Raw genomic sequence first — 43491 nt, forward strand, 5'->3', positions numbered from 1 at the left:
GTGCCGGAGGCGATGAGGGCATGGAAGCCCGACAAGGCGCCGCAAGCGATGGTGATGAACACGAAGGGGAAGAGCGACCCGGAGAACACCGGCCCCAGGCCGTTGTGGGCGAACTTGGTGACGGCCTCGTTCTGCATCTGCGGCGCGGAGATGATCACCCCGACGGCGAGCAGCCCGATGGTGCCGATCTTCATGAACGTGGACAGGTAGTCGCGTGGGGCCAGCAACATCCAGACCGGCAGCACGGAGGCGACGAACCCGTACACCACCAGGCAGATCACCAGGGCCTCCGGGGAGAGGGTGAAGGCCTCGGCCCAGCTGGACTCCTCGACCCAGCCACCGCCGACGATGGCCAGCAGTAGCAGCACGACCCCGATCGCCGAGGTCTCCATTACCCGGCCCGGCCGAAGTACCCGCAGATAGAAGCCCATCAGCAGGGCGATGGGAATGGTCATCGCGATGGAGAACGTGCCCCACGGGGAGTCGGCCAGCGCCTTGACCACGACCATGGCCAGGACGGCCAGCAGGATGATCATGATGGCCAGCACGGCGATCAGCGCGGCCGCGCCGCCCACCGGACCGATCTCCTCGCGGACCATCTGGCCCAGGCTCTTGCCGTCGCGGCGCAGCGAGAAGAACAGCGTGACCATGTCCTGGACCGCCCCGGCGAAGATCACCCCGACGACGATCCAGATGGTTCCGGGCAGATACCCCATCTGCGCCGCGAGCACCGGCCCGACCAGCGGTCCGGCACCGGCGATGGCGGCGAAGTGGTGGCCGAGGAGCACCCGCCGGTCGGTCGGCTGGTAGTCGATCCCGTCGTCCAGCCGTTCGGCGGGGGTGGCGCGGCGGTCGTCGACGCCGAGGACCCGCCGGGCGATGAAGCGCGAGTAGAAGCGGTAGGCGATCGCGTACGAGCCGAGCGCGGCGACGACCAGCCAGATCGCCGAGACGCTCTCGCCGCGGGACAGGGCCAGGACGGCCCAGGCGACCGCGCCTGCGATCGCGACCGTGCTCCAGACGAGCACCGACCTGAGGTTGATCTTCGAGCGGGGCCCGCTGGGGCCGCCGGGGGTGCCGGATCTGGGCATGAGTGATCCTCCTGAACTCGGGCAGGGCAAGGCAGGACCACGCGCGGTGCCTGTGGTGGGGTCGGGCGATGAAGGCCCGGGCGCGGTCCTGTTGAGGGTGTGGATTGAGGGGTAAGAGGTGCGGCCCCGCTAGCGCGGCCGGGCCCGCTAGCGCAGCTGGCCCCGCTAGCGCGGCTGGCCCCGCTGGCGCGGTCGGCCCGCTAGCGCGGCCGGTGGCGCTTGGTGTGCTCGCGCGGCGGCCGGTCCCGGGGGCCGCGCAGCAGGTATGCGGCGACCATGAACACGACGCTGCCCGGTACCCACGCGAACTGGTACCAGTAGAACGACCTCACTCCGGCGACGCTCGGCACGTGATGGGCGTACCAGGGCATGCACACGAGCGCCACGACCGGAACCGCCAGGCAGACGCCGGCGGCGACCTGCCGAGCGGGCCACCGTCGTCGTGCCGGCCGATCTGGCTTCGGCCCCCGTCGTGCCGGCCGAGTCGGCTTCGCCATCGCGCCCTCCGGAGTGTTCTGCGGTCTTGGTGCAGAGTTGCCGGTACACGGCCCACGGTTGACGCCGAAATTAGAAATATTTCGCGGATAAAACATGTCAACCGAAAGTGTGAACTGCGCAACTCTTACGCAATGAAGCCCGCAGTGGAGGCGGTGGCGGATGATCGAGCCGGCGAGTGCGATCGCCTTCCTCGCCGTGCTCGTCGGCACTTCGCTGCTCGCGGTGGCGGCGCGCTGGTTCCGGCCCGCCCCCGAGCTGCCCACGCTGGAGAGCTGGGCGCTGGCCGACCGCCGGTTCGGCGCGCCGACCACCTGGTTCCTGCTCGGCGGAACGATCTACACCGCCTACACCTTCGCCGCCGTGCCTGGCCTGGTTTACGGCACGGGCGCGCTCGGCTTCTTCGCCCTGTCCTACACCGTGATCGTCTATCCGCTCGCCTACGTCCTGTGGCCGCGACTGTGGACGATGGCCAGCCGGCACGGGTACATCACGGTCGCCGACTTCGTCCGCGGCCGCTACGGATCGCCGGGGCTGGCGCTCGCCGTCGCCGTCACCGGTGTGCTGGCCACCATGCCCTACATCGCGCTGCAGCTGGTGGGCATCCGGGCGGTGCTGGCCGCGGGCGGGCTGTATCCGCGCGGGGCGACGGGCGACCTCGCGCTGGTCGCGGTGTTCGCCGTGCTCGCGGTGGCGACCTACCGGCACGGGCTGCGTGCACCCACGATCATCTCGCTGGTGAAGGGCACGGCGATCTTCTGCTCGGTGCTGGCGGTGTGCTTCCTCGTCCTCGACCGGCTCGGCGGGCCGGGGCCGATGTTCGACGGCGCGGAGCGCGCGCTGTCGGCGGGCGGGCCGAGCCGCGCCTCGCTCACGCTCGCTCCGGACATGTTCCCGGTGTACGCGAGCCTCGCGCTCGGATCGGCCATGGCCCTGCTGATGTACCCCCACGTGCTCACCGCGGCCTTCGCGGCGTCGGGACCGGACGCGCTGCGTCGTGCCTCGATCGCGCTGCCGGCCTGGACCGCGGTGCTGGGGCTGTTCGCGATTCTCGGGGTGGCGGCGCTCGCGGCAGGCGTCCAGGCCCCTCCGGGCAACGCCGAGGCAGCGGTACCGCTGCTGGTCCAGGAGCTCACGCCGGCGGCGCTCACCGGCCTGGTCTTCGGCGCGCTCGCTGTGGGCGCGCTCGTACCGGCGGCCGTCATGTCGATCGCCGTGGCGACGCTGTTCGTCCGCAACATCTACGTTGAGTACTTCCACCCGAACGCCACGCCCAAGCACCAGACCCGGGTCGCGCAGCTGGTCTCGCTGTGTGCCAAGATCGGGGCGGTCTGCTTCGTGTTCGGGCTCCGCAACCAGGACTCCATCAACCTGCAACTGCTCGGCGGCGTCTGGATCCTGCAGACCTTCCCCGCCGTCGCCATCGGGCTGTTCACGCGCCGGCTGCATCACACGGCGCTTTTGGCCGGCTGGGCGGCCGGCATGGCCGCAGGCACCCTCATGGTGGTGAGCAGCGGTTTCTCCTCCGTCGTGCCCATCGGCCCCGACGGCTGGAACGTGCAGGTGTACGCCGCTTTGGCCGCCCTTACACTCAACTTGTCCATCGCGGTGATTCTCACTTTCATCTTGGACAGGGTGGGCGTACCGCGTGGTCGTGACCTGACGACCCGGACACCGCCGAATCGGTGGTCCGGGGCGGAGACGATCTCATGACCGGAATCACGCAAGGCCAGGCGCCGGAGATCGCCGCCGCGGAGGGCTCCGTCGCGCATGCCCCGCCGGTGATGAACGTCCCGCCTGTGGTGAACGGGCCCCCCATCGTGAGCCCGACCCCAGCGGCCCAGGGTGAGGACGAACCCTTCCCGTCCGATCTGCGCGACGTGGACCGGGAGGCCGCGCTGACCCAGTTGTTCGACACCCACTACACCGGCCTGCTGAGGCTGGCCGTGCTACTGGGCGCCGACGACGCCGAGGACATCGTCTCCGAGGCCTTCTGCCAGCTGCATCGCCGATGGAACCGGCTGCGCTCGGCCGAGGCCGCGCTCCCCTACCTGCGGTCGGTGGTCTGCAATCTCACCCGGATGCGGCTGCGCCACCTGCAGGTCGTCCGCAAGCACGCGGACTGGACGGCGGATTCCGAGCAGTCGGCGGAGAGCGTCGCCATGCTGCACGACGACCAGAGAGCCCTCATCGAGGCGCTGCGCCGGCTGTCCGCACGGCAGCGAGAGACGCTGGTGCTGCGATACTGGCTCGGTCTGCGCGAAAGCGACATCGCCGCGGCGATGGGCATCTCCTGTGGCGCCGTCAAGGTGCACACCGCCCGCGGGATGACCGCCCTAACCAAGATCATGCAGGAGCGACGATGACCGGTCGGCCGGTGGACACCGAAGATCAGCTGCGTATGGCCCTCGACACCCTGGCGGGCGGGGTGCAACCCGCTCCAGACGCCTACCGGCGGGTCCAGCGCGAATGGCGCCGCCGTGAGCGCAAACGACGCCTCACCCTGGCGATCCTGGCGGCCGTCGTGTTCGCCCTGGCCGACGCGGCAGGCCTGTGGGCCCTCAACCACATGCCCGAACAGCCGCACGTCATCTTCAACGACCCGGCACCGGCGCAGCCCCCAGCCATGCCTCCCGGCTCGCCGTAGCGGCGTGGGCCAGGACCATCGACGTCGCTCGATCCGGATCTGGCTCCGCGCCCCAGTCGCATGATCCTCAAACGCTGTCCAGCGTGCTGCCGGCGGCGTGGCCGGCGCCTATCTGCGGAGCGCCTCGGTCGTGGTGCGGGCGAGAGTGACGAGCTGATGATGGCGAGTGGCCGGCCAGGACGCTAGAGGCTCTGCGATCGCCGTGCTGACTGCCTTCCTGAAGCGCGTGACCAGTTCCGCGCCCTGATCGGTGACGAACACCTTGGTCACCCGGCGATCTTCGGCATCGGGCCGGCGTCGTACCAGCTCACGCCGTTCCAGGCGATCGACCAGGCCGGTGATGTTGGTCTTGTCGCAATGCAACTGGCTCGCCAGCTCGCCGTGGGTCAGCTCCTGGGGAGCCACCGTGGTGAGCAGTTGGGCCTGCTGAGGAGTGAGCCCGAGCTCTCGGCTCGCAGCGGCCCTGATTCCCTCGATCACGCAGCACAGTTCGAGCAACGCTTCTGCGAGTTCCGGATCGTGTGCTGGGTGGCTCATGAGCAGAGGGTACTTGACAGTCCATGACATCAACTATTTAGTCTGTGACGCCAACAGTCCACATCATCGACTAAATGAGGCGCCATGCCATCGAACGCCACCGACCGGGTAGCGGTTGTCACCGGGAGCTCACGAGGGATCGGCCGAGCGACCGCGCTGCGGCTGGCCGCCGGTGGGGCGGCCGTCGTCGTCAATTACCGCACCGACGCCGCCTCGGCGAAACAGGTGGTTGCCGACATCGAGGCAGGCGGCGGTCGCGCCATGATGACGCGCGCGGACGCCGCCGACCCTGGGGAATTCCGCATGCTGCTCGACGCGGCCGAGCAGCACTACGGCGGCCTGGACGTGCTGGTGCACAACGCCGCCGGATTTGTGCGGAGTCCCCTGGCCGCCGCCACCGACAGCGATTACGAGCACGCCTTCTCGCTGAACGCCCAGGCCACCTTCGTCGCGCTGCGCGAGGCCGGGCACAGGATGCGCGACAGCGGCCGGATCGTGTTCATCTCCTCGGTGGCCACTCGTTTCAACCCGCCGGGCGAAGCCCTGTACGCGGCCAGCAAGGCCGCCGGTGAGCACCTCGTCCGCACCTTTGCTCGTGAGATCGGCTCGCGCGGCATCACCGTCAACAGCGTCTTGCCCGGACCGACCAACACCGATGGGTTCGCGGCGGCCTCGGCTCCGGTTGAAGCGCTCATCGCCCAGACCCCACTCGGCCGATTGGGCGAGCCAGAGGACATCGCCGAGGTCGTCGGCTTCCTCGTCTCCGATGCGGCCAGGTGGATAACCGGTCAGAGCATCACCGTCGATGGGGGCCTGTCCTGACGCGACACCGGCCGGGCCTTCATGGACCGCACAGTCGGCTCCGTCCAGACCTGAGTGCAGGGAACCGCGATGTGCATGATCGCGTCCTACGCAGGACACGGGACGGCTGGGGCAGAGGAGACCGATGAGTACGCAGCTCACGATCTACAGCGTGGGTATCCAGAGCGTGGCCGGCTGGATTCAGCGTCCCGCGCCCGGCACGGTGGAGATGAGCCGCGAGCGCGCCGCGGTCATCGACGCGCGTGGGGAGATGGAGGCGTCTCGGACGGTGGTCGAGGCCGTCGACGACATCTTCGGTGGTCGTCCCAAGGACCCGGGGGCTGGCGACGCCTATGCGTGCGTATGGCAGGACGTGATCGAGTACGGCGAGTCGACCCGCTTCGATTTCGGGCCGCTGCGGCTGGGCGCGCAGTACTTGCAAGAGGCGAGCGAGGAGTTCGAGAGTGTCGGCGTGCCGCGTGAGCTCACGCCAACGGGGTTCATGTACGACAACCCGTTCACCAGCACGCCGCAAGCCAAGCACGCGCCGGTCATCGGGCATGTGACGGCCGCGCGGATGCCGCAGATGCGCCAGGTGTACGGCGCGATCGTTGACCAGGTGGAGGCGGCCGAACTGGTCAAGGTCCTGTTGGCCGCGGTGGACGAGACGCTCGACTTCAACACGTTCGCACGCGGGTTCCCTGATGGACCGCTACCGCTGCGGGACCTGGTCACCTTCTACGGCTGACCGCGCCAGGGCCCTTTTCCCGTTGCCGTCGCGGACGGCCTGACTTCAACGGTGGATGGTCTGCGAACCGAAGCCGCCCGCCCACCCCCGCCGGCCCGCTGACGCCGCACTGATCATTTGAGTCCAAGACCGTTTCCTCGACTGCACTACAGGCGTCGCCGGTACCGTCTGCGGCCGCTGACGGACGGCTCAGCGCCCGGTTTCACCGTGCACGGCATCGCCGCAGGCCTGCACGTGCTGATCAGCATGCCGCACGGCGGCCCCACCGAACGGGACGTTCTGCGCGAGGCGGCGGTCCGCCGGTCAAATCTCTGCGTTCAGTGCGTCGTTCATGGAGTCGAAGGCGCCGCGGACGCATCGGGGCAGCTGTGCCGGATCGCAGTCGGGAAGCCACTGGTCGTACGCGCAGCGCCATGCGGCGACGCAGAACTCCAGCGCGAGTCGCTGTTGGAGGGTGTCCGGGGTGGCGAGCCGTTGCTTGATCTCGCTCTGGATCTCGTCGCAGTGCCGCAGCGAGTATCCGTTCAGCGACGGTGACTCCTCGATCAGTTTCAAGGTGGCCGCGAAGCGCGGATGCCAGGTGCCTCCCATGCGGTCGAGGGCGACCAGCATCGTGTCACGGAACACGTCGACCAGGCGCCCTGACTGCTCGCGCTCGCCCAGGGCCGCCAGGAACGTGCTCCACAACTCCTTGACGGCGGTGAGGGCCACGTCCTCCTTCGAGCGGTAGTTGCGGAAGAAGGTCCGACGCGACACCTCCACCCGTTCCAGCACTGCGTCCAGCGGCGTGCTGTCGAATCCCCGCTCCGCGAAGAGCGCCACAGCGGTGTCGGCCAGCGCCTGACGGGTGCGCAGCTTCTTGCGCTCCCGCAGGGAGGCGGGCTGGGCGGGGGGTGGCTGGTGGGCGGTCGTCACCGGTCCAGCATAGCCAGACCGCTCCAACCAGGCATGTGCTACGTTGACGCAAATGCCACACTATGGCACTTTCTGGTGAAGGAGACAGACCTGTGCGTGCCCTTGTTGTCGACCACAGCGCCCCGGCGCACCTCACCCTGACCGACGTCCCCGAGCCGATACCCGCGCCCAGCGAGGCGCTGGTGCAGGTCGAAGCGGTCTCGCTCAACTACGGAGAGGTGAGCGACGCCGCCGACCCCAAGGCCCCGGAGGGCACTGTGATCGGCTGGGACGCGGCCGGCACCGTGGTCCGGGCCGCGGCCGACGGAACGAGCCCCGCAGCCGGAACCCGTGTCGTCACCGTGGGGGTGACCGGCTGGGCGCAACTGCGCGCCGTGCCGGCCGCCCGCCTCGGCGTCGTTCCGGACGATGCGGATCTCGGCGCCGTCAGCACCGTCCCGGTCGCCGGGCTGACCGCGCTTCATGTCCTGCGCCGCATGGGCCAGCTGATGGGCCGCCGGGTCATGGTCACCGGTGCGTCAGGCGGGGTCGGCCGCTACGCGGTCCAGCTCGCCGCCCGCGCAGGGGCCGAGGTGGTGGCGATCAGCAGGAATCCGTCCCGGGCGGACGAACTGCGCACCCTGGGGGCGCATCAGGTCCACACCGATCCCGCCACGGTCGAGCAACCGGTGTTCGGCGTGCTGGACAACGTCGGCGGCCAGCATCTGGTGGACGCCTTCAACGCCATGGAGGCCCACGGCACGCTGGTGAACGTGGGGCGGTCGTCGGGTGCCGACTCCGTCCTTCCCCCGGAGGCCCTGCTGGCCGCCGGTGGACGGCACGACCGCTCCATCCGAACCTTCCACCTGTACGGCGAGCCGGCCGCGGACTTCTCCGCGGACCTGACCTGGCTGGCCGCCGAGGTCGCCGCCGGCCGCCTTGACCCCGGGATCACCTGGCGCGGTCCGTGGACCCGTTACGCCGAGGCGGCGCAGACCCTGCTTGACGGCCGCCTGCACGGCAAAGCGGTCCTCGACATCGCCTGAAGCGAAGGAGTCGCGGGACACGGCGTCCGAATCCAAACCCTCGCACTCGGCACGTGACCCCGGGGACGCGGGCCATCGCTGGGAAGCAACGACGGGCTGATCGACCACGCAACGTCGTCACCCGTGGCTGCCTTCGGCGGGTCGAGTGGTGAGGTCCTCTGAGTTCAGGATGGTGGCGAGGTGGTGGATGCCTTCCTCGATTTGGTGGGGCGTGAGCCTGCTGTAGGGGTGCAGCCGGAATACGCCAGGAAGGGGCCGCGAGCTGATGTCTCCGCTGGTTGAGGAGATCTTCGGGGGGACCATGGTGGGATGGCGGTTGATGATGGGAAGCGGGCGGTGCGTCGGCTTGCCGGGCGGGCCGACCAGGTAGGGCGTGTGTCCGGACGGGAGCCGTGGCGGGAGATCCTGCGGTGGGTGAGCCGGGGTCGTCTCGGGCGGCGGCGTGGCTGGCCGGTCGTGCCGGTGTTGGAGACGCCGTGGCAGGACACGGTCTCGGCCGAGCGGCCGGGGTGGCGGGAGCGGGCGGCTCGGTTGGAGGGTGAGGTCGAGTTCGCGTTCGCGGTCGATTATCAGATCTGCCGCCGGTGCTGCATGGGCTGGGTCGAGCAGCCTTACACGCTGCCGGAGTATCAGCGGTGCGGGTTGGCCAGCGCCGGGCTGGCGGCGCTTCGCCAGGAGTATCCGGGGCTGGCTTGGCACACCCTCGGCGGGCACTTCGTCGATTCGCGGCCGTTCTGGGACGCGGTCGGTGGTGGTGTGCCCGGTGGCTACCGGCAGCACGCGCTCTGCCGCCACGTCTCGTGAGGTGGGGCAACGAGCGCGCGTCAGCGATGCCGGCGGGCTGGGTCTTGCTGGGCGAGAGCGGTGCCGACGGCTTCGGTGCTGACGTTGGTGTAGATGGCCAGGCTGCGGATGTTCTCGTGTCCGGACAGCGCCATCAGCATGGGAGCTGACCAGCCGTCCTCGGCCAGGTGGGTGAGCCGGGAGTGGCGGAGTTGGTGGAGGGTGTAGCCGCGTCGGCGGGGGTCGTGTTGCTTGGTGTCCTGTTTGAACAGGTATTCGGCGCGCTCGTAGGACAGGCGGCCGCGGCCGGTGTTCGGGCATAGGTCGGAGGTCGCGGGCGTGCGGGCGGGGGCGGGGCGGCGGTCGGCCAGGAACAGCGGGCCGCTGGCGCGTCCACCGATCAGGCGTGGGAGTAGGCGGGCGGTGCTGGACTGCCAGTGGATCCAGCGGATGTCGCCGCCTTTGCCGGTGGTCCGGCCGCGCTTGTTGTCCAGGTCGAGGTCCTCGATGTTGAGCGCTAGGACCTCGTCGGCACGGGCCGCCGACTCGTACAGCAGCCTGCGCAGCGTCTTCTCGCGCAGCGCGACGTCGCGGCGGTTCAGGATCGCGGTGACGATGTGGCGGTCGATGGCGCGGGTGCGGTCACGGGGCTCGGGGCGGCGGTCGATCAGAGCGGCCAGGTCGGTGGTGACCCAGCCGCGGCCGGGCCCGGCCGCCCAAGCGGTGAAGGAACGTAGCGCCGAGCGGTGCCGGTTCCAGGTGCGGGCCGCCGCGTCGTCCCACGCCGTGGTGAAGACCGTGGCGGCCTGCTCGGCGGTGACCTGGCCGAGCGGGAGGGTGTCGCCGAGGTCGCGGCGCAGCCGCCGCAGCATCTGGCCGTAGGAGCGCAGCGTGTCGGTGTCCAGGTCGCGGCGGGCCAAGAACGCGTCGGCCGCCTCGGCCAGGGTGACACTAGCGACGGGAACGGCGCGAGCGGTCATCAGATCCGGGAACTGCGCGGCCGAAGGCAGGTGCGCAGCTCAGCGTCGTTGCGGGGTACCGTCCTGGGGCTGTGGCCCAGAGGGCCGGCCAGGCCGCGGGTACGCTCCTGGTGGGCCCTGGAGTTGATCACCACACCTGCCGCCCTTTTGCTGTCCAGATCGTCGTGGTCGAGACGGCCCGGCGTCACCACCGGGTGGTCTTGTCGGTCACCGCCACCCGGCGGACCTCGTCCAGGTCCACGGAATAGGGCGCACCGCGCAGGTCCGCGCCGCGCAGGTCCGCCTGGCGCAGGTCCGCGCCGCGCAGGTCCGCCTGGCGCAGGTCCGCGCCGCGCAGGTCCGCCTGGCGCAGGTCCGCGCCGCGCAGGTCCGCGCCGATCAGATGCGCGTCGCGCAGGTCCGCGCCGATCAGGTGCGCGTCGCGCAGGTCCGCGTCGCGCAGGTGCGCGCCGTCCAGGTACGCGCCGATCAGGTCCGCGCCGATCAGGACCGCGCCGTGCAGGTCCGCGCCGTACAGGTGCGCGCCGTGCAGGTCCGCGCGGTCCAGGTTCGCGTCGCCCAGGTGCGCGCCGCGCAGGTGCGCGTTGCCCAGGTCCGCGTCGCGCAGGTGCGCGCCGATCAGGTGCGCGCCGTCCAGGTCCGCGCCGTCCAGGTTCGCGCCGCTGAGGTCGGCTTTGTTGAAGCGGGCGTTGCCGAGGCGCATGAAGGGGGTGCGGATGCCGTGCAAGTCCAGGGGCGGGACGGGGTGGGGGTTGTTGGCCAGGGTGGTGAGTGCGGCGGTGATGTCGACAGAGGGCTCCAAGGGGAGGTCTTTGTCCTTGGTGGTGGGGGCGGGGTCTCGGTCGCGGATGAAGCCGGCCAGTACTGCGGTGATGGCGGCGCGGTCGCGTTGGGAGTCGGCCAGGAGCCGGTCGAGAGCGTGGATGGCGGCGAGGCGGATGGTGGTGTTGTCGCTGGTGAGGGGTTCGAGGGTTTTGGCGTAGCGGTCGGTGAGCTGGCTTTCCCTGGCGATCCGCACGTTCTCCTGGGAGGTGCGCAGGTCTTCTTGGGCGGTACGCAGGGCCAGGCCGCTGGCAACCAGGCTGCCCGCGGCGAACAGCACACCGAACAAGATCCCCAGCGAGTTGAGCCATTGATGCCGTTGGGCCCGCTGCTGGTTGCGCAGCTCCATCCGCACCTCGGCGGGGAGCCGGTCGAGGTCGGCCTGGGTCGGCATGGTGATCCGCACTCGGGGCCGCCCCAGCAGCGACCGGCGCCGCCTGGCGATGGCCGAGGGGCGTGTGGTGCCGCCCTGCCCGCGATCGTGTCGCGCCGGCTCGTCCGGATCAGTCCCACCCGGCTCGATGGGGTCGGATGGTTCGGCGGGGGGATGGTCGTCGCCGGGGCTGTGCTCCCCGGGGCCGCTCATGGCATCTGCTCCGCATGGCTCCAGGTCCCCACAGCCAGCGGTCGGCGCCGCGCGGATCGGCCGGCTGTCGGTAGGTCGCCTCCTGGGGGGTCTGCGGCGGTGGCGGTGTCCTCGGGCGTGGCGGGAACGCGCACGTCGGCTCCTGGCTGGCTGGTGTGACAGGGAATGTGCCGCCTTCGACGGTACGGGCCGCCACCGGCAGGCCAGGTGGGAACGGAGATGCCAGGCGCGGCCGGATGCGGTCGTGGCAGGGAATGGGCCATTCCCTGCCACATCACGGAAGCGGGTGGCTCAGGTCTTCGGCGCGAACAGCACCCGCGGTTCGAGGTCGAGCCGGGTGGCCGGGGCCTGGTCGGGCGGGGTCAGGTTGAGTGTCCAGTTCCCGAACCGGCGCACGGTGTGGGTGATGTAGGGCGAGACGGTGGCCAGGTCGTCGGCGTCGACGCTCTGCCCCTCGGCGGCCACATCATTGGCCGCCCGCGGCGTCCGGCTGTCGCTGGGCGGCAATGTCTACGATCCGGCAGCGAGGTGCTCCTTAAGCTCGGAGACCCGCCGACCACAGTTCCCGAGCCGTTCGCAAGCTTGCTACTCCAGTACGTCGCGAACCGGCAGAACATGCACACCGCGACCAACCCCCACAGCCACTGGCTGTTCCCCGGCCGACGAGCCGGCCAGCCCATCCACCCGACCACCCTCACCAAGCGCCTGGGCGACCTCGGCCTCCACCGAACCAACGCCCGCACCTCCGCGATCCGCCAATTCGTCCTTCAAGCCCCCGCCCCAGTCGTCGCCGGCATGCTCGGCTACAACAACGACTCCATCGCCCGGATCGCAGCCGAGGCAGCAGGACCCTGGAGCGGCTATGCCCCCGGAGACCATGCGGAACCCAGCCGATGATGTCCTACTCCTCGACGAACGGTTCGTCGCTCCACCGGAACCAAGCTTGATCGTCCTGAACGTGAAGCAAGAACTCAGCCACCGGCCCATGCGGCGCAACCAGCTGCACCGCGCTGGCAATCTGCCCATGGACCGCTTCCCAGGCCTCATAGTCATCGTCGAGGCTGTCAAGGAGTGCCAGCTCCTGCGAAAACAACGGCTCCAGATCTGGAAACGCCGGCCCTGCAACGAACCGGCCGTTGAGCCAGGGCCAATCTGCGGTCTCGATGGTGATCTCGCCGACCAGCTTTCCCTGACGCACGAGCCGCCAGACACCGCCCTCGAACGTCACGACCAACGCCCTCTCCACCAGCACCACTGCAGCGACCCAAGTGGCCCACCCTATGGATCAACACCGACAGTGACTGGGCCTCCGACGCGGACGGAGAATACGTGCCAGACGAATACGCGACCTCACCAGTTCTGCACCCCCTGTAGCCCATCACCAGGGCCGAGGGCCGGCCTGGCGCCGGGCTGGCCCGCCGTCGTCAGGTGCACCACCGCGGACGACGTCGGGTAGGACTCGGCCATCCGGGGCAGCAGCTGGCAGTAGTAGAGGTTGGCGATCGTCAGGCCGTACGTCAGGGCCAGCAGCCGGACAAGCCCGCGTGAGGCGACGGGCGTCCTGGCGTTCCGCCGGAGGGTCGGTGGGGCTCCCCCGGCGTGTCCCGTCGCTTCGCCGGGGGTCTCGTCCATGGTCACCGCCGTGACGCTACGGGATGATTGGGCTCATTCTAAGATCCAGATTCATGTCGAATGATTGGCCCACTTTTGGCCTCGACCTTCATCTGGAGATCGATCCGGGCGCGGGACGCCGGGCCGGGCTTGAGCGAGCACTGCGTGCCGCCGTACGGGACGGAAGGCTCGCGCCGGACACGCGGCTGCCCCTGATCTACGTCCGGGCAGCCCCGACGTGTCGGGCTTCCCCACGGCCGCCTGGCTGCGGTCCGCGCGGCGGGCGCTGGGCGCGGCACCAGCCGAGGCGTACGGCTACGGCGATCCGCGCGGCCGGATCGAGCTGCGCACCGCGCTGCGCCTGGGCTGGATGGTGCTGCCACGCCGCCTGCTGGAGCCGGTCGTCGAGGCCAAGCGACTGGACGACCACCACACCGAAACCCTCGGCCAGCTGACGCTGGCCGACTTCATCACCAGCCACCGTTCGCAGCGACGATGACTCTTGATGACGGTCGTGAATGGTTTCTATGCATTCTTTGTCTGGCGGGTGGGTCAGTAGCCGATGTTGCGGAGAGCCTGGGTGCCTAGGCGGTCGCGGAGTTGCTGTAGGTAAAGGCTCCACGGCGCTACCGGACCGCCGAACGCGTCGTACTCGCCGGTGCCCTTCTTGGTCGTACCGCGGCAGCCAATGGACCAGTTACGCGCACCGGGAGGACTGGACAGCTTGTGCGTGTCGCCTAGGCAGTTGTAGAAGACCTGGTAGGCGCCCGACCAGCCGTGGCCGGTGCCCAGGTCGGCTCGGTTGTAGGTGCCGATGTTCTTCTTACCGGTGGTGCTGTTGTGCACCACGTTGTCGAACAGTGAGCCGGTGGCCCAGCGGTGGTGCGGCCCCAATTCGGAGTTGGACTTCTCGGCCCGGCTGTCGAGGAAGACGTTCGGTCCGGGGGTGTTGGCCCCAGTGACGAAGTCGTGCCGTCCCGTGCTGGCGTACACCCGCATCACCAGTACGTGAGAGGCCCCATTGACCGAGAACGGATAGCGCCGGCCCCCGGTGATCTGGGACTTGTGGTCCAAAGAAGCGCTGTCCTGAACGGTCACGTACCGGGCCCCCGGCCCGGCAAAGAAGGTGCCCTGGATGAAGTGCAGTGAGGTGACGTTGCGGACCCAGGCGTGTTCGACATTGCCCATGTTGACCGCGTAGCCGGCGTGTTTCTCGTCGGTGTTGGAGGCGTACGAGGAGACCGCGCGCAGGTTCTCCACGCCGACCTTGGCGATCCGGCCAGGGAAGCCGTACGCGTAGACCGCGCCGCCGCCGAACTTGGCCTGGAAGGCCTCCACGACAGGGGAGTCGAGGCTGATCCGGTTGTCGCTCTTGGCGGTGACCCTGCGCTCGTAGTGGATCGTGCGCGAGGCCGGTGTCCACGCGACCGTGTTCAGACAGGTCTGGCCGGCGACGTCGGAGGTGTCGTACGCGGTGCCCTTGGTCTTGCAGGCGTCCATCCCGATGGAGTCGATCCACTCCTGATTGGGGGTACGGACTACGACGACGTTGTCACCCACGTTGAATGCCGAGGCGTCGGACACGTTGAGGCTCCGCGCTCCGACCGGGATGTAGGAGCCGCTGATCGGACGCCGGGAGCCGGGCGTCTCGGCGCGCTGACCACTGCCCGCGACCTTGATCAGAGTCCGGTCGCTGGTGCCGGTGGCCCGCAGCACCGTGCCCTTGCTGCCGTCGCCCTCGCCGCGCAGCACCACGCCGCCGGTGCGGATGAGGACCTGGCCGCTGATGTTGTAGGTCCCCTTCTTGAGCAGGACCGCGCCGCGGAAACCGGCCGCGTCCGGCGCGAGGCCACTGACGGCGTCGATCGCGCTCTGGATGGCGGCGCCGGCGTCCTTGCCGCCCGCCGGCGGCGTCACCGTGCGGCGTACCGGCACCGTCGGCAGCGCCACTCCGCCGCCGCCGTACCCGGCGCGGGAGAAGTCGGGGATCTGGTCCTGGTTCGGGTACGGGACGTTCACGAGCCTGCCGTCGGCGCCGAGCGACAGGCGCTTGGCGGCACGGGCGGGCACGTGGACCTCGGCTTCGGTGATCGCGTTGACCTGGTCGCGGCCGAGATACCGCACGTACCGCGCCGTGACATCGGTGGTGTCGAACGTCTGGGGCCCGAGGGTGGTGCCGCTGCTGCGGCCTGACCAGACTTTTCGCCAGGTCTTGCCGTCGGCGGAGGTCTGCAGGTCGAACCGGGTGCGGCGGGTGTTTCCCTGGTGGAAGGCGAGCTTGACCAGGCTGACGCGCTGGGAGGTGCCGAGGTCCAGTCGCAGCCACTGCCCGGTGCCGTTGGCGGACCAGCGGGTGCCGCGGCGGTCGTCGAGGACGTAGCGCGCGCTACCGCTACCGGAACTCGCGGCGGCCAGATCCACCGTCGCCTTCACATACCGCACCGGAGCCTGCGCAGCGGCCCGCGTCCCGGCCTGCTCCTGCGTCCCGGCCTGCGCCACCACGACCGCCGTCAGGGCGGCCAAGGGCACCGCCGCCACCGCCATAACCTTCATCGCCCGCAGCACCCGATCGCCTTCCCCCGCAAGTCGCCTTTTCAAGGACACACGGGATACTAGTGATCTTCTTGGTGCCTAAGCAGGCGCTCCGGAATATTTCCCCGGCGCGTACGATCACCCGATGCTGACCACGCTGCAGGTGCCGTACACCGGAGAAGGAGCCGGTGCCATGGCCATCACCCCGGACGAGCCACCCCTCCCGGCCCTGCACGCAAGCACCGTCACCGTCGGCAACATGACCGTGGGCCTGCGCCTCACCGTCGCCGGCCACCAGGTGATCGCCGGTCCGCTCGTCGAGACCGTCGCGGCCCTCCCCCGCACACCCAGGCCCGCTCCCGTTCGTCACCAGCCAGCTCGGCGCCCCGCCTTGGAAACATACAGCGACGATCCTGATCCACGCCCCGATCGAACAGGTACAGGCGTACATGGGTGGCTTCGCCACGGACTTCGCCCCGACGACGACCGCCACCGGTCAAGCAGCGACACACTGGCGCATCGCCGACGTACGTCTCGAGGTCCTCGCCGGCGGCCTGCTCTGGGTGCGATGGCCCTTCGAGGTGATCGACTCTCCCGGCCTCGCCGCCCTGCTGCGGGACCGGGCCGCAGCCTTCGCCTTCGCCGCCGACCCGCGCTGAAGCCGACTCACCAGGCCGTCGCGACCAAGGGTCTCGCGCGAGCAAGGACACGCATTTGAAGTGAAGATCGTCCATTCTGTAGTCGCAGGTCGATGGGGTGGTGTGCGTGGGGTTGGGGGCGCTCGGCCTGGCCGGTTGCCGGTTCTTATCGGCGGTCTTCTTGACCCTGATGTAGTGCTCGAAGCCCTCGTTGCGCTCGCCGCCGCGCAGGGCGTCGGGGAACACCGAGACGAGCACGAACCGCGGCACCCCGGCCAGGACGGCCGCCTCGATGGCCTTTCGTGCGCCCTCGCCGTCGATGAGGGTGGTCTTGTCCATGCCGGTGCCGTGCGCACCTGCGGAGAACAGCACCGCGTCATGCCGGGGACCTTGCCCGCCAGGTCCTCCACCGAGTCGCTGATCAGGTCCCCGGCGAGCGGGACCGCGCCGGATTCACGAACGGTGTGGGCTTGGGCCGGGCTGCGGTACATACCCGTGATCTCGTCACCGCGATTCGCCAGCAGGCGGGCGAGCCTGCGGCCGACGCCTCCCGCGGCGCCGATCTGGAACACCTTCAGTCGCTCCCAGTTGCGCCCGCGACACCGAGACCGCCCTCGAACTCTTCGCCACCCACCGCCGCCACGCCTTCGACGTCGTCACCGCGCCCCCCAACCCAAGCTGACGGCAACGGAGCGCCACCGATCGACGCTGCTGGGCTGCGAGGGTTCGAGTGCGGCCGCCGGTAGCCTCCGCGGTCGCGGCCACGGGGCCGGATCCCCTGCTGCGGGCGGATCACCTGCTGCAGTGCCCGACCCCGGCTGCGGGTGGGAGGACTGTACGGTTGATCATCATCGTGATCACGTTGGGAGGGGTATGGACGCCACGCCGCACTATGGCGATGCCGGGCGTAGCGGGGTGTATCGGGTTTCCGGGGTGCCTGATAAGGCGGCGGTTGCTTGGGTCGCGCGGACGGATTCGCCTGTGGTGGCGTCTCCGGTGCTCGCGGGTGACACGCTTCTCGCCGCTGATGTGTCCGGGGTGGTCTACGCGTTCGACGCTGTGACCGGTGAGCTGCGGTGGCGGTGCACGGTCGGCGAGGGCTATCGGGATGGCCGCGCCGAGTTCATGGTGGCGCCCGACGTCTGGAATTCCTGGGTCTTCGTGGAACTCGCGGGCGGGGACGGCTCAGTCTTCGACGTTCGTACCGGAGAAATCGAAAGCGGATAGATTCCTCGCGAGTCCGCCGACCCGGTCACCGACCCGCCCCGATTCCATGCAGGATGACCGACCGGCTGCATCCAGGGGCGGCCCGGACGACGGTGTGCCCCGCCGCCGGGGACGCCGCAGAGTGACCCCGCTGCCCTACACCCGGGTGGTGCTGGACCCGGCCACCCAGACTGCTCGTTTCCTCGACGCGAGCGGCCAGGTGGTCGAGATGGGCAAGCACGGCACCAACAAGACCAAGGGCACCGGGACGATGTCGGGCGGCGGGGACGGCGACAAGCCGCAGCCGCAGACCCAAGACGACAACACCACCGACTACGAGTCGGACTGACCCGCGGTGAGCGGCAGTTCGAGCTACACCGACGCTGTGAGCTGCAGGGTGAGCGACCGGATGGACGAGCCCGCCGTGGTCACCAGTGTGGAGGACGTGACCGCCGACCTGGTCATCACCGCGCTGAACGAGCGCGGCGTGCCCGTACAACGGCATCGGTGTACTGCTCGGTGGTCAGATCGTCGTCTGTGACGCCCAGGTCGACCAGCACAGCGCGCACGTCAGCGAGTGCATGGTCAAGCTCGTCCGCGCCAGCCATCGTCTCCAGTTCGATGAACACCCCGTCGAGCTCGGGAACGGTGACGACCGTGGCCAGCATGTCCCGCCCGCGCTCGGTGAACCTGTAGTTCGCACACCGTTTGGTCAGCTGGACGTACTCGACGGCGCCGAGCGCCCGAAGCACGGTGTCCATCACGGCAGGGTCTGCGACCTTCGTCTCGTGCTCCGGCTTGGAGCCGGACGCTTCATCGACGGCGGGCTCCTTGTAGGTCAGGAGGGTCCGGCGCGTACCTGAACGGTCGATGACGCGGACGCGGAGCTCGCGTCCGTCTGCCGTGAGTGATCCGTCCGGCCGGTCGTAGTAGGTGTCCTGGTAGACGCTCAGCTCCTCAAGGGCGCGTTGACGGAGCAGCTCGCGGAGTCCTTCGGGGTCGCGTACGCGCGCCTTCAGCTCGGCCTCGATCACCGGCTCATTGTCCTCTCCGGGCGCCGGGCGCGGCGCCACATGTCGTCGTACTGCCGCCGGAACCCCGCGTGCAAGACGCCGTCAGTGGCCGCGGTGAGTTTGTACATCCCGGAGCGGTGCCCTTCGTGGGATGCGCCGAACGCGCTGAGGTAGAGGACGTCATCGAACGCGATCATCCGCCACGTCGGGAGCTCGTCGTACAAGCGGACCTCCAGCTGCACGTACGCGTGTCCATGCAGCTCGGCCAGCCGGGCGAGGGAGAGCCGGATCCCGGCCCGGAATGAGTCTGGCGACTCGGCGATCTCCTCGGCACGAATGAACGCGGACGGCGAGGATATCCACGACCTCGGTGGTCGCGGCCCGCTCGCGGAGTTCACGTGCTACGTCTGCCTGGCTGGCGAAGACGCGTGCGATTTCGGCGTGCCCGGTGAGGGTGGTGACCTCGGCGACGCGGCGGGGCGCCAAGCCGAGCAGGGCGCGCGCGTGGTCGGGGCATCGTGAGGCCGTCGGCGATGCGCTCGAACACGTCCAGCCGTGTGACCGTTCGTTTGCCGTTGAAGATCTCGTTGAAGCGGCCTTGTCCGAGTCCGGTCGCAATGGCCAATCGGGTCTGGCTGACGCCGGCGTGCTGCTGGGCCGCTCGAAGGATCGCAGTGGTGTCCCGCGCGGCGAGGGCGGCCCGCACCTCGTCGAGTGCCCAGGCTCGGGTGGGCAGCTCGACGGGGCCGTACTTCGCGTCGTCCATCTCACGATGAGAACACATCTCACGGTGAGATACCCGCTGAGGGATCGAGCCCTCACGGCCAGGTGCGGCACGGTCGAAGCATGACCACGCCGACCCCGCCCGTCGAGTGGGCCAAGTGCATTCCGGACTTCGCCGTGCATCCGCTCGCCGGCGGCAGGCTGCGGGCGGTGCTCCTCACGGACACGGAAGTGGTCATCGAGGCGGACCACTGGGAGGACCTGGAAGACCAGTGCGCGGTCGTCCGCATACGACGCGCGGCGCTCGGAGTGCGGCGATGACCCCTCTCAGCGTCCCTAGACGCGTGGCGGCCGCGGTGTCGGCGCTGTCCCCAGCTCCATTGGCCCGCGGCCGCCACGCCACCATCCCCCTCAGCGGTGTCCGGTGATGACCGCTGCCAGCAGCGTCCGGCACGGCCCCAAGGCCGAGCTGGAGGGCTGCGTCGCACGGCACGCGCGAGCTCCGCTGACGGGTGCCTGGGAGCTCGATTGGCTGCCGGTCTACGCTCCGCTCGATCCGGCCCGGATAATGGAGTCGACATGCCATAGGTGCCGGGTCGTGTCGTACGAGTACCTGCTGATCGGCGGTGCGTTCGCGATCCGCCGAACCGATGCGACGCTTGGCACTCCCAAGCTGCACGAGACTCCGCGGGTGCGGCGCAAGCTCGCCGACCAGTGGTGGGCCGCGCTGGTCAGCGGCGCTGCCCACTAGGGAGACGAACGTGGAGTCCATCCGGCTGAGCGCCGAAGGGCCATTCGACGCACTGTTGTACGCCCTTCGTGGCTGCTTCCCGCACATCGCTGCGGATTGCATGCAGAGGCGCACCTTTGCGCATCGTGCTCGGGGAGCGCCCTAGGTGTTCTTGCGCGTCTCGTACCTGCTCAGTAGGGCAACACGAACGGGCACTTGGCTCTCCCAGCTCCGAGGGGAAGGACGGCGCCCCGGGCGCGCAGCTGGTCTGTGGCGGCGAGGACGTCCTGCACCTGGTCGACGTCACCGACGGCTCGGCCGCCACGCTCACCCGCCAGGATCGGATCTGGCATGTCCAGCAGGCCGGCCCGATGCACCTGTGGGATGCCATCGAGAACACCTGGGACGCGTGGGCGCAGGCGGGCCACCCCGGCCCTGACCAGTTCCGCATGCGCATCGGCCAAGGGAAGCAGACCATCACTTACCACGGCGACCCCTCAGACGTGGCAGCGCTGACGTTCGCCCTGCCCTAAACCCACAGCAAGACGCCCGTATCGGCGGGTGGTGTCGAGCCGGGCGTGGCCGAGTAGCTCGGCGACGACCACGGCGGGGAGGGCGAGGGTGGTTTGCTGCCCTCCCCGTCACTTGGCGGACCGGGGCCGGCCCGGTCAGGTCGCCGTGCGGCCCTCGGTGAGGTGGAGCAGGTCGGTCAGGAGCTCCGAGGCGCTCATCGCGTCGATGTCGGCGAAGGTCGCGAGCCGGGAGTCGGCACGGTGGCCCGGCACGTGGCCGTCGATGATTCGGACGGACTCGATTCGCTGTTCCGGCCAGTAGCTCGGGTCGACGATCGAGATGCCCGGGTCGAGGGCCACCATGACCGTCCGCGCACCGGGTAGGCGGCGCGAGATCCAGAAGATGATGCCGTTGTCCTGCGGGTCGCCGCGGTCCCAGTCGCGCCGCTCCATGCCCAGGGCCGCGCCGGCCGCGACGGTGACGTCGCGGAACCGGCCCAGTTCGGTCCCGGCCCGCTCGGCGTCCGTCAGTGCGTGGACCGGGCGGCCGAGCTGGGGGAACGGCTGAATGATCTCGTAGTCGGCGAAGACATCAGACCAGGCCGCGAGCGTGTCCGGGGTGAGGTTCAAGGGGTGGACGAGCCTGACGGAATCGCTGCCGGTAAGTCGCGCCTCGGCATCATCGAGGTCGGCGAGCGTGCGGTCCTCAGCGACTCGGAACGTGCGACCGTCTCCGGTGGTCCACAGCAGCCGGTGAGCGAGGTGCCAGACCAACGGATGCTCGACGATCAGCTCCCGGAACTCGTCTGCCGTCCAGCGCCGCCCGGCGACCATTGCCCGTTCCAGCCGCTCGAGCCGACCGGCCGCGACCGTCCGGACCTCCTTCTTCAGCGTGGCGAACCGCTTGTGCGCCGCGGGGGCCAGCTCCGCGTCGTCGCGCGCGCCCGGCTTGGGAAGGCTTGCCCGGCGCTTCCCGTCCTGGTCGAGCACGTACGGCTTGAGCTGCTCGTCGAACCCGATCGTGAACTGTCGCGGGCCGTAGTCGAGGACGAGGGTGCCGTCGGCGTTCAGGCCCAGGCCGGGGACGAGGCGGTCGGAAAGCTGCTCGCCGGTCAGCCCGCGGTCGGCGGCGAGCGCCGCGATGCGCTCCCGCGCCTGGCCCTTGAGGCCCTTGTACTTGATCCGCTCGGCGATGCCGTTGAGCTGGGCCAGCGCGGTGTCGGTGCCGATCGCGAGCAGTACGTCGAGGCCCGCGACGGCCAGGAGATGGCCGTTCATGCCCGGCCAGGCGCGGATCACCCGAGCCAGCTCGCGAGCCGTCGTGTCGTTCCCGAACAGGCCGAGCGCGGTGAGCACCCAGCCCTCGTCGCCCAGGCCGCCGCCCCGGCCGCGCAGCGTGGACTGCTGGAAGATCTCCCACGCCAGCGCGGCGAGGGAGCCGGGGTCGCATGCCTCCCGCACCGTCTCGATGCCCGGGTGGACATCGTCCAAGTGGGACACGGTGAGGATCGTGACCAGGTGGGCGACGGCCGCGCCGGGGAGCGCCCGCCCGTCCTGCAGCAGCACCTGAGGGAGCAGGTACGGGTCGAGCCAGTTCGGGGGATCGGGGATCTCGGTGGGGAGGGCGGCGACCAGGGGATCGAGCGAGACCAGCGCCTCGATCGCATCCGAGGCGGGGCCGCCGTGCTCCTTCGCCGCCGCCAGGACCTCGGCGGAGCGCCCACGCACGGCAAGGTGGACCAGCGCCATCTCCGCGTCGCGGCGGGCCCGGCGATCGGCGACCCTCTTGCCCCCGGCGAGTGCGGTGGAGACCAGCGCGTGGGCCGCGGCCGCCGCGTGCCGCGCGAACCAGCGTTCCGCGACGGGACGCAGCGCCGGGCGTCGTAGCCGCCAGGCGGCCATCAGTGCGGTGACCTGGGCGTCGCAGAACGGCAGCAGCAACTCCGCGGACACTGCGGGCCGCCACTCGGCGAGGTCCAGCGCGGCCGGGACGGCGTCCTCGGAGAAGCGCGCCAGCACCGGCTTCAGTCGTGCCGGTTCGGGGAGGGTCAGGCTCGGCCTCCACCAGGCGAGGAGGGGTCGAACGCGTTCCTCCGGGCCGGACAGGAACAGGGCCCACTGCCGTTCGGAAGGCAGGTTGCGGTCCCGGAAGAGCTTGATCTCCTTATCCCAGTCGACGTTCTCGTCGGCCGGGAGAGCGGCCCACTGTTCGCGTTCGCCCGGTTCCCACGCGACCGTGCGGTCCGCCGGGGCTTGGAGGCCCTTCACGACGACGGGCGTCCGGTCAGGGAGGTTCTTCGCCCAGGGTGGATCGACCAACAGGGATGGCAGGCCCCCCGGAGCGGCCTCGGGAGCCCACCCGGCTTCGATCGCGGCCTGGCCACCCAGCAGGCGCGCTGCGTACCGGGAGACCGCCGCCCTGTCGGACCTCGCGGCGTCACCGAGGATCCGGCGTGCGCGTTCCGGGAAGCGCCGCGCGGCCTCGACGACGGCCGCGTGCACGCCGTTCTTGCCGAGGCGTCCCACCAGGAACTCCAGCGCCTCGTCGGACGGCAGGGCGGCCAAGATCTCCAGCGCACGGTCCGACTCGCCCCCGAAGCTGAGGAGGTCGGCCAGGACGGGCACCAGAGCCGAGCCGAGCCCGTCGGCCGCCGTGTAAAGGTCGGGGCTCTCCAGCCAATCCCAGCGTTGGTCACGTGAACGGAATCGCGTGACCTGGTCCGCCGAACCGAGCGAGCACAGGACCCTCCGCAGTGGCAGCGGACGCAATTCGTCGGGCAACTCGTCGCAGAGCTCGTCCACCCAACCGGTCTCGGACGGTGCCAGGAACGCGGCGGCCATCCGGCCGGTCAGGTCCCTGCGGCACTCCGCCAGCGCCGCGACCACGTCCCGGTAGCCAGCCGCGTCGGCGGCCGCGATGAGCGCACGGATCCGGGGAGCGACGGCGGCGAAGCAGGGTTCCTCGATGCTCCACGCTTCGGCGGGCTGGTCGTGCCGGATCAGCGCGAGGTGCCGTCGCGCGCCGCTGTCGGCGATCCGGATACGGGCGGCCTCAGCGGCCGTCGCGGCGGCGAAGGCCAGCCCGTGCTCGGCGACCCACGCGTCCGCGAACACCCGGGCGTCAATGCGCCTGTCGGCGGCGATGACCGCGAGGACGGCGACGCCCCGGGGATTCTCCGAGCCGTCCAAGTGCGCGCGAGCGGCCTCGACCAGCTCGGGCACGCTCCTCTTGTGGTCGAGCAGCCGTTCGGCCTCGTCCCGCAGTCCGGCCAGGGCATTCCGCGCGGCCTCGGGGGCACCCGGGTCGATGGGGGCGGACGGCACGGGCGTGCCTCCCCGCCGTGGGTGAAGGGCGTTCCGCCAGTGCTCGGGGATGACGAGCGCACTCTCAGACATGGACGAGCACGCTAGCTCCACCGTCCGACAAACGGGCCCCTTCCCGGCCATCCTGGTGGGATGGGCAGGGCCTTCAGGTGGCGAAGACCTGGGAGTCGTCGGCGAACGCTTTGAACTCCAGGGCGTTGCCCGCGGGGTCGAGCAGGAACATCGTCCACTGCTCGCCGGGTTCGTCCTCGAAGCGCACGTACGGCTCGATGACGAACGTGATGTCCGCGGCGCGGAGGCGGGCGGCGAGTTCGTGGAAGTCGGGGATGGTCAGGATGAGGCCGAAATGCGGAACGGGGACGTCATGGCCGTCGACCGGGTTGTGGATGCGCTGGGGGCGGGCCGGCGCGAGGTGGGTGACGAACTGATGGCCGTGCAGGTTCCAGTCGACCCACGTGTCGGCGCTCCGGCCCTGTGCCAGTCCGAGGACCTCGCCGTAGAAGTGCCGGGCGGCGGCCAAGTCGTCGACCGGCATGGCCAGGTGAAACCGAGGGATCGAGGACATGGAGGTTCGTTCCTTCCGGATGTTGACATTACGACATTAATGTTAACATTCAGACATGAGTGAGCATGTCGCAGTGGCGCCCGCGCGCCGCCGGGGGCTGGCCGACGAGGTCGCCGACCGCATTCGGGACGCGATCTTCAGTGGGGTCTACGACCTCGGCGCGCAGCTACGGGAGGTGGAGCTGTCGGCGGCGATGGGCGTCAGCCGTGGCCCGGTGCGCGAGGCGTTGCGGCTTCTGGAACGTGAAGGCCTGGTGCGCTGCGAGTGGCATCGCAACACCATGGTGACCACGCTGTCACCCGAGGACGTCGCGGAGCTGGACAGTCTGCGAGGCGCGCTGGAGGATCTCGCCGTGCGGCAGGTGGTGGCCCACGCCTCTGACGAGGATCTCGCGTCCATCGAGAAGACGGCCGACCTCATGGACCGCGCCGTGGACGAGCACGAGATGGTGGGGCTGGACATCGCCTTCCATGACGCCGTCTTCGAGGCCGCCCGGCATCGGCGCCTGGTGGAGGCGTGGCAGTCGATTCGCTGCCAGGTCCACCTCTTCTTGCTGACCCGGATCAACGTCAGCACCGAGGGCTATCTCGCCTGCATCCCGCGCGAACACCGCGAGCTCGTCACCGCGCTGCGTGCCCGCGACACCGAGACCGCCCTCGAACTCTTCGCCGCCCACCGCCGACACGCCTTCGACCTCGTCACCGCGAGCACCGATCCGAGCTGACAGCCACGGAGCGTCAACGTTCGCCCAGCTAAGCATGGGTATTCGCCCAGCTCAGCATGGGTAACGGTCGTGGCGGTGCCTGCCCGCCAGCCCGCTCTGCCCAGACCTGCCCACGGGAGTGGCGTGTGAGCTCACCCTGCTCAGGCGAAGGGCGGCGGACCACTCCCGACCAGCGTGATGACGTCAGACCAGGCTGCCGAACTGCCGAGCGTGACCTGTGCCTCGCGGCCGTCTGGAAGCCTCAGCGTCCGGGCGGGAGAGCCGGTGGCGTCGAAGTCGCCGATGGTCGCGGTCCCGGACCACTCCCGCTGCTTGGTGCGCAGGTCGACGTAGACCTCGACCTCGGCTCCGTCGCCGCTGATCAGGATGGCGGATCCCCGGTAGCGGCTCACGGCCGGGTCGTTTCGTCAGGGCTGGCATGGAGTGTGTTCATGAAAACGCACCATAGCGCTCAGGTCGGACGTTCTCCGCGCTTGGACGTGCTCCTCCGCAACGATTCCCTCGGTACGGTTTGATCACCATCGTGATCATCTGGGGAGGGGTATGGAGGTCACGCCGCACTATGGCGATGCCGGGCGTAGCGGGGTGTATCGGGTTTCCGGGGTGCCTGATAAGGCGGCGGTTGCTTGGGTCGCGCGGACGGATTCGCCTGTGGTGGCGTCTCCGGTGCTCGCGGGTGACACGCTTCTCGCCGCTGATGTGTCCGGGGTGCTCTACGCGTTCGACGCTGTGACCGGCGAGCTGCGGTGGCGGTGCACGGTCGGCGAGGGCTATCGGGATGGCCGCGCCGAGTTCATGGTGGCGCCCGACGTCTGGAATTCCTGGGTCTTCGTGGAGCTCGCTGGCGGGGACGGCTCAGTCTTCGATGTGCGTACCGGAGAACTGGTCCGCAAGCTCGATGATTACGGCTCCCCGACCGTGTTCGGCGATCTTCTGCTGCTCAACACGCTGAACGAGGTTCGCGCGCTCGACCTGCCTGACCTGCGGCTACGGTGGCGCTCGACCGACGCGTCCGGCTGGGTGCAGACGAGCCCGGCGATCTCAGCGGACGGGATGGCCTATGCGGCGCTGGGCTTTGAGGCCAACCACACCCACACCGGCGTGGCCGTGCTCGATATGAGCTCGGGAGAGCTCGTGACCTTGATCGAACCCGGTGACCTCACTTTCCCAGCCGAGCCTCCGGATGAGGACGACGAGGACTGGGAGGACGGGGACGACGAGGAGCACGTCGCCTACTTCGCTCAGGCGCACGCGGTGCTGGCTGAGGGGCGGGTGTGGATGCCGGCCTCGCGCGAGGATGACGAGTGGACCGCGCAGGTCGTGGGCCTCGATCCGCGGACCGGAGAGCAAGTCTGGAGCTACCTGCCCGACCTCGATCGTGACAACGAGGTGGACTCGGGGGTGGCGGTGCTGGACGGAACGGTGTTCCTGGTGGAGATTCTCCGGGACGTCCCGCCCGAAGAGGACAGCGCCCGGTTGCATGCTGTTGACATCGCGTCCGGACATGCGCGCTGGGTCCGTCCGTTCGGCTCCTGTGCTGGTTCACCGGTGGTGGCGAACGGCGTCGTCTACGTCGCGTCCAGCACGGGCACGGTGTCGGCGTTCGATGCGTCAACCGGCGAATCGCGTTGGACTGCAGAGACCGGTGCGGAGGTGCTCCATCCCGGCTTTGTCGACGAATTCGGCGATCAATACCGCGAGCACGGCCTGGCGATCCTGCCGGGTGACGGGGTGCTCTACGTCCGGACGAGCGCCGGTCTGGTAGCGCTGCGTTGACGCCCGGCGGGACGGTCGGCGCTTCCGTCCCGCCGTTGGCACCGATCTTCAGGAGCTGCGATTCCCTGAGATTCGCTCCGGGGTGAGGAGTACGGCGACGCGGCGTTCCTCGGCCATCGTCCGGTCGTAGGTGGGCCAGTCGTCGTGCGTGCCGCCGGCTGCGGTGAAGATCTCGCGTAGGAGGAGGCGGAGGCGTTCGTCGTCCACACCGGGAAGGGGATCGTCAGGGCCGGCGAGGTCGACCGGTCCTTCGGCTGCGGCCCACTCCCAGCCTGCGCGGACCACCACGTTCGCGCGCGGACGTGCTCGCAGGTTGGCCACCTTGCGTGTACCGCCGACGGCGACCAGTCCGACCACCTGCGCACCGGTCACCGGATGCGCCAGGACACCCGCGTTCACCACCGACGACTGGATGGTCCCGTCCGCCCGCAGGGTCGACACCACGCACAAGCCATGATCGCCCGGTACGAGCCGTGCGAAGTCCTCAAGCCCGCTCACCGCAGCACCCTCCCTGGACGGTGGCCGACAGCCGATTCGCATGCACGATCCGCCATGAGCAAACACCTCTCTTCTTTGTCGAACGCCCTCAGCGATCAGGTGTAGACCGCTGCCTGGTCTCGGCCCGCTGCTGGTCGTCCGCGAGCAGGCCCCCGTCGAGCGCCACAAGGTCAAGGGCATGCTCGTGGATGAACGTCATGAAGTCCGGAAGCCGGTAGGCCTCGGTGACCGCTGCGTTGATCTTCTTCAGCATCGTGCGCTTGGCGTCAGGATCGGCCCCCTCCGGGACGTGCATGACGAACGCGGGCCGCGCTGGTTCCGTGCCCAGAAGCCCATTCTGGCTCTTTTCGGCGCGGTACGGATCCAGACGTTCGCCTGAAGCCCATCGGTACCCGGATCTCCTTGGACGGGGACGCAACCCCTTACGCCTGATCACCTTCTCGGCCTGGGCGAGCGCCTCGCCGTCCCGGCCGGTGATGATGACGCGCCTTCCCTGGCGAACGCGGTGGCTGCGGCGAGGCCGATCCCGCTGCTGCCCCCGGTGACGAGGACGATCCGGTCCTGGAACCTGTTCATGACTTCGTCTCCTTCAGCGAATCAATCAGTGGGGGTGAGGTGGTGTCGGCCGGCATCCGTACGGCATCACCGTCGGCGGGGACGCCGGGTGTCGTGGACTCGGCGGGGACGCCGGGTGTCGTGGACGCGGTGTGGGTGTGGGGTGCCAGCAGGCCGATGACTGCGGCCACGGCGACGAAGACTGAGCCGGCGAGCACAGCGCGGCCGAACCCCTCGGTCAATGCGTCTGGGATCGCCGTACCGGTGGCCAGCAGGTCGTTCGTACGGGCGGTGGCCAGCGCGGAGAAGACCGCGATGGCCAGGGCGGTGCCCAGCTGCTGGGAGGTGTTGAGCAGGCCGGCGGCCAGTCCGGCCTTGTCTGCGGGCACGCCGGCGTTGGCCGCCGCGGTGACGGTCACGAGCAAGGCGCCGAGGCCGACGCCCATGGTGAGCAGGCCAGGCAGCAGGTCGCTGACATAGGCGCCGTCGGCCGGGATCCGGGACAGCAGGTACATCCCGCCCGCCGAGATCAGGCCGGCGGCGACGATGATCGGACGGGTGCCGATCCGTCCGATGAGGACGGACGAGATCCCAGCCGCCATCACGATGACCACCGTCACCGGGAGATATGCCGAGCCGGACTGGATGGGCGAGAAGCCGAGCACGTTCTGCATGTAGAGGGTCAGGAAGAAGAACGAGCCCGTGAATCCGCCGAAGGCCGCGAGCTGGATGACGTCAGCAGCCGCAATGCCCTTGACCCGCAGCAAGCCCAGCGGGAACAGGGGGTTGGCGACCCGTGACTCGTTGACGACGAACGCGACGATCAACGCCGCCGCGGTGGTGAGCTCGCCGACCGTACGGGCGGTGGCCCATCCGACGTCCGGAGCCTCGATGAGCGCGCGGAGACCGATCAGCATCCCGCCGGTCACGAGTACGGCACCGCGCAGATCGAAGCCCGCCCGGGGACGCTCGGGCCGATCACCGGAGATGAGCCGGAACGCTGCGGCGATCATGAATGCGCAGATCGGTACGTTGACCAGGAGCACCCAGCGCCAGCCCGGTCCCTGCGTCAGGACGCCGCCGAGGAAGATGCCCGCCGCGGCCCCGACACCGCTCATCGCGCCCCAGACCCCGAGCGCCTTGTTGCGGTCGCCCCCGGTGAAGGTCGTGGCCAGGATGGACAGTGCGGCCGGCGCCATCATGGCGGCGCCGACACCCTGCGCGACCCGTGCGGTCACCAGCAGCGTCGCGGTGGAAGCGAGCCCACCGGCCAGCGAGCAGACCGCGAAGATCGCCATGCCCGCCACCAGCAGCCGCCGCCGACCGAGCAGGTCGGCGGCCCGGCCACCGAGCAGCAGCAGGCCGCCGTAGCTGATGAGATAACCGCTGACCACCCACTGCAGGCTCTGCTGGGTGAAGTCCAGGTCTTCCTTGATGGTCGGCAGTGCCACGTTCATGATCGCCGTGTCGACGACGTCGAGGAACTGCACCGCGCAGAGCAGCAACAGAATCAACACGCCGCGACGCGTGGCCAGAGCGGATCCGGACATCACAGCCTCCAGACAACTGGACCACGTGGTCCAATTGCCTGGAACGCTAACAATACTGGACCAACTAGTCCACTTCTTGCCGGAAGTCGCGCAGATAACCGAGGCCGACGGTCAGCGCGGCGCGCAGCGGCGTGGCGTCGCGCCGGACCTGGCTGAGGAACATTCCCCCCTCGATCGCCGCCAGCAGCCCGGTCGCCAGCGAGGACGGGTCCGCGTCCGATCGCAGCTCACCGGCGTCGCGGATCCGCGCCAACGCCTGCGCCAGGAACGACTCCCACGAGGCAAAGGCGTCGAGAACGACGCGTCGCGCGGGCTCCGGACCTGATGTCAGCTCGCTCGCCAGCGTCCCGATCGGGCAGCCAGCCAGGTGCACGGCGTACTCGTCGGCGAGGACGGTCAGCACCGAGGTGAGATCGTCCAACGATCCGACGCTCTCGAACACCGCTGCCAGCTGGTCGAGCACCTCGGTGCAGCGGTAGGTGACCGCGGCCTCGACAAGGCCGTCACGGCCCTGGAAGTAGTGATACATCTGGCTCTTGCTGCAGCTGGCCGCGCTGAGGACCTCGTCGAGCCGAAGCTTGTGGATCCCGTGCGCCACGACCGACTGCGCCGCGACCTCGACCAGCCGGTCGCGGCTCGCCTGGCCACGCTGCGTCTTGGGGGTCGGGACCGGACTATCGCTCATCCACCTACCGTAGCCAGCGAGTGGACCCAACGGTCCACTGTACGAGGGGCGGGTCTCACGGCCGAGGTGACAGCTGCGGTGTGAGCGAGCGCGGCCCGGAGCCGGCAGGCTCGATCAGCCGATCGGTGGTGCGAGGTATTCCAGCGCATAACCGTCGCCGAACGGGGTTACGCGGGCGATGCCGGGTGAGTCGAGGTGGGCGCCGGCTACGAAGTGGTGTGGTCTGGTCAGTCGTTTGAGGAGGGCCGCTCGCGCGGCGCGGGCCTGGGGCTGGTTGCCGTCGAGCTCCCAGGACACGTTCGGCTGATCGAATTGAAGCGTGGGAACGTGAACGGTGTCGCCCCAGGCGAGAAGGTGGGCGGTGCCGCTCCTGATGTCGTAGACGGTGTGGCCGGGTGTGTGGCCCGGTGTCGGGATGGCGGTGGTCCAGTCGTTGATCGCGACCTGCTCCGACACGGGTACGACCCGGTCGCGGATCGGCTCGAGCCGTCCCGTGAACACCGAGGCGTCGCCCGCGCCGATCCACACGCGCTCGAGTTTGGTGAACGCCTCTGAACCGTCCGGCGCGATCAGGCCGCTCACGTGGTCTTCGTGCTTGTGGGTGATGGCCACATCGGTGACCTGCGCGCGGTCGATTCCCGCTTCGTCGAGCGCGTCGTAGATCAATCCCATGGTGGGGTCGTGCCAGGCGTTGGACGCGCCGGTGTCGATGAGAACCGACCGCGTGCCGTCGGTGACGAAGAAGGCGTTGACCGACAGTCGCAAGTTGTCGCCGGCCAGCGGGACGGCGGCCGGCAGCTCATCGAGTTTGCGCCCATCCTCGTCGCGGAGCCGTGTCGGGGGCATGTCGATGTACCCGTCTCGCAACGAGATCACCTGCAGATCGCCGAATTCGAACGTGGCATGGTGCCGGCCACTCGAGATCAAACGCATGGAACCTCCGTCGTGCTGGGCGCACATCGCGCGTCTCCGATAGAAGATCATATCTTCTTTAGGAGAAACCCTACACTGTGGGCAGCGAGGTACCCATCGATCGAGGAGCACGGTGATCGAGCAAGACGGAAACGCGGCCGAACCACAGCACGGTGACGACCTGGCTGGCGCGTTCGGCGGTAACGTGCGGCGACGCCGTGAGAAGGCAGGCCTGACGCTGGAACAGCTGTCCGCACAGTCGTCGGTCAGCCGGGCGATGCTGTCCAAAGTCGAACGCGGTGAGAAGAGCCCGACGATCGGCGTCGCGTCCAGGATCGCCCACGCGCTCGACGCGTCGCTCTCGGACCTGATCGGTGCGCCGGCTGCTGCCGTGTCCGGTGTGGCCGTTGTCATGCGCAAGGACGATCGCCCCGTTTTCCGTGACCCGGAAACCGGCTTCGAGCGGCACATGGTGTCAGCGGCCCCGGGCGCGGGAGGAGCCGAGATGGTCGTCCACTACCTCCCCGCGCAGGTCTCCACCGGGCTGCTGCCCGCGTATCCGCCGGGTACCGAGAAACAACTCGTGGTATTCCAAGGCACCCTCACCGTCGCGATCGGCGGGATCACCGAGACCCTGAACACAGGCGACTCCCTGTTCTTCCAGGCCGACGCGGACCACGGCTTCGCCAACCGAACGAACGCCCCCTGCGAATACATCATGGTCATCTCGCGCAGAACCTGATCGGCCGCAGTTTGCCGGGATCACGACGACGAGGGCTGGGAGGGGCGACTTCACGGAGGAGCTAGTCGCCTTATTTGCGGTAGGTCTTGATATGGACGGCGTACGGGTCCCAGTAATAGCCGTCTCCCGACCTTACGGAGAACTTTCGCTTGACACCCGCGCAGTCCTTGCGCACATCCGTGTCGCGGCGGTCGTTGCTCCCCAGCCAGGTGATCTTCACGTAGGCGCACCTGCCGTCTCCCGGGCCGATGTCGCGTATCCAGCCCTTGGCCCAGCCGGCCGGGAGGATGCCACGCTTTCCGACCGATTGAGCGCCCTTCACCTTCTGGTTCCACGGAATGGAGGTGGGCTGGCGGGTACCAGGCTCGGGTGCGACCTGCCGGACCTCGGGCGCGACCTGCCGGGCCTCGGGCGCAGACGCGTGTGCGGCGCCCGCGCCGCCGAGGGCGACGGAAGCGGCGGCGACTCCCGTCACCAGCGAAGACGAAATCTTCACGACCTTCATCGACTCTCCTTCATGAAGGGTTGTCTTGGGAGGAACTACACGTGAAATCACTTGCGGTAGGTCTTGATGAAGACGTCTTTCACCGGGTAATAGGGGCCATCTCCCACACCCCTTACCTTGAAGTGCCGCTTGACGCCCGCGCAATCCTTGCGCACATCATGGTCCTGGCGGCCCGCGTAAGATATCCAGGTGATCTTCACATAGGCGCACTTACCGTCTCCCGGGCCGGTGTCACGCACCCAGCCCTTGGCCCGGCCATTCGTGAGGTTTATCTGTCCGGCCGACTGGGCGCCTTTCGTCTTGTGGTGCCAGGGCCGGGCCGAGACCTGGGCGGCGGGTTCGGCCACGGCTTGCTGGGCACTGGGCGTGGACGCCTGCGCGGCACCCGTACCCGCGAGAGCGGCGGCACCGACGGCGACCCCCGCCACCAGCGAGGCCGAGGTCTTCGCGATCCTCATTGCCCCCTCCTTCTTTGCATCGCTGCCCCGATGCGTGTGGGGCAGCCGAGAAAGAGCATCGCTGACCACCTCATGGACCACAGCCCCCCTTTAAGCCAGGACTAAAAGGCCGGGTAGGGCGTGAACCTTCGTTCAGGACGCCGCAGTGAGCTTTGCGATGTCGGGGGCATAGACGCTCATCCAGTGCGGATGCAGCCGGTAGTAGACCACCTCGTTTTCCCAGTCGAAGCCGTCGTCGCCGTAGAAGTCCTTGAAGTACGCAAGTAGCTCCGGCCAGTCCGCGGCCGGCTCGCCGTCCTGGGGGTTGAGGATCTCCACCGTGCCGTGCGTGAACACGCCCAGGTCCTCACCGCGCAGGTGCGCGACGCTGGCGGCGGGCCGTGCGGCGAGGTGGCGGGCTTTGGCAGCCCCGGGCGCCGTGCCGAAGTGCCACTTGCCATGCAGGAAATGCCCGTCCACCCCGCTGATCCGCGGTTCACCCTTCGCCGTCACGGTCGACAAGGCGAGGGTGCACATGCCGGTGAGGACCTGGGTGAGCTGCTCCGCGGTCAGCGTGCTCTTGGTAGTGATGATCGAACGGAGATGCGAGGTAGAACGGGAGAGCGAGGCGTCCAGCAGGGCCTGGAGCTCTTTGAGATCTTCTGGCGTTTCGCGCATTTGCGGGTCCTTGTCCATCCGTAGGGCCGGTCGAGGCTCACTATCGGCGCCGGCCGGTGGACCCATGCTGACCCCAAAACCTGACACCCCGCGTCACCTTTTCATCCGGACCTCAGATAGAAGGGATCATGAGCGATTTGGAGTACATGAACGCCCACGCAGCCAGTCCGCTACCTGCTGTGTGACCTTGCACGTCGCGGAGGCGAGCGCCCTTCCATGGAGCCAGGCTGGTGGCCGACCAGCCGTGCCTAGTCAGGATGGGTCGGCCTTGGCTGCTTCGGCGGCGCGCTGACGCCACCACGCTGCCCCGCCCCTGCGTCCTGCTTTCTGCAGCATCTTGCTGAGGTTGAGGCACGCGATCTTGCCGTGGTCGCAGGGCTGGCCCCTCCTCTTGGATTCGTGGTGCTGCCCGGCCGTCGATCGGGTCAGGCGGGACGGGGCACGGGTCAGTGTGTTGTGCGGGTGCTCTTCTTGCGGGAGGGGGTGAGCGGGACGCGGGGGCGCAGGTGGGTGCTGACGGTGTCCATGATGTCGGCGAGGCGGGTGACCTGCTCGTCGGTGAGCAGGTCGATCAGGCCGTGACGGATCGTCTCCACGTGCCCGGGGGCGGTTCGTTCAAGGAGCCGCCGGCCGTTGTCGGTGATGACGATCATGGCTCTGCGTTCGTCGTCGGCGTCGGTCTCGCGACGCAGCAGGCCGGCCTTCTCCAGTTGGGCGACCTGGTAGCTCAGGCCGCTCCGTGAGGTGATCATCAGTTCGGCGATCTCGGTGATGCATCGGTGCCGGGGGGCACCCTCGTTGGCCCTGTGCAGGATCTCGTACTGGACCATGGTGAGCCCGCCGTCCTGCCGGAGCTGCAGTTCGACCAGGCGATGCACCAGGGCGGAGGCTTCCAGGAACCCGGTCCAGGCACGCATCTCCTGGTCGTTCAGCCAGCGCGGTTCGCTCATGCTCCGACCATACCGGACTTGCGTCGAATTCGACGCATCAGTACGGTTGCCCTCAGTTGCGTCGAATTCGACGCAAATTGCTCGCTGAGGCGTTGGCATGTGCCTCGACCGGAAGGGTTCACTCATGAAGATCAACATCATCGGCAAGGGCAACGTCGGCTCTGCGCTGTCCCGCCGCTTCGGCACCGCAGGACACACAGTGACCGTGGCCGACTCCTCCACCGGCCCGGATCAGGTCGCGGCGCAGGCCGCCGAGGCCGATGTCACCGTGCTGGCCGTGCCGTTCCCCGCCGTGGCCCGGCTCGACGACAAGGTCAAGTCCGCCCTGAACGGCAAGATCGTGATCGATGCCACCAACCCGCTCGCGGCCGACTTCATGTCACTGACCCTCGGGCACAGCACGTCGGGGGGAGAGCAGGTCGCCGCCGCGCTGCCCGGCGCCCGGGTCGTCAAGGCCTTCAACACCGTGCTCGCCGGCACCCTGGACACGCCCGAACTCGGCGGCGGCACGATCTTCCTGCCGGTGGCCGCAGACGATGAGACCGCCAAGAAGACCGTGCTGGAACTGGGCGTGCAACTCGGCTTCGACACCGTGGACGCCGGCCCGCTGACCAACGCCCGCTACCTGGAGCCGGCCGTGGAACTGCTGGTCCAGCTCGCCTTCGGCGTCGGGCTGGGCGCGAACATCGGCTTCACCCTGGCACGGGCATGACCGGCGGTCCCGATCGTGGGGTTGCCGAACGCGGCGCCCCACGATCGGGCCGCCAGGGAGACCACATGAACGACGACATCCATGGTGTGGTCGCCGGCCGCACGATCTTGATCACCGGTTCCACCGACGGGCTCGGGCGCCACCTCGCACTGCGACTCGGACGGGCAGGCGCTCGCATCCTCATCCACGGACGCGACCCGGCCCGGGCGTGCGATGTTCGCGACGCCATCGTTGCGGCGGGTGGCCCCACCCCCTCGATCCTGCTGGCCGACCTGGCCTCCCTCGCCGAAGTCGACCGGCTCGCCGACCAGGTGCACCGGCACACTGACCGGCTGGAGGTGCTGGTCAACAACGCCGGCGTCGGGTTCGGCCGGACAGGCGCCGCACGCCAGGTCGGCGCCGACGGCCTCGAACTGCGGTTCGCGGTCAACTACCTGGCCGGATACCGGCTCACCAGGCTCCTGCTGCCGCTGCTGACCCGCTCGGCACCTGCCCGGATCGTGAACGTGGCATCCGCCGGACAACAGGAGATCGACTTCACCGATCTGATGCTCGACCGTTCCTACGACGGCGTCACCGCGTACCGGCGCAGCAAGCTTGCCCAGCTCATGTTCACCCTCGACCTCGCCGACGAACTCCGCCCAGAGGCAGTGACCGTGAACGCGCTCCACCCGGCAACGTTCATGGACACCACGATGGTGCGTCATGCCGGATCGGCCCCCACCAGCACGGTCGCCGAGGGCGGCGATGCAGTGGTGCGGCTGATCACCGACCCCGCGTTGGAGCGGGTGACCGGCCGCTACTACAACGGGCAAATCCCGGCACGAGCACATCCGCAGGCCTACGACCCCGCCGCGCGACGTCACCTTCGCGAAATCACCGAGACCCAGATCACCGCCCTGGCCCGGCGCTGACCACCGCCCCGCGCTACCACCGATCGGTGCCGCGACCGCACTGCGCGTCGCTCATCATCGCCTTACCCGCCCCCAGCACGGCAGCCCGGCCGCCCCCAACCTCGACACCCTCAGGATGCACCGTGCCTCTGGCTCTTCTGGCGCTCGCCGTCGGCGCCTTCGCGATCGGCACTACAGAGTTCGTGATCACTGGCCTGCTCGAAGAGGTCGCCCGCAGCTTCGGTGTCACCGACTCCGTCGCCGGACTCGCCGCCACCGCATACGCGCTCGGCGTCGTCGCCGGCGCACCCGCCCTGGCCCTCCTCGGCACCCGCACGACCCGCAAACAGATGCTGATGTGGCTCATGGGCGTGTTCATCGCCGGCAACCTGCTCACCGCCGTCGCCCCCACATTCGAACTCCTGCTCGCCGGACGAGTCATCGCCTCGCTCGCGCACGGCGCCTTCTTCGGCATCGGCGCCATCGTCGCTGCCGACCTGGTCCCGCCCCGACGCAAGGCGGGCGCGATCGCCACCATGTTCACCGGGTTGACCCTCGCCACCGTCGTCGGCGTGCCCGCCGGAACCTTCATCGGGCAGCATTTCGGCTGGCGCACGACCTTCCTGGCCGTGGCCGCACTCGGCGCATTCGGCGCCACGGGCATCGCCGCGCTTCTCCCTCAGGACCCCCGGGGGCACCATTCCCACGGCGGCATACGCCGCGAGCTCGCTGCCCTTCGCGATACCCAGGTCATCCTCGCCATGGCCATGACCGTGCTGGGCTTTGGCGGCGTGTTCGCCGCGATCACCTACATCGCCCCGATCATGACCGGCGCGGCCGGTTTCTCTGACGGCTCCATGCCCTGGCTCCTGGTGCTGTTCGGCCTCGGCATGGTCGCCGGAAATCTGCTCGGCGGCCGCCTCGCCGACCGCGCCCCGATGCGAATGCTCTCGGCCGCGCTCGCCGGCCTGGGCCTTACCCTGGCCCTGTTCACGATCGCCGCGCACCATAAAGCTTCTGCGGCCGCCTTCCTGGTGTTGATCGGCATGTTCGGGTTCGCGACGGTGCCGCCACTGCAGAAGCGGGTACTCGATCACACCACCCAGGCCCCGACCCTGGCCTCCGCCGTCAACATCGGAGCCTTCAACCTGGGAAACGCGCTCGCCGCCTGGCTCGGCGGCCTCGCCCTGTCCTCCGGTCTGGGAACCACCTCGCCCAGCGCCGTCGGGGCCGTACTGGCGACCACAGCCCTCGGCCTGGCCCTGCTGGCCGGATCACTCCAGGCCCGGCGCGGCCAACACCCCCATGACGCTGACCATCCGCATACACCCGCACGCGGCCACCACGGCCTCCCGCAGCGGTGACCCGCCCACCACCCGGCCGATGCTCGTTGCCCCTTTCCGGCTTACCTTGGCTCCCCCCAGAAATGATCAATTCCGTACAAGATCGCAGCAGGGCCATCGAGGTCCGGCGCTATGAAAGTTGCCACACCGACCTGGGCAGAGCTGCTCGTTTGGGGCTCATGACACGCTTCTTACCAGCACCCCTTTTTCGACGCCCCCCGGCACGGCCCAGAGCACCCAGCACAGCGAGTCGGCATGACCTCACCAGGCCAGCACCACCAGGGTTTACCGGCGCAACAGTGCCCGACGAGGAAGCGAGATCTGCCCGTGGCTTCGCCTGTGACAAGGAGCACCGCTTGCGGATACACCCCCAGGAACGGTTCCCACTCGTGGTGGGAGCGGTCGGCGTAGGCGATGTCGTGATCGATGTCGGTCACCCGGCCTTCCCGCACCGAGCGGCGATCCAGCCGAGGTGGTGATTGCCTAACGGGGAAGGCTCAGGCCGTAGTGCGGCTCACCCGTTTACAACTTGCCCGTCCTGAAATCCGCACTGCTCTTAAGGATCGCAGAATCGACGCTCCAGTTCTGCGGCTGGACTCTCTCCCAGAGACTTCCCTTGCCGAGGTCCCTTCCCACCTGGTCTTCTCGACGGAACCACTCCTCAGCACTTCTGATCCTGTTGGGGTGAATTTCGTCGAGCAGAGCGTAATCTCTGGTGATGATTCCGTATTTCCACACGTTCCAGAAGCCCGTGAAATTGTCGCGGAAGCTCATGGTGCTCTTGTCGTTGGGGTCGGCGTTGTATCCGGCAGGGTGATCAGCAATCCCTTTCAGGTCCGGATTGTTCCAATATGTGTTCAGATCAGTGTCGATGTATTGTGCTGGATGCCCGGTGACCTTCTCGAATGCCGCAGCCATATCGGTATAGGTCATATGTTCAATGGCGACTTCGAGATCCATGCCGTTCGCCCGCTCTTGATGATCGAAGAGCCAGCGAACGTAGAATCCGCAATCTTCGAGAGCCACATGGGGAACGGCTCCCTCGCCGAGAGGGACTCGCCACGTGACGACACCGTCCTCGATCGTGGGTGTCATGGGCGTGAGCGGTGAGATCACCATCTCGATGTAGGGACCTGAAGTAAAGACCGCCGCTCCCATCCTGTCCCGGTTCTTTTCGTTTTGAAACAGTACCCATTCGGCCATGCGGCCTTTGCAGTCATAATGGCCGGTGCGGAACCTGGAGTCGTAGCCTGATTTCTTGAGGGCGTAGTCGAGGTTTCCGTAGACGAAGAACTTGATTCCTTCTTCTATCGCTATCTCGTAACTGCGGATGGCCCAGTAGGTCTCGGTTTTCTCACCGGTGTTGAACCCGTCGATGTTGATGAATGCCCCGTCACAGCCGCGAAATCCTTCCCGCAGCACGTCTTCGTCGGCGAATGAACCTTCGAGGATGGAGACGTTGCCGAGCGCGAGGAGGGCCTGGGCTCGGGCGGAGGTGGAATCGCGGGTGAGGACTCGAACGGAGTACTTCTTGTCGGCGACAAGAGCGCGGACGATGGGCATCCCTTGAGCCCCTGTGCCGCCGACGATGAAGATGGTGGAAGTGGTGTGAGAAGACATGGCTTTTGACTCCAGAGGTTTGAGTACGCGCACGATCAGTACGCGATGGGCGCGCCGACAAGCGCCCGGGTATCCGGGTCTGCAAAGTTGAGCGGTGCGGAGGAGTCAAGCCACCGAGGTCAGCAGGTCCGCCACGACCTCCGGCCTCTCGAGTGCGATGAAGTGGCCCGCTCCCGGCACCTGCGTGAAATCGGCGGCAGGCAGCAGTTCCTTGTTGGCTTCCCGGTCCGGAATCGTGGGACGCGCTTCTTGGCTGGGCATATCACCGACTCCTTGTTCGGGTAGGCGTCAACCGGCCAGTTTGTTGAGCTTGCGGATCTGCTTGTCGAAGACCCGGGCAGGAGCGACGCGGCGCAGTGTGCTTGCGCGTCCGGCCACGGGGCCGGCGGTGTAGCGCAGCTTCGGCTTCGGGTCGGTCGCCGCCTCGACGATCACCTTGGCGACGATGGCGGGGTCGTCGCCGTCCTTGATCGCTGTCTCCATCATGCGATCGAAGGCGCGCCGCTGGTCCGCGTAGACCTGCAGGGGCGTGTCGGGTCGCGGGCTGTTGGCCTCGAATCCGGTGCTGGTGTAGGCGGGTTGGACGAGAAGCGCCCGGACGCCGTACTCGCGGACCTCATGGTCCAGGGACTCGGAGTATCCCTCGATCGCATGCTTGGAGGCGGAGTAGGCGGCCATGTAAGGCGAGGGGAGGAAGCCGACCACGGAGGACAGGTTGATGATGCGTCCGCGTCCTTGAGCGCGCATGTGGGGCAGGACGGCCTTTGTCATGCGCATCACACCGAAGACGTTGACGTTGAAGAGGTCCTGGGCTTGCTCGACGGAGCTTTCCTCGACGGCACCGATTGCGCCCATGCCGGCGTTGTTGACGAGCACGTCAATCCGCCCGAACCGCTCGATCACCTGCTGGACCGCGGCGGTGACCGACTCGTCATCAGCCACGTCGAGGTCGAGGAAGGTCACGCCGTCGAGCGGGGTGACACGCGAGGTGTCACGGCTTGTGCCGACCACGTCGAAACCCGCTTCGACCAGCGCGAGCGCGGCTGCTTTTCCGATGCCCGATGACGCACCCGTCACGAGTGCCACCGGCTGATTTGTCGCCATCCTGTGCTCCTTGGCTCATGAGAAAACCGATCGGTTTCCCTCACTGTAAACCGATCGGTTTCCAGGCGCAAGCTCAAGCAGGAGACTGATCCCGGCCGCGTCACGCTTCGTTCAGGTTGATCCACCAGCAGAGGTAAGCGGGAGTAGACGATCCGCACTGGCGGCTCCTCGGGAGGGAACGGAGCCCTTTCTGCCTGGCGGGAAGCCTGTCGTCAGTCCGAGCCCAAAGTCAGCCGTCCAAAGGCCGCCGAACCTCGAAGATCCCTATGCGGGTGTTGTACTTCAGCCGGTGTGGTTCCGGTAACTGCCGGGCGGTGACCCGTACTGGCGTTTGAAGGCATGGGTGAAGGTGTACTGCGAGCTGTAGCCGACCTGTTGGGCGATCGTGTTGACGGGGGCGTCGGAGGTGCGCAGGAGCCGGGCGGCGGTGGTCATCCGCCACCATGTCAGGTAGGTGAGCGGTGGCTGGCCGATCAGATGGGTGAACCGCCGGGCGAAGGCGGCGCGGGACAGGCGTGCCTGCGCGCCCAACTCCTCGACGGTCCATTGCCGGCTGGGGTCTTCGTGGATGGCGCGCAGGGCGGCGGCGACGGCGGGGTCGTGCAGGGCCGCAGCCCAGCCGGTGGCGGAGTGGCCGGAGACGCGCTGTTCTTCGAACCACGCGCGCAGGATGTAGAGCAGGAGAAGATCCAGCAGGGTGAGCAGGATGGTGTCGGAGCCTGGGCGGGCGTCGCTGTCCAGTTCCACGCCGAGGAGTTCGACGGCGGCGCTGAGTTCCCTGTGGCGCCCTACCCGCGTCGGTAGATGGATGACCTCAGGCAGGTCGTTCAAAAGCGGATGTGGCCCGGATCCGTCCAGGAGGTAGGCGCCGCAGAGCATGACCACAGTCGGCGGCCGTTCGGCTGACGTTTCGTCGTCGCGGTCGTCATGGACTCCGGTGAGCGTTGTGGGCGGCTCGCTTACCGGGGTGGACGGGTCGTCGGCCAGACCGTGTGCGGATCCGCGCGGCAGGAACGCCACGTCGCCCGGCCCGAGCGCGATCGGCTCACCCTGCGATGGGAGAAGCCAGCACGTTCCCTGGAGAACGATGTGGAACCCGGCGGACGGCACCGCCGGAGACCGCTGGGCGAAGGGAGCGGACCTGGTCACCCGGCCCGAGTGGGGCCGGCCGGTACGCGCCGCACTCACAACATCAGACAGAACGTCCACGCAGCCAGCGTAACCAACCACGGCATATGCGAAGACGATGGCGCAAACACTGGAGTGAATCACGCATTCAAACGTCTTGTGATGGCGTCTTACTGTGCTGATGGCTGGGCAACCGCGCAGCCCACCATCGTGAGGAGATGACATGAAGATCGCCGTTTATGGCGCGAGTGGATACCAGGGAAAGCTCGTGCTCACCGAACTGGCACGACGCGACATCGAGACGGTCCTGACCGGACGCGATCTCGCGCGCCTACAGGAGGCCGCCTCGGCGGTCGGCCTCCCCGACGCGGAACGACGCGTGGCCGACTCCAGCGACCATGAGGCGCTGGTGAGCGCGTTCCGCGGCTGCGACGGCGTCATCAACTGCGCCGGACCTTTCACCTCCTCAGGTGAGGCCGTGGTCCGCGCCGCGATCGCCGCCGGCTGTCACTACGTCGACACCTCAGGCGAGCAGCTCTACGTCAAGAAGATCTTCGACACCTTCACCTCGGAGGCGGAGAACGCCGGGGTCACCGTCGTACCCGCCGCCAACGACGGCTGCGTCCCAGTGGACCTCATGGCCCACATCCTGGCCGACCGCCTTGAGCCGGTCGAAGAGATCATCACCACCCACGTGGTCGTCGGGGGCGGCGGCATGTCGCGCGGCTCATTGCGTTCGGTGGTCGAAACGATCGACGCCATCAAGGCGGGCGGCCTGGCCTACCACGACGGCGACTGGCACCCCGGCATGCCCGCCCGCCACACCGCGATCACGCTGCCCGGACAGTCGGAGACGACCCCGGTGATGGCCTTCCCCGTGTCGGAGGTGGTGACCATTCCCCGTCACATCCGCGTCCGGCATGTCCAGGGCCTGACCGAGGCGGCGCTGGGCGACCAGCTGAACACCCCACTCACACCAGAGATCATCCAAAGCCTGCCCGAAGGACCCGATGAGGACAGCCGCCGCACCCAGCACTTCACCTACGTGCTCGACGCCACCAGTACCGACGGCCGCCGCGCCCGCGGCATCGTCCAGGGCCCCGACACCTACGGCACGACCGCGGTGATCGCCGTCGAAAGCGCCCGCCGTCTCATCACCGACCCTGCCAAGCCGGGAGTACTCGCACCCGCCCAGGCCTACCACCCAACCGCCTTCCTCGACTTTCTCATCCCGCACGGGATCCAGTGGATCATCCAGGACGCGCCGGCAACCTGACAATGAGCTTGTTCTTTACTGAGTCTGGATCTCTGGTCTTTAGCGATAGTGGTCGTTTGAGGGTTTTGCCCAGGTCGTAGTGGGGTGTTCGCTACGGGGAGCCCGTCCTCGGGGCCAGGGGTGGGGCGATGCGTCAGCGCATGCCTGCCGCGTCGAGCAGGGTGACTACGGTGGGCGTGATGAGCCCTGTCAGGTTGTCGGCGCCGATCCCCGCGCGGGCGTTGGCGCCGTCGAAGACCAGGATCAGTTGCCGCGCCAGCAGGTCCGGATCGTTCACCCCGCCTTGCTCGGCCTCGGCACGGAAAAAGGCCGTCAGCTCCCCCTTGATCCGGTGTGCCACCCGGCTCGCAGGGTGGCTCTGATCCTTGAGCTCGATCTGCACAGCGAGGTATTGGCAGCCTCGGAACTCGGGCGCACCCGCCTGCGATTCCACCTGTTCGAAGACGTGCAGGATCCGCTCGCGGGGTGAACGGCCATCACCCTCCGCAGGAAGGAGCCTCGCCACGAAGGCAGACGAGCGCTCCTCCAGGCTCGCCGCCAGCAGTTCGTCCTTGCTCTCGAACAGCTGGTACATGGAGCGCTTGGACACCCCCGCCGCCTTGCACAGCGCCTCGATACCGATGCCGACACCGTTCATGTAGGTGAGCGTGGCCGCCGCCTCCAGCAGCCGCTCTCGGGGACTTAGCCTCACGTCAGTGGTCATACTGCGAGGTTATCCGGGTTTCAACGAAATGAAAACCGATCGGTTTCCGCTCGGTGCGCCTGGGCGATATCCGCATCGGCCAACCGCCAGGCACGGTCTCCGAGCGGCTGCGCTGGTCACCGTCCGGGCGGCTGTGCTGGTCAGCGGGGTTTTTTCCCGCGCAGCCGCAGCCATGGGCCATCGCCGTGCCCTTCGCCGGGGGCTGATCGGAGTCGGCGGCCTTCTCGACCTCCTCCAGGAGGCTGGCCCGCTCTTGGTGAGTGATCAGACGCCCGTTGACGACGAGTGTGTGTGAGAAGTAGTTCCCTGGTTTCGTGGTTTTGTGTGGCTTTTGTGTGGTGTTCGGTGCTGTGGTTGAGGTGTCACGTATCACAAAGCGTCGCTGTTGTGTGACTGTGTGTTTGCTGGCCGGTATC

54 protein-coding genes and 3 pseudogenes (1 of these 57 cut by a window edge) are annotated in these 43491 nt (G+C 68.5%); 23 read left to right on the top strand and 34 right to left on the bottom strand.

Translation table 11 applies throughout. From position 1 onward, the window contains the following. Positions 1–1091, bottom strand: partial view of a carbon starvation CstA family protein gene (locus ACH34W_RS41465; protein WP_395966682.1) — the 5' end (the start) only. Its footprint begins 1099 nt before the window's first position; the window shows 1091 of its 2190 coding nt (coding positions 1–1091); its start codon is at positions 1089–1091; its stop codon lies beyond the left edge, outside the window. Positions 1092–1291: 200 nt separating this feature from the next. Beyond that, positions 1292–1588, bottom strand: a complete 297-nt coding sequence (locus ACH34W_RS41470) for a DUF3311 domain-containing protein (protein ID WP_395966683.1) — start codon at positions 1586–1588, stop codon at positions 1292–1294. A 160-nt stretch (positions 1589–1748) separates the two neighbouring features. Between ACH34W_RS41470 and ACH34W_RS41475 the strand changes: the two genes are divergently transcribed. Genes ACH34W_RS41475 through ACH34W_RS41485 form a run of 3 tightly spaced genes read left to right on the top strand, consistent with a single transcriptional unit; the run spans position 1749 to position 4233 of the window. Continuing rightward, a complete protein-coding gene (locus ACH34W_RS41475; RefSeq protein ID WP_395966684.1) occupies positions 1749–3299 on the top strand; it encodes a sodium:solute symporter in 1551 nt (516 codons plus the stop codon). Further along, positions 3296–3952: an RNA polymerase sigma factor gene (locus ACH34W_RS41480; protein ID WP_395966685.1), complete on the top strand. Its 657-nt coding sequence runs from the start codon at positions 3296–3298 to the stop codon at positions 3950–3952. Before ACH34W_RS41475 ends, ACH34W_RS41480 begins: the two co-directional genes overlap by 4 nt. Beyond that, on the top strand, positions 3949–4233 hold the full coding sequence (locus ACH34W_RS41485; protein WP_395966686.1) for a hypothetical protein: 285 nt from the start codon (positions 3949–3951) through the stop codon (positions 4231–4233). The genes ACH34W_RS41480 and ACH34W_RS41485 overlap by 4 nt, the downstream gene beginning before the upstream one ends. Before the next feature lie 108 nt (positions 4234–4341). Here ACH34W_RS41485 and ACH34W_RS41490 read toward each other — a convergent pair whose 3' ends face one another. Then, positions 4342–4770: a MarR family winged helix-turn-helix transcriptional regulator gene (locus ACH34W_RS41490; protein ID WP_395966687.1), complete on the bottom strand. Its 429-nt coding sequence runs from the start codon at positions 4768–4770 to the stop codon at positions 4342–4344. 84 nt (positions 4771–4854) lie between these two features. On the opposite strand from ACH34W_RS41490, the gene ACH34W_RS41495 reads away from it, so the two are divergent. Together ACH34W_RS41495 and ACH34W_RS41500 are read left to right on the top strand one after the other, a co-directional pair. Next, entirely contained in the window at positions 4855–5592 is a 738-nt protein-coding gene (locus tag ACH34W_RS41495; protein ID WP_395966688.1) for an SDR family oxidoreductase, read from the top strand. Positions 5593–5716: 124 nt separating this feature from the next. Continuing rightward, positions 5717–6319 (top strand): hypothetical protein, encoded by a 603-nt coding sequence (locus tag ACH34W_RS41500; RefSeq protein WP_395966689.1) that lies wholly within the window; start codon positions 5717–5719, stop codon positions 6317–6319. Between the two features lie 303 nt (positions 6320–6622). Here the strand turns inward: ACH34W_RS41500 and ACH34W_RS41505 are convergent, their stop codons facing one another. After that, positions 6623–7234, bottom strand: a complete 612-nt coding sequence (locus tag ACH34W_RS41505) for a TetR family transcriptional regulator (RefSeq protein ID WP_395966690.1) — start codon at positions 7232–7234, stop codon at positions 6623–6625. Positions 7235–7326: 92 nt separating this feature from the next. On the opposite strand from ACH34W_RS41505, the gene ACH34W_RS41510 reads away from it, so the two are divergent. Further along, complete coding sequence (locus ACH34W_RS41510) at positions 7327–8259, top strand: zinc-binding dehydrogenase (protein ID WP_395966691.1); 933 nt, start codon at positions 7327–7329, stop codon at positions 8257–8259. Between the two features lie 309 nt (positions 8260–8568). After that, positions 8569–9063, top strand: coding sequence for a hypothetical protein (locus ACH34W_RS41515; RefSeq protein ID WP_395966692.1), 495 nt, complete (start codon positions 8569–8571; stop codon positions 9061–9063). Between the two features lie 20 nt (positions 9064–9083). Here the strand turns inward: ACH34W_RS41515 and ACH34W_RS41520 are convergent, their stop codons facing one another. The 3 genes from ACH34W_RS41520 to ACH34W_RS41530 form a co-directional block, all read right to left on the bottom strand. Beyond that, the gene (locus tag ACH34W_RS41520) at positions 9084–10022 is read right to left on the bottom strand and encodes a tyrosine-type recombinase/integrase (protein ID WP_395966693.1); all 939 of its coding nucleotides are present in this window, start codon (positions 10020–10022) and stop codon (positions 9084–9086) included. Between the two features lie 184 nt (positions 10023–10206). Beyond that, on the bottom strand, positions 10207–11430 hold the full coding sequence (locus ACH34W_RS41525) for a pentapeptide repeat-containing protein (RefSeq protein ID WP_395966694.1): 1224 nt from the start codon (positions 11428–11430) through the stop codon (positions 10207–10209). 291 nt (positions 11431–11721) lie between these two features. Then, the gene (locus ACH34W_RS41530) at positions 11722–11937 is read right to left on the bottom strand and encodes a hypothetical protein (RefSeq protein WP_395966695.1); all 216 of its coding nucleotides are present in this window, start codon (positions 11935–11937) and stop codon (positions 11722–11724) included. A 21-nt stretch (positions 11938–11958) separates the two neighbouring features. On the opposite strand from ACH34W_RS41530, the gene ACH34W_RS41535 reads away from it, so the two are divergent. Further along, positions 11959–12327 (top strand): hypothetical protein, encoded by a 369-nt coding sequence (locus ACH34W_RS41535; RefSeq protein WP_395966696.1) that lies wholly within the window; start codon positions 11959–11961, stop codon positions 12325–12327. 4 nt (positions 12328–12331) lie between these two features. On the opposite strand, the gene ACH34W_RS41540 is transcribed toward ACH34W_RS41535, so the two are convergent. Together ACH34W_RS41540 and ACH34W_RS41545 are read right to left on the bottom strand one after the other, a co-directional pair. Further along, the gene (locus tag ACH34W_RS41540; RefSeq protein WP_395966697.1) at positions 12332–12685 is read right to left on the bottom strand and encodes a hypothetical protein; all 354 of its coding nucleotides are present in this window, start codon (positions 12683–12685) and stop codon (positions 12332–12334) included. Between the two features lie 95 nt (positions 12686–12780). Then, entirely contained in the window at positions 12781–13068 is a 288-nt protein-coding gene (locus ACH34W_RS41545; RefSeq protein WP_395966698.1) for a hypothetical protein, read from the bottom strand. Between the two features lie 211 nt (positions 13069–13279). On the opposite strand from ACH34W_RS41545, the gene ACH34W_RS41550 reads away from it, so the two are divergent. Next, a complete protein-coding gene (locus ACH34W_RS41550) occupies positions 13280–13540 on the top strand; it encodes a hypothetical protein (protein WP_395966699.1) in 261 nt (86 codons plus the stop codon). A 53-nt stretch (positions 13541–13593) separates the two neighbouring features. On the opposite strand, the gene ACH34W_RS41555 is transcribed toward ACH34W_RS41550, so the two are convergent. Next, the gene (locus ACH34W_RS41555; protein ID WP_395966700.1) at positions 13594–15594 is read right to left on the bottom strand and encodes a discoidin domain-containing protein; all 2001 of its coding nucleotides are present in this window, start codon (positions 15592–15594) and stop codon (positions 13594–13596) included. A gap of 124 nt (positions 15595–15718) precedes the next feature. Between ACH34W_RS41555 and ACH34W_RS41560 the strand changes: the two are divergent. After that, positions 15719–15934, top strand: a pseudogene (locus ACH34W_RS41560) (DUF2617 family protein); the annotation flags it as partial. An 88-nt stretch (positions 15935–16022) separates the two neighbouring features. Then, positions 16023–16232, top strand: coding sequence for a hypothetical protein (locus ACH34W_RS41565; RefSeq protein WP_395966742.1), 210 nt, complete (start codon positions 16023–16025; stop codon positions 16230–16232). Positions 16233–16436: 204 nt separating this feature from the next. Here ACH34W_RS41565 and ACH34W_RS41570 read toward each other — a convergent pair. Continuing rightward, positions 16437–16550 (bottom strand): annotated as a pseudogene (locus ACH34W_RS41570) (NAD-dependent dehydratase); the annotation flags it as partial. Positions 16551–16654: 104 nt separating this feature from the next. Then, positions 16655–16783 (bottom strand): annotated as a pseudogene (locus tag ACH34W_RS41575) (NAD-dependent dehydratase); the annotation flags it as partial. 301 nt (positions 16784–17084) lie between these two features. Between ACH34W_RS41575 and ACH34W_RS41580 the strand changes: the two are divergent. After that, entirely contained in the window at positions 17085–17438 is a 354-nt protein-coding gene (locus ACH34W_RS41580; RefSeq protein ID WP_395966701.1) for a PQQ-binding-like beta-propeller repeat protein, read from the top strand. A 46-nt stretch (positions 17439–17484) separates the two neighbouring features. Further along, the gene (locus ACH34W_RS41585; protein WP_395966702.1) at positions 17485–17766 is read left to right on the top strand and encodes a putative ATP-grasp-modified RiPP; all 282 of its coding nucleotides are present in this window, start codon (positions 17485–17487) and stop codon (positions 17764–17766) included. Positions 17767–17881: 115 nt separating this feature from the next. Here the strand turns inward: ACH34W_RS41585 and cyaB are convergent, their stop codons facing one another. From cyaB to ACH34W_RS41600, 3 genes are read right to left on the bottom strand one after another with little or no spacing between them, the layout of a single operon-like run. After that, positions 17882–18451: a class IV adenylate cyclase gene (gene cyaB, locus ACH34W_RS41590; RefSeq protein WP_395966703.1), complete on the bottom strand. Its 570-nt coding sequence runs from the start codon at positions 18449–18451 to the stop codon at positions 17882–17884. Beyond that, the gene (locus tag ACH34W_RS41595; RefSeq protein ID WP_395966704.1) at positions 18448–18828 is read right to left on the bottom strand and encodes a hypothetical protein; all 381 of its coding nucleotides are present in this window, start codon (positions 18826–18828) and stop codon (positions 18448–18450) included. Before ACH34W_RS41595 ends, cyaB begins: the two co-directional genes overlap by 4 nt. After that, positions 18825–19196, bottom strand: a complete 372-nt coding sequence (locus ACH34W_RS41600) for a helix-turn-helix domain-containing protein (RefSeq protein WP_395966705.1) — start codon at positions 19194–19196, stop codon at positions 18825–18827. Before ACH34W_RS41600 ends, ACH34W_RS41595 begins: the two co-directional genes overlap by 4 nt. Before the next feature lie 80 nt (positions 19197–19276). Between ACH34W_RS41600 and ACH34W_RS41605 the strand changes: the two genes are divergently transcribed. The 3 genes from ACH34W_RS41605 to ACH34W_RS41615 all read left to right on the top strand — a co-directional run bounded on the left by ACH34W_RS41605 (position 19277) and on the right by ACH34W_RS41615 (position 20416). Then, positions 19277–19474, top strand: coding sequence for a hypothetical protein (locus tag ACH34W_RS41605; protein WP_395966706.1), 198 nt, complete (start codon positions 19277–19279; stop codon positions 19472–19474). Positions 19475–19580: 106 nt separating this feature from the next. Next, positions 19581–19904 (top strand): hypothetical protein, encoded by a 324-nt coding sequence (locus ACH34W_RS41610; RefSeq protein WP_395966707.1) that lies wholly within the window; start codon positions 19581–19583, stop codon positions 19902–19904. A gap of 116 nt (positions 19905–20020) precedes the next feature. Beyond that, positions 20021–20416: a hypothetical protein gene (locus tag ACH34W_RS41615; protein WP_395966708.1), complete on the top strand. Its 396-nt coding sequence runs from the start codon at positions 20021–20023 to the stop codon at positions 20414–20416. Between the two features lie 135 nt (positions 20417–20551). On the opposite strand, the gene ACH34W_RS41620 is transcribed toward ACH34W_RS41615, so the two are convergent. Together ACH34W_RS41620 and ACH34W_RS41625 are read right to left on the bottom strand one after the other, a co-directional pair. Then, complete coding sequence (locus ACH34W_RS41620; protein ID WP_395966709.1) at positions 20552–23791, bottom strand: DUF4132 domain-containing protein; 3240 nt, start codon at positions 23789–23791, stop codon at positions 20552–20554. A gap of 73 nt (positions 23792–23864) precedes the next feature. After that, positions 23865–24284 carry a VOC family protein gene (locus tag ACH34W_RS41625; RefSeq protein ID WP_395966710.1) on the bottom strand — a complete coding sequence of 140 codons (420 nt, stop codon included), beginning with the start codon at positions 24282–24284 and terminating at the stop codon, positions 23865–23867. 55 nt (positions 24285–24339) lie between these two features. Here ACH34W_RS41625 and ACH34W_RS41630 point away from each other — a divergent pair, with 55 nt between their 5' ends. Continuing rightward, positions 24340–25008 (top strand): GntR family transcriptional regulator, encoded by a 669-nt coding sequence (locus ACH34W_RS41630; protein WP_395966711.1) that lies wholly within the window; start codon positions 24340–24342, stop codon positions 25006–25008. 140 nt (positions 25009–25148) lie between these two features. Here the strand turns inward: ACH34W_RS41630 and ACH34W_RS41635 are convergent, their stop codons facing one another. Next, positions 25149–25400: a hypothetical protein gene (locus ACH34W_RS41635; protein ID WP_395966712.1), complete on the bottom strand. Its 252-nt coding sequence runs from the start codon at positions 25398–25400 to the stop codon at positions 25149–25151. A gap of 151 nt (positions 25401–25551) precedes the next feature. Between ACH34W_RS41635 and ACH34W_RS41640 the strand changes: the two genes are divergently transcribed. Next, a complete protein-coding gene (locus ACH34W_RS41640) occupies positions 25552–26784 on the top strand; it encodes a PQQ-binding-like beta-propeller repeat protein (protein WP_395966713.1) in 1233 nt (410 codons plus the stop codon). Positions 26785–26832: 48 nt separating this feature from the next. Here ACH34W_RS41640 and ACH34W_RS41645 read toward each other — a convergent pair whose 3' ends face one another. The 6 genes from ACH34W_RS41645 to ACH34W_RS41670 all read right to left on the bottom strand — a co-directional run bounded on the left by ACH34W_RS41645 (position 26833) and on the right by ACH34W_RS41670 (position 31005). Beyond that, on the bottom strand, positions 26833–27282 hold the full coding sequence (locus ACH34W_RS41645) for a pyridoxamine 5'-phosphate oxidase family protein (protein ID WP_395966714.1): 450 nt from the start codon (positions 27280–27282) through the stop codon (positions 26833–26835). A gap of 88 nt (positions 27283–27370) precedes the next feature. Further along, positions 27371–27577, bottom strand: a complete 207-nt coding sequence (locus ACH34W_RS41650) for a hypothetical protein (RefSeq protein ID WP_395966715.1) — start codon at positions 27575–27577, stop codon at positions 27371–27373. A gap of 137 nt (positions 27578–27714) precedes the next feature. Then, positions 27715–27858, bottom strand: a complete 144-nt coding sequence (locus tag ACH34W_RS41655) for a hypothetical protein (protein ID WP_395966716.1) — start codon at positions 27856–27858, stop codon at positions 27715–27717. Further along, positions 27855–29387 carry an MFS transporter gene (locus ACH34W_RS41660; protein WP_395966717.1) on the bottom strand — a complete coding sequence of 511 codons (1533 nt, stop codon included), beginning with the start codon at positions 29385–29387 and terminating at the stop codon, positions 27855–27857. The genes ACH34W_RS41655 and ACH34W_RS41660 overlap by 4 nt, the downstream gene beginning before the upstream one ends. Before the next feature lie 64 nt (positions 29388–29451). Continuing rightward, positions 29452–30072 (bottom strand): TetR/AcrR family transcriptional regulator, encoded by a 621-nt coding sequence (locus tag ACH34W_RS41665; protein WP_395966718.1) that lies wholly within the window; start codon positions 30070–30072, stop codon positions 29452–29454. Between the two features lie 114 nt (positions 30073–30186). Beyond that, positions 30187–31005 (bottom strand): MBL fold metallo-hydrolase, encoded by an 819-nt coding sequence (locus ACH34W_RS41670; RefSeq protein ID WP_395966719.1) that lies wholly within the window; start codon positions 31003–31005, stop codon positions 30187–30189. Between the two features lie 112 nt (positions 31006–31117). Between ACH34W_RS41670 and ACH34W_RS41675 the strand changes: the two genes are divergently transcribed. Further along, positions 31118–31726, top strand: a complete 609-nt coding sequence (locus ACH34W_RS41675) for a helix-turn-helix domain-containing protein (protein WP_395966720.1) — start codon at positions 31118–31120, stop codon at positions 31724–31726. 70 nt (positions 31727–31796) lie between these two features. Here ACH34W_RS41675 and ACH34W_RS41680 read toward each other — a convergent pair whose 3' ends face one another. The 4 genes from ACH34W_RS41680 to ACH34W_RS41695 all read right to left on the bottom strand — a co-directional run bounded on the left by ACH34W_RS41680 (position 31797) and on the right by ACH34W_RS41695 (position 34296). Further along, on the bottom strand, positions 31797–32231 hold the full coding sequence (locus ACH34W_RS41680) for a hypothetical protein (RefSeq protein WP_395966721.1): 435 nt from the start codon (positions 32229–32231) through the stop codon (positions 31797–31799). Between the two features lie 47 nt (positions 32232–32278). Next, positions 32279–32689 carry a hypothetical protein gene (locus ACH34W_RS41685; RefSeq protein WP_395966722.1) on the bottom strand — a complete coding sequence of 137 codons (411 nt, stop codon included), beginning with the start codon at positions 32687–32689 and terminating at the stop codon, positions 32279–32281. Between the two features lie 132 nt (positions 32690–32821). After that, a complete protein-coding gene (locus ACH34W_RS41690) occupies positions 32822–33346 on the bottom strand; it encodes a pyridoxamine 5'-phosphate oxidase family protein (protein WP_395966723.1) in 525 nt (174 codons plus the stop codon). A 446-nt stretch (positions 33347–33792) separates the two neighbouring features. Beyond that, the gene (locus ACH34W_RS41695; protein ID WP_395966724.1) at positions 33793–34296 is read right to left on the bottom strand and encodes a MarR family winged helix-turn-helix transcriptional regulator; all 504 of its coding nucleotides are present in this window, start codon (positions 34294–34296) and stop codon (positions 33793–33795) included. Positions 34297–34420: 124 nt separating this feature from the next. Here ACH34W_RS41695 and ACH34W_RS41700 point away from each other — a divergent pair, with 124 nt between their 5' ends. The 3 genes from ACH34W_RS41700 (at position 34421) to ACH34W_RS41710 (ending at position 37265) form a co-directional block, all read left to right on the top strand. Next, on the top strand, positions 34421–35008 hold the full coding sequence (locus ACH34W_RS41700) for an NADPH-dependent F420 reductase (RefSeq protein ID WP_395966725.1): 588 nt from the start codon (positions 34421–34423) through the stop codon (positions 35006–35008). Positions 35009–35073: 65 nt separating this feature from the next. Then, positions 35074–35922 (top strand): SDR family NAD(P)-dependent oxidoreductase, encoded by an 849-nt coding sequence (locus ACH34W_RS41705; protein WP_395966726.1) that lies wholly within the window; start codon positions 35074–35076, stop codon positions 35920–35922. 122 nt (positions 35923–36044) lie between these two features. Next, positions 36045–37265, top strand: coding sequence for an MFS transporter (locus tag ACH34W_RS41710; RefSeq protein ID WP_395966727.1), 1221 nt, complete (start codon positions 36045–36047; stop codon positions 37263–37265). A gap of 501 nt (positions 37266–37766) precedes the next feature. Here ACH34W_RS41710 and ACH34W_RS41715 read toward each other — a convergent pair. The 4 genes from ACH34W_RS41715 to ACH34W_RS41730 form a co-directional block, all read right to left on the bottom strand. Next, the gene (locus ACH34W_RS41715) at positions 37767–38897 is read right to left on the bottom strand and encodes an NmrA family NAD(P)-binding protein (RefSeq protein ID WP_395966728.1); all 1131 of its coding nucleotides are present in this window, start codon (positions 38895–38897) and stop codon (positions 37767–37769) included. A gap of 72 nt (positions 38898–38969) precedes the next feature. Continuing rightward, a complete protein-coding gene (locus tag ACH34W_RS41720) occupies positions 38970–39125 on the bottom strand; it encodes an alpha/beta fold hydrolase (RefSeq protein WP_395966729.1) in 156 nt (51 codons plus the stop codon). A gap of 27 nt (positions 39126–39152) precedes the next feature. Further along, positions 39153–39968 (bottom strand): oxidoreductase, encoded by an 816-nt coding sequence (locus tag ACH34W_RS41725; RefSeq protein WP_395966730.1) that lies wholly within the window; start codon positions 39966–39968, stop codon positions 39153–39155. Positions 39969–40250: 282 nt separating this feature from the next. Then, positions 40251–41177 (bottom strand): AraC family transcriptional regulator, encoded by a 927-nt coding sequence (locus tag ACH34W_RS41730; protein ID WP_395966731.1) that lies wholly within the window; start codon positions 41175–41177, stop codon positions 40251–40253. Between the two features lie 142 nt (positions 41178–41319). On the opposite strand from ACH34W_RS41730, the gene ACH34W_RS41735 reads away from it, so the two are divergent. Then, complete coding sequence (locus ACH34W_RS41735) at positions 41320–42372, top strand: saccharopine dehydrogenase family protein (RefSeq protein WP_395966732.1); 1053 nt, start codon at positions 41320–41322, stop codon at positions 42370–42372. Positions 42373–42505: 133 nt separating this feature from the next. Here ACH34W_RS41735 and ACH34W_RS41740 read toward each other — a convergent pair whose 3' ends face one another. Both ACH34W_RS41740 and ACH34W_RS41745 read right to left on the bottom strand, forming a co-directional pair. Beyond that, positions 42506–43075 (bottom strand): TetR/AcrR family transcriptional regulator, encoded by a 570-nt coding sequence (locus tag ACH34W_RS41740; RefSeq protein WP_395966733.1) that lies wholly within the window; start codon positions 43073–43075, stop codon positions 42506–42508. Continuing rightward, positions 43065–43491 (bottom strand): hypothetical protein (locus ACH34W_RS41745; RefSeq protein WP_395966734.1); only part of this gene is annotated, 427 nt, incomplete at its 5' end. The genes ACH34W_RS41745 and ACH34W_RS41740, both read right to left, overlap by 11 nt.

The organism is Actinomadura sp. 6N118 (assembly GCF_044326415.1).
GTDB lineage: Bacteria > Actinomycetota > Actinomycetes > Streptosporangiales > Streptosporangiaceae > Spirillospora.

Coding starts and splice junctions, on each gene's coding strand:
- ACH34W_RS41470 (WP_395966683.1), bottom strand. CDS start 1,588: ATGGCGAAGCCGACTCGGCCGGCACGACGGGGGCCGAAGCCAGATCGG.
- ACH34W_RS41475 (WP_395966684.1), top strand. CDS start 1,749: ATGATCGAGCCGGCGAGTGCGATCGCCTTCCTCGCCGTGCTCGTCGGC.
- ACH34W_RS41480 (WP_395966685.1), top strand. CDS start 3,296: ATGACCGGAATCACGCAAGGCCAGGCGCCGGAGATCGCCGCCGCGGAG.
- ACH34W_RS41485 (WP_395966686.1), top strand. CDS start 3,949: ATGACCGGTCGGCCGGTGGACACCGAAGATCAGCTGCGTATGGCCCTC.
- ACH34W_RS41490 (WP_395966687.1), bottom strand. CDS start 4,770: ATGAGCCACCCAGCACACGATCCGGAACTCGCAGAAGCGTTGCTCGAA.
- ACH34W_RS41495 (WP_395966688.1), top strand. CDS start 4,855: ATGCCATCGAACGCCACCGACCGGGTAGCGGTTGTCACCGGGAGCTCA.
- ACH34W_RS41500 (WP_395966689.1), top strand. CDS start 5,717: ATGAGTACGCAGCTCACGATCTACAGCGTGGGTATCCAGAGCGTGGCC.
- ACH34W_RS41515 (WP_395966692.1), top strand. CDS start 8,569: ATGGCGGTTGATGATGGGAAGCGGGCGGTGCGTCGGCTTGCCGGGCGG.
- ACH34W_RS41520 (WP_395966693.1), bottom strand. CDS start 10,022: ATGACCGCTCGCGCCGTTCCCGTCGCTAGTGTCACCCTGGCCGAGGCG.
- ACH34W_RS41525 (WP_395966694.1), bottom strand. CDS start 11,430: ATGAGCGGCCCCGGGGAGCACAGCCCCGGCGACGACCATCCCCCCGCC.
- ACH34W_RS41555 (WP_395966700.1), bottom strand. CDS start 15,594: ATGAAGGTTATGGCGGTGGCGGCGGTGCCCTTGGCCGCCCTGACGGCG.
- ACH34W_RS41565 (WP_395966742.1), top strand. CDS start 16,023: ATGGGTGGCTTCGCCACGGACTTCGCCCCGACGACGACCGCCACCGGT.
- ACH34W_RS41580 (WP_395966701.1), top strand. CDS start 17,085: ATGGACGCCACGCCGCACTATGGCGATGCCGGGCGTAGCGGGGTGTAT.
- ACH34W_RS41585 (WP_395966702.1), top strand. CDS start 17,485: ATGCAGGATGACCGACCGGCTGCATCCAGGGGCGGCCCGGACGACGGT.
- ACH34W_RS41600 (WP_395966705.1), bottom strand. CDS start 19,196: ATGGACGACGCGAAGTACGGCCCCGTCGAGCTGCCCACCCGAGCCTGG.
- ACH34W_RS41605 (WP_395966706.1), top strand. CDS start 19,277: ATGACCACGCCGACCCCGCCCGTCGAGTGGGCCAAGTGCATTCCGGAC.
- ACH34W_RS41610 (WP_395966707.1), top strand. CDS start 19,581: ATGACCGCTGCCAGCAGCGTCCGGCACGGCCCCAAGGCCGAGCTGGAG.
- ACH34W_RS41620 (WP_395966709.1), bottom strand. CDS start 23,791: ATGTCTGAGAGTGCGCTCGTCATCCCCGAGCACTGGCGGAACGCCCTT.
- ACH34W_RS41625 (WP_395966710.1), bottom strand. CDS start 24,284: ATGTCCTCGATCCCTCGGTTTCACCTGGCCATGCCGGTCGACGACTTG.
- ACH34W_RS41630 (WP_395966711.1), top strand. CDS start 24,340: ATGAGTGAGCATGTCGCAGTGGCGCCCGCGCGCCGCCGGGGGCTGGCC.
- ACH34W_RS41640 (WP_395966713.1), top strand. CDS start 25,552: ATGGAGGTCACGCCGCACTATGGCGATGCCGGGCGTAGCGGGGTGTAT.
- ACH34W_RS41650 (WP_395966715.1), bottom strand. CDS start 27,577: ATGCACGTCCCGGAGGGGGCCGATCCTGACGCCAAGCGCACGATGCTG.
- ACH34W_RS41655 (WP_395966716.1), bottom strand. CDS start 27,858: ATGAACAGGTTCCAGGACCGGATCGTCCTCGTCACCGGGGGCAGCAGC.
- ACH34W_RS41660 (WP_395966717.1), bottom strand. CDS start 29,387: ATGTCCGGATCCGCTCTGGCCACGCGTCGCGGCGTGTTGATTCTGTTG.
- ACH34W_RS41665 (WP_395966718.1), bottom strand. CDS start 30,072: ATGAGCGATAGTCCGGTCCCGACCCCCAAGACGCAGCGTGGCCAGGCG.
- ACH34W_RS41670 (WP_395966719.1), bottom strand. CDS start 31,005: ATGCGTTTGATCTCGAGTGGCCGGCACCATGCCACGTTCGAATTCGGC.
- ACH34W_RS41680 (WP_395966721.1), bottom strand. CDS start 32,231: ATGAAGGTCGTGAAGATTTCGTCTTCGCTGGTGACGGGAGTCGCCGCC.
- ACH34W_RS41685 (WP_395966722.1), bottom strand. CDS start 32,689: ATGAGGATCGCGAAGACCTCGGCCTCGCTGGTGGCGGGGGTCGCCGTC.
- ACH34W_RS41690 (WP_395966723.1), bottom strand. CDS start 33,346: ATGCGCGAAACGCCAGAAGATCTCAAAGAGCTCCAGGCCCTGCTGGAC.
- ACH34W_RS41695 (WP_395966724.1), bottom strand. CDS start 34,296: ATGAGCGAACCGCGCTGGCTGAACGACCAGGAGATGCGTGCCTGGACC.
- ACH34W_RS41700 (WP_395966725.1), top strand. CDS start 34,421: ATGAAGATCAACATCATCGGCAAGGGCAACGTCGGCTCTGCGCTGTCC.
- ACH34W_RS41705 (WP_395966726.1), top strand. CDS start 35,074: ATGAACGACGACATCCATGGTGTGGTCGCCGGCCGCACGATCTTGATC.
- ACH34W_RS41720 (WP_395966729.1), bottom strand. CDS start 39,125: ATGCCCAGCCAAGAAGCGCGTCCCACGATTCCGGACCGGGAAGCCAAC.
- ACH34W_RS41725 (WP_395966730.1), bottom strand. CDS start 39,968: ATGGCGACAAATCAGCCGGTGGCACTCGTGACGGGTGCGTCATCGGGC.
- ACH34W_RS41735 (WP_395966732.1), top strand. CDS start 41,320: ATGAAGATCGCCGTTTATGGCGCGAGTGGATACCAGGGAAAGCTCGTG.
- ACH34W_RS41740 (WP_395966733.1), bottom strand. CDS start 43,075: ATGACCACTGACGTGAGGCTAAGTCCCCGAGAGCGGCTGCTGGAGGCG.